50 protein-coding genes, 2 tRNA genes and 3 pseudogenes are annotated in these 57,230 nt (G+C 61.5%); 40 read left to right on the forward strand and 15 right to left on the reverse strand.

The window, feature by feature from the left end; translation table 11 throughout:
• Positions 1-204: 204 nt before the first annotated feature.
• Together AC3WLT_RS18070 and AC3WLT_RS18075 are read right to left on the reverse strand one after the other, a co-directional pair.
• Positions 205-669, reverse strand: a complete 465-nt coding sequence (locus AC3WLT_RS18070; protein ID WP_492593065.1) for a hypothetical protein — start codon at positions 667-669, stop codon at positions 205-207.
• 291 nt (positions 670-960) lie between these two features.
• On the reverse strand, positions 961-1,806 hold the full coding sequence (locus tag AC3WLT_RS18075) for a FadR/GntR family transcriptional regulator (RefSeq protein WP_492593066.1): 846 nt from the start codon (positions 1,804-1,806) through the stop codon (positions 961-963).
• A gap of 275 nt (positions 1,807-2,081) precedes the next feature.
• Between AC3WLT_RS18075 and AC3WLT_RS18080 the strand changes: the two genes are divergently transcribed.
• From AC3WLT_RS18080 to AC3WLT_RS18115, 8 genes and pseudogenes are all read left to right on the forward strand, one after another.
• Positions 2,082-3,290, forward strand: a complete 1,209-nt coding sequence (locus AC3WLT_RS18080; RefSeq protein WP_492593067.1) for an ABC transporter substrate-binding protein — start codon at positions 2,082-2,084, stop codon at positions 3,288-3,290.
• 67 nt (positions 3,291-3,357) lie between these two features.
• The gene (locus tag AC3WLT_RS18085) at positions 3,358-4,218 is read left to right on the forward strand and encodes a branched-chain amino acid ABC transporter permease (RefSeq protein WP_492593068.1); all 861 of its coding nucleotides are present in this window, start codon (positions 3,358-3,360) and stop codon (positions 4,216-4,218) included.
• Complete coding sequence (locus AC3WLT_RS18090; protein WP_492593069.1) at positions 4,215-5,255, forward strand: branched-chain amino acid ABC transporter permease; 1,041 nt, start codon at positions 4,215-4,217, stop codon at positions 5,253-5,255. Before AC3WLT_RS18085 ends, AC3WLT_RS18090 begins: the two co-directional genes overlap by 4 nt.
• Complete coding sequence (locus tag AC3WLT_RS18095; protein ID WP_492593070.1) at positions 5,252-6,019, forward strand: ABC transporter ATP-binding protein; 768 nt, start codon at positions 5,252-5,254, stop codon at positions 6,017-6,019. Before AC3WLT_RS18090 ends, AC3WLT_RS18095 begins: the two co-directional genes overlap by 4 nt.
• The gene (locus AC3WLT_RS18100; RefSeq protein ID WP_492593071.1) at positions 6,016-6,717 is read left to right on the forward strand and encodes an ABC transporter ATP-binding protein; all 702 of its coding nucleotides are present in this window, start codon (positions 6,016-6,018) and stop codon (positions 6,715-6,717) included. Before AC3WLT_RS18095 ends, AC3WLT_RS18100 begins: the two co-directional genes overlap by 4 nt.
• Positions 6,718-6,750: 33 nt before the next feature.
• A pseudogene (locus tag AC3WLT_RS18105) lies at positions 6,751-7,395 on the forward strand (hydantoinase/carbamoylase family amidase); the annotation flags it as partial.
• A 141-nt stretch (positions 7,396-7,536) separates the two neighbouring features.
• A complete protein-coding gene (locus tag AC3WLT_RS18110) occupies positions 7,537-9,027 on the forward strand; it encodes a M81 family metallopeptidase (RefSeq protein ID WP_492593072.1) in 1,491 nt (496 codons plus the stop codon).
• An 89-nt stretch (positions 9,028-9,116) separates the two neighbouring features.
• Positions 9,117-9,193, forward strand: a tRNA-Val gene (locus AC3WLT_RS18115).
• Between the two features lie 112 nt (positions 9,194-9,305).
• Here AC3WLT_RS18115 and AC3WLT_RS18120 read toward each other — a convergent pair.
• Positions 9,306-9,437: pseudogene (locus AC3WLT_RS18120) on the reverse strand (YciI family protein); the annotation flags it as partial.
• Positions 9,438-9,580: 143 nt separating this feature from the next.
• On the opposite strand from AC3WLT_RS18120, the gene AC3WLT_RS18125 reads away from it, so the two are divergent.
• The 3 genes from AC3WLT_RS18125 to AC3WLT_RS18135 all read left to right on the forward strand — a co-directional run bounded on the left by AC3WLT_RS18125 (position 9,581) and on the right by AC3WLT_RS18135 (position 12,439).
• Positions 9,581-9,814, forward strand: coding sequence for a hypothetical protein (locus AC3WLT_RS18125; RefSeq protein ID WP_492593073.1), 234 nt, complete (start codon positions 9,581-9,583; stop codon positions 9,812-9,814).
• Positions 9,815-10,278: 464 nt separating this feature from the next.
• On the forward strand, positions 10,279-11,115 hold the full coding sequence (locus AC3WLT_RS18130; RefSeq protein WP_492593074.1) for an NAD-dependent epimerase/dehydratase family protein: 837 nt from the start codon (positions 10,279-10,281) through the stop codon (positions 11,113-11,115).
• Between the two features lie 31 nt (positions 11,116-11,146).
• Positions 11,147-12,439 carry an MFS transporter gene (locus AC3WLT_RS18135; protein WP_492593075.1) on the forward strand — a complete coding sequence of 431 codons (1,293 nt, stop codon included), beginning with the start codon at positions 11,147-11,149 and terminating at the stop codon, positions 12,437-12,439.
• A gap of 171 nt (positions 12,440-12,610) precedes the next feature.
• Here AC3WLT_RS18135 and AC3WLT_RS18140 read toward each other — a convergent pair whose 3' ends face one another.
• The 3 genes from AC3WLT_RS18140 to garL form a co-directional block, all read right to left on the reverse strand.
• Entirely contained in the window at positions 12,611-14,674 is a 2,064-nt protein-coding gene (locus AC3WLT_RS18140; RefSeq protein WP_492593076.1) for a glycoside hydrolase family 28 protein, read from the reverse strand.
• 207 nt (positions 14,675-14,881) lie between these two features.
• Positions 14,882-15,775, reverse strand: coding sequence for a 2-hydroxy-3-oxopropionate reductase (locus AC3WLT_RS18145; protein WP_492593077.1), 894 nt, complete (start codon positions 15,773-15,775; stop codon positions 14,882-14,884).
• 46 nt (positions 15,776-15,821) lie between these two features.
• Complete coding sequence (gene garL / locus AC3WLT_RS18150) at positions 15,822-16,607, reverse strand: 2-dehydro-3-deoxyglucarate aldolase (RefSeq protein WP_492593078.1); 786 nt, start codon at positions 16,605-16,607, stop codon at positions 15,822-15,824.
• 222 nt (positions 16,608-16,829) lie between these two features.
• On the opposite strand from garL, the gene AC3WLT_RS18155 reads away from it, so the two are divergent.
• A complete protein-coding gene (locus tag AC3WLT_RS18155; protein ID WP_492593079.1) occupies positions 16,830-18,413 on the forward strand; it encodes an aldehyde dehydrogenase (NADP(+)) in 1,584 nt (527 codons plus the stop codon).
• A 99-nt stretch (positions 18,414-18,512) separates the two neighbouring features.
• Here the strand turns inward: AC3WLT_RS18155 and AC3WLT_RS18160 are convergent, their stop codons facing one another.
• From AC3WLT_RS18160 to kdgD, 3 genes are all read right to left on the reverse strand, one after another.
• A complete protein-coding gene (locus AC3WLT_RS18160; protein WP_492593080.1) occupies positions 18,513-19,256 on the reverse strand; it encodes a FadR/GntR family transcriptional regulator in 744 nt (247 codons plus the stop codon).
• 201 nt (positions 19,257-19,457) lie between these two features.
• Positions 19,458-20,807: an MFS transporter gene (locus AC3WLT_RS18165; RefSeq protein WP_492593081.1), complete on the reverse strand. Its 1,350-nt coding sequence runs from the start codon at positions 20,805-20,807 to the stop codon at positions 19,458-19,460.
• Between the two features lie 217 nt (positions 20,808-21,024).
• Positions 21,025-21,942 carry a 5-dehydro-4-deoxyglucarate dehydratase gene (kdgD, locus tag AC3WLT_RS18170; protein ID WP_492593082.1) on the reverse strand — a complete coding sequence of 306 codons (918 nt, stop codon included), beginning with the start codon at positions 21,940-21,942 and terminating at the stop codon, positions 21,025-21,027.
• A 205-nt stretch (positions 21,943-22,147) separates the two neighbouring features.
• Here kdgD and garD point away from each other — a divergent pair, with 205 nt between their 5' ends.
• From garD to AC3WLT_RS18205, 7 genes are all read left to right on the forward strand, one after another.
• The gene (garD, locus tag AC3WLT_RS18175; protein ID WP_492593083.1) at positions 22,148-23,737 is read left to right on the forward strand and encodes a galactarate dehydratase; all 1,590 of its coding nucleotides are present in this window, start codon (positions 22,148-22,150) and stop codon (positions 23,735-23,737) included.
• A gap of 28 nt (positions 23,738-23,765) precedes the next feature.
• Complete coding sequence (locus AC3WLT_RS18180) at positions 23,766-24,608, forward strand: NAD-dependent epimerase/dehydratase family protein (protein ID WP_492593084.1); 843 nt, start codon at positions 23,766-23,768, stop codon at positions 24,606-24,608.
• A complete protein-coding gene (locus tag AC3WLT_RS18185; RefSeq protein ID WP_492593085.1) occupies positions 24,605-25,534 on the forward strand; it encodes an SMP-30/gluconolactonase/LRE family protein in 930 nt (309 codons plus the stop codon). Before AC3WLT_RS18180 ends, AC3WLT_RS18185 begins: the two co-directional genes overlap by 4 nt.
• A 589-nt stretch (positions 25,535-26,123) precedes the next feature.
• Positions 26,124-27,116, forward strand: a complete 993-nt coding sequence (locus AC3WLT_RS18190; protein ID WP_492593086.1) for a TRAP transporter substrate-binding protein — start codon at positions 26,124-26,126, stop codon at positions 27,114-27,116.
• A 161-nt stretch (positions 27,117-27,277) separates the two neighbouring features.
• Positions 27,278-27,757: a TRAP transporter small permease gene (locus AC3WLT_RS18195; protein WP_492593087.1), complete on the forward strand. Its 480-nt coding sequence runs from the start codon at positions 27,278-27,280 to the stop codon at positions 27,755-27,757.
• 6 nt (positions 27,758-27,763) lie between these two features.
• Positions 27,764-29,116, forward strand: coding sequence for a TRAP transporter large permease (locus tag AC3WLT_RS18200; protein ID WP_492593088.1), 1,353 nt, complete (start codon positions 27,764-27,766; stop codon positions 29,114-29,116).
• 73 nt (positions 29,117-29,189) lie between these two features.
• Positions 29,190-30,401, forward strand: a complete 1,212-nt coding sequence (locus AC3WLT_RS18205; RefSeq protein WP_492593089.1) for a porin — start codon at positions 29,190-29,192, stop codon at positions 30,399-30,401.
• Positions 30,402-30,556: 155 nt separating this feature from the next.
• Here the strand turns inward: AC3WLT_RS18205 and AC3WLT_RS18210 are convergent, their stop codons facing one another.
• From AC3WLT_RS18210 to selD, 4 genes are all read right to left on the reverse strand, one after another.
• Positions 30,557-30,691 (reverse strand): hypothetical protein, encoded by a 135-nt coding sequence (locus tag AC3WLT_RS18210; RefSeq protein ID WP_492593090.1) that lies wholly within the window; start codon positions 30,689-30,691, stop codon positions 30,557-30,559.
• 80 nt (positions 30,692-30,771) lie between these two features.
• A complete protein-coding gene (locus AC3WLT_RS18215) occupies positions 30,772-31,827 on the reverse strand; it encodes a permease (RefSeq protein ID WP_492593091.1) in 1,056 nt (351 codons plus the stop codon).
• A 24-nt stretch (positions 31,828-31,851) separates the two neighbouring features.
• Positions 31,852-32,919, reverse strand: coding sequence for a tRNA 2-selenouridine(34) synthase MnmH (gene mnmH, locus AC3WLT_RS18220; protein ID WP_492593092.1), 1,068 nt, complete (start codon positions 32,917-32,919; stop codon positions 31,852-31,854).
• 127 nt (positions 32,920-33,046) lie between these two features.
• Positions 33,047-34,111, reverse strand: a complete 1,065-nt coding sequence (selD, locus tag AC3WLT_RS18225) for a selenide, water dikinase SelD (RefSeq protein ID WP_492593158.1) — start codon at positions 34,109-34,111, stop codon at positions 33,047-33,049.
• A 223-nt stretch (positions 34,112-34,334) separates the two neighbouring features.
• On the opposite strand from selD, the gene AC3WLT_RS18230 reads away from it, so the two are divergent.
• The 6 genes from AC3WLT_RS18230 (at position 34,335) to AC3WLT_RS18255 (ending at position 39,841) form a co-directional block, all read left to right on the forward strand.
• On the forward strand, positions 34,335-34,730 hold the full coding sequence (locus tag AC3WLT_RS18230; RefSeq protein WP_492593093.1) for a cytochrome b/b6 domain-containing protein: 396 nt from the start codon (positions 34,335-34,337) through the stop codon (positions 34,728-34,730).
• An 89-nt stretch (positions 34,731-34,819) separates the two neighbouring features.
• On the forward strand, positions 34,820-35,815 hold the full coding sequence (fdhE, locus tag AC3WLT_RS18235; RefSeq protein ID WP_492593094.1) for a formate dehydrogenase accessory protein FdhE: 996 nt from the start codon (positions 34,820-34,822) through the stop codon (positions 35,813-35,815).
• Positions 35,816-35,829: 14 nt separating this feature from the next.
• On the forward strand, positions 35,830-37,281 hold the full coding sequence (gene selA / locus AC3WLT_RS18240; RefSeq protein WP_492593095.1) for an L-seryl-tRNA(Sec) selenium transferase: 1,452 nt from the start codon (positions 35,830-35,832) through the stop codon (positions 37,279-37,281).
• Positions 37,278-39,188, forward strand: a complete 1,911-nt coding sequence (selB, locus tag AC3WLT_RS18245) for a selenocysteine-specific translation elongation factor (protein ID WP_492593096.1) — start codon at positions 37,278-37,280, stop codon at positions 39,186-39,188. The genes selA and selB overlap by 4 nt, the downstream gene beginning before the upstream one ends.
• Before the next feature lie 27 nt (positions 39,189-39,215).
• Positions 39,216-39,311: transfer RNA gene (locus AC3WLT_RS18250), tRNA-Sec, on the forward strand.
• Between the two features lie 26 nt (positions 39,312-39,337).
• Positions 39,338-39,841: a PDDEXK nuclease domain-containing protein gene (locus AC3WLT_RS18255; protein ID WP_492593097.1), complete on the forward strand. Its 504-nt coding sequence runs from the start codon at positions 39,338-39,340 to the stop codon at positions 39,839-39,841.
• Here the strand turns inward: AC3WLT_RS18255 and AC3WLT_RS18260 are convergent.
• A complete protein-coding gene (locus AC3WLT_RS18260) occupies positions 39,760-40,653 on the reverse strand; it encodes a LysR family transcriptional regulator (protein WP_492593098.1) in 894 nt (297 codons plus the stop codon). The two genes, AC3WLT_RS18255 and AC3WLT_RS18260, sit on opposite strands and share 82 nt — an antisense overlap.
• A 114-nt stretch (positions 40,654-40,767) precedes the next feature.
• On the opposite strand from AC3WLT_RS18260, the gene AC3WLT_RS18265 reads away from it, so the two are divergent.
• From AC3WLT_RS18265 to AC3WLT_RS18335, 15 genes and pseudogenes are all read left to right on the forward strand, one after another.
• Entirely contained in the window at positions 40,768-41,511 is a 744-nt protein-coding gene (locus AC3WLT_RS18265; RefSeq protein ID WP_492593099.1) for an SDR family oxidoreductase, read from the forward strand.
• Positions 41,512-41,943: 432 nt separating this feature from the next.
• Positions 41,944-42,663: a FadR/GntR family transcriptional regulator gene (locus AC3WLT_RS18270; RefSeq protein ID WP_492593100.1), complete on the forward strand. Its 720-nt coding sequence runs from the start codon at positions 41,944-41,946 to the stop codon at positions 42,661-42,663.
• Positions 42,664-42,788: 125 nt separating this feature from the next.
• The gene (locus AC3WLT_RS18275) at positions 42,789-43,556 is read left to right on the forward strand and encodes an SDR family oxidoreductase (RefSeq protein WP_492593101.1); all 768 of its coding nucleotides are present in this window, start codon (positions 42,789-42,791) and stop codon (positions 43,554-43,556) included.
• Positions 43,557-43,646: 90 nt separating this feature from the next.
• Complete coding sequence (locus AC3WLT_RS18280) at positions 43,647-44,939, forward strand: MFS transporter (protein WP_492593102.1); 1,293 nt, start codon at positions 43,647-43,649, stop codon at positions 44,937-44,939.
• 101 nt (positions 44,940-45,040) lie between these two features.
• Positions 45,041-46,375 (forward strand): MFS transporter, encoded by a 1,335-nt coding sequence (locus AC3WLT_RS18285; protein ID WP_492593103.1) that lies wholly within the window; start codon positions 45,041-45,043, stop codon positions 46,373-46,375.
• Positions 46,376-46,433: 58 nt separating this feature from the next.
• Positions 46,434-47,474, forward strand: coding sequence for an L-idonate 5-dehydrogenase (locus AC3WLT_RS18290; protein WP_492593104.1), 1,041 nt, complete (start codon positions 46,434-46,436; stop codon positions 47,472-47,474).
• 55 nt (positions 47,475-47,529) lie between these two features.
• A complete protein-coding gene (locus AC3WLT_RS18295) occupies positions 47,530-48,777 on the forward strand; it encodes an enolase C-terminal domain-like protein (RefSeq protein ID WP_492593105.1) in 1,248 nt (415 codons plus the stop codon).
• Between the two features lie 1,025 nt (positions 48,778-49,802).
• Entirely contained in the window at positions 49,803-50,030 is a 228-nt protein-coding gene (locus AC3WLT_RS18300) for a DUF1326 domain-containing protein (protein ID WP_492593106.1), read from the forward strand.
• A gap of 91 nt (positions 50,031-50,121) precedes the next feature.
• On the forward strand, positions 50,122-50,907 hold the full coding sequence (locus AC3WLT_RS18305; protein WP_492593107.1) for a DUF2182 domain-containing protein: 786 nt from the start codon (positions 50,122-50,124) through the stop codon (positions 50,905-50,907).
• An 80-nt stretch (positions 50,908-50,987) separates the two neighbouring features.
• On the forward strand, positions 50,988-51,581 hold the full coding sequence (locus tag AC3WLT_RS18310; protein ID WP_492593108.1) for a DUF1326 domain-containing protein: 594 nt from the start codon (positions 50,988-50,990) through the stop codon (positions 51,579-51,581).
• Between the two features lie 498 nt (positions 51,582-52,079).
• Positions 52,080-52,463, forward strand: coding sequence for a hypothetical protein (locus AC3WLT_RS18315; RefSeq protein ID WP_492593109.1), 384 nt, complete (start codon positions 52,080-52,082; stop codon positions 52,461-52,463).
• 695 nt (positions 52,464-53,158) lie between these two features.
• Positions 53,159-53,725 (forward strand): phosphatase PAP2 family protein, encoded by a 567-nt coding sequence (locus AC3WLT_RS18320; protein WP_492593110.1) that lies wholly within the window; start codon positions 53,159-53,161, stop codon positions 53,723-53,725.
• A gap of 135 nt (positions 53,726-53,860) precedes the next feature.
• On the forward strand, positions 53,861-54,118 hold the full coding sequence (locus tag AC3WLT_RS18325) for a hypothetical protein (RefSeq protein WP_492593111.1): 258 nt from the start codon (positions 53,861-53,863) through the stop codon (positions 54,116-54,118).
• Between the two features lie 878 nt (positions 54,119-54,996).
• Positions 54,997-55,371, forward strand: a pseudogene (locus AC3WLT_RS18330) (helix-turn-helix domain-containing protein); the annotation flags it as partial.
• Between the two features lie 339 nt (positions 55,372-55,710).
• On the forward strand, positions 55,711-56,013 hold the full coding sequence (locus AC3WLT_RS18335; RefSeq protein WP_492593159.1) for a hypothetical protein: 303 nt from the start codon (positions 55,711-55,713) through the stop codon (positions 56,011-56,013).
• Positions 56,014-56,142: 129 nt separating this feature from the next.
• Here the strand turns inward: AC3WLT_RS18335 and AC3WLT_RS18340 are convergent, their stop codons facing one another.
• Positions 56,143-57,147 (reverse strand): GlxA family transcriptional regulator, encoded by a 1,005-nt coding sequence (locus AC3WLT_RS18340; protein WP_492593112.1) that lies wholly within the window; start codon positions 57,145-57,147, stop codon positions 56,143-56,145.
• Positions 57,148-57,230 lie beyond the last annotated feature (83 nt).

Here is a 57,230-nt window from a genome sequence, read left to right on the forward strand (position 1 = left end):
GTCATCGTCAGGCTCCCCAGCAGCACCAGAAACCCCACCCAGAACGGTGGGGTTTCTGCGTTTACGGCTCCGGAAACGGCAACACAGAAAGGCCGTCCATCGCCGTGCGCCTACCGCCGCACGCTGCAGCATCCCCAGCCCTCCTCGCAGCAGCCCGCGATCCGGCTTGCCCCATGCGTAGCCGCAGCGCCAGAAACAGCATAATCAAGCCCGTTTCCGCACCGGCATCTGATTCGACATACCCGCGGTAAACCGATCGAGCCGTTCACTGGCATCGGTGATTGCCCAAAGCGGTGCGCTGTGCAGTTGCTGATCATAATTCGTCGCAATTGCGGCGAACAACTCGAATGCTGCGCTATCCAGCCGCCACTCGCCGGTCTCCCTGCCGATATCGAAAACCATTGACACAGCACGCTCGGCTGCGCTGAGCTGATCGCCGGTCGCGGAGCCGAAGCCGGATTCAGCCAGAAAGCCGGTCAGCAGCATGACCTGTGTGAGCGTTTGCGCATCGGTCACGCCGCCGGCGCCGCGCCGCAACGCGTCGAGCGCCAGATGGACGCGCAGCGCGAGCTCATCGGCGGTCTGCCGGGCGATCGGCAACAGCATCGCCTTGGCATGCCGCGCACGCGCGGCGCCGGTGTGACGGGAAAACGGAATAGCTTGTGCCATGAAGGTCCAATGTTTGTGCCTTTGCAGATGCAATAACGGCGCGCGCGGTAAAAGGTTGAGCCCTCCTGCGAGCATTGTCCCGCTATGGGCTGAATCTCCTGGCGATCGGGGCCTGCGCATGATCCGCCATTGCGCGCGATACCGTGACCGCGATGGTCGCAAGACAACACCTGCGGCCGGAACCAGGCAATTTGATACGATCGCAAATCTCGGACGCTCGTTCTGGCGAGCCGCCGACGCATGTCAGTGATACACCGGCCGCGGCAGCGTCCCACTGCCGCATGCAGACGCTTAAGCCTCGTCCGCGTCATCGGTCGGTGCAACGCTGCGCGCTCGCACACGCCGACGGATCTCCGAATCGAGAATCAGCCTCCCGCGCAGTTTTCCCTTCATCCTCTTCACATAACGTGGCGCTTCTGTCATGTGAACGATCATCAACTCACGCACTTTCTCGACGTCGCGTTCTCGTGCCGCTTTCGTGATTGCTTTGTGGATCTTCACGTTGGCCTGACCGAAACGCTCATGTTCGGCCTGCGGCGTATCGTTACGAAACTCGATCAATTGCCGGATCATCTCGTTGATCAATTCGCAACTAAAACGCAGGAACGGGTTTGGATTCGCAGCGGCGAGGATGTCGTGGAAATTTACGTCCTCCTGACGTTGCCGCACGATGTCCGGCCCACCATGCGGCGAGACCGGCCGATCACAACACGTAATGCTCGCTTCGAGCGCTTCGAAATCCTGTTCAGTCAGATGCGGTACCGCGCCTGCAGCCAACTCTGGCTCCAGCAGCTTACGCACCGTGTAAATATCGTCGATCGATACGTCCTTGAAGAACAGATAGTTCTGCAACAGCTGTAGCGTGCGATCCAGCGGCACCTCCACCACCATGCCGCCACCGCTCGGGCCGGTCGTCACCTTGATGAGACCTTGCACCTCGAGCGACTTCAGCGCCTCGCGAATCGTGCTCTTGCTCACCGAAAAAAGTTGCTGCAACTCCACCTCGCGAGGCAGACGGTCACCCGGTTTCAGGTCCTTCTCCGTAATGAGCCGCTTGATTTCCTCTGCGACCAGATCGCCGCGCTTTTGCTGCTTGATTTCGATCGCGGCGCCAGCCTTGGTTCGATCCATGGCCATCTTCGATGCTCCCAGTTTTGTCCTGCACCATCTTCCGTCCGTCCACGTGCTTCCTCGCCACGTGGCGGCCACCTTGCGGCAGCCAGGAATTTTGCCTTATTGACACTCGAATTTATTGTACCTACGATCGAATTCAATCTATTTATCATGATAAATAGAACAAAGCCGGTGTAGTGGAAAGCTTCACGGCGGCCAGCCAGCTTTCGCAGTCGTTCGCGCAGTCATTCAGTTTCGCAGTCGGTCACATGCGTGCCTCTTTCCTAAGGAGCGTCACTTTGAATCGCCGAAATATGTTGAAACTGGCCGCGTTGTCGGCCGTTCCCGGGGCGTTCGGCTCGCTGGTCGCGCGTAGCGCGTCCGCGCAGACCGGCACGCTGCAGTTCGCCTGTCCGGTGCCGATGTCAGGCCCATTCGCGGCAAACGGCAAGTACGCCGATCTCGGCATGAAGCTGGCAATCGAGCAGTACGGCAAGGTGCTTGGCGAGTCGCTTGCCTACACGGTGCTCGACACGGAAGGCAAACCCGCAACAGCGGTGCGTCGCGTTCAGGAAATTGCGCAGCAGAAGAACGCGCGCTTCTTTGCCGGAGGTATTTTGTCATCCGAATCATTGGCGATGGGCAAGGAAGTCGAGAAGGCGGGCGGCGTCTTCATCACTACGGCAGGCGCAGACGAAATCACCGGCAAGGACTGCAACGACGCCACCTTCCGCTGGTCGGTGCCGACCTACGGTGCGATCGAGCAGACGGTGCGCCCGTTGATCCAGACCCTGCCGAAAGCGAAGCGCTGGTACACCATTACGCCGCAATATGTATTCGGTGAAGGCCTGCTATCCGCGGCCAAGGCGATTTTCAAAGAGAAGGGTATCGAGCACGTGGGCAACAGCTACCACTCGCTCAACGAGAAGGAATTCAGCGGCTATCTGACCAATGCGGTCGCTGCAAAGCCCGACGTCCTGTTGATTCTGAACTTCGGCTCGCAATCGTCCGATACGTTGCGTCAGGCCGTGAGCTTCGGAATGAAGAACAATTGTACGATTCTGCTGGCGTGGGCCTCCGGCCTCGAGCAGTTCGAATCGCTCGGCGCGGACCTGTGCGAAGGCGTCTATTTTGGCGCGCAGTATTGGCATGACATCGATTCGCCGCTCAATCGCGATCTCGTCAAACGCACGAAGGCTACGTTCAAAGCCAATCCGAACTACAGTTTCGCCGGCTCCTATATCTGCACCAAGATCCTGCTCGACGGTATCGTGAAAGCCGGCAACGTCGATCCAAAGAAGGTGGTCGCAGCGCTCGAAGGGATGAAATACGACGGTTTGACCGGCCCGGAAGAAGTGCGCAAGGGCGATCATCAGGTTCTGAAGAATTACTATCTGTTGAAGGGCAAGGCGAAGAACAAGATGAAAAACGCCGACGACTATGCGGATATCGTCAGTTCGGGCCAGTCGTTCCTGCCGCTCGACAAGACCGGCTGCAAGATGGCTTGATGCATTCGCGCCGCGTGCGCTGCACGTTACCGCAATGCCCCATCGCAACACCCTTTAGACGGACGCCATGAACGTTTATCTCCTGCAGATCGTCAACGGCATCGGAGTGGGAATGCTGTATTTCCTGCTCGCAGTCGGTTTGTCGATCGTGTTCGGCCTGCTGCGCTTCGTGAATTTTGCGCACGGCGCGTTCTATCTTCTCGGCGCGTATTTCTGCTATCAGGCGATGCAGTGGTCGATGAGTTTCTGGACCGCGCTGGTAGTCGTGCCGATCGTGGTGGGCGCGCTTGCGTGGGTCGTCGAAAAGGTGATCCTGCGGCACGTCTATGCCCAACAGCACGAGTTTCATATTCTCGTGACGGTCGGCCTTGCGCTGGTCGTACAGGAATGCGCAATCCTGATCTGGGGGCCGCTCGGCGACAACGTACCGGTGCCCGAGATGCTGAACGGCGTGGTGATCTGGGGCGGCTTCGTGTATCCGAAATACCGTCTGTTCGTCATCGGCTTCACGGCCGTGCTGGCCGCGTTGCTGTGGTGGGTGCTAGAAGGTACGCGGCTTGGCAGTGCGGTGCGGGCGGGGAGCGAATCGACCGAGATGGTGTCGCTGCTCGGCATCAACGTGCTACGCGTTTTCAGCCTCGTATTCGCGCTCGGTGCGGCAACCGCCGCTCTGGCCGGCGTGCTCGCCGCGCCGATTCGTGGCGTCGATCCGTTCATGGGCATCGAGGCGCTTAGCGTTGCCTTCGTGGTAGTGGTGGTCGGCGGCATGGGGAATTTTCTCGGCGCACTGGTCGGCGGCTTGCTGGTGGGGATCGTGCAGAGCGTGATGAGTACCTTGTGGCCGGAAGGCGCGCGGTTGATGATATACGTCGCCATGGCCGCGGTGCTGTTGCTGCGGCCGAACGGCTTGCTCGGGAGAGCGGCATGATCGATACGTCGAAGCCTATCGCGCAAGGCGCTTCTCCCCACGCGATGAAACGCAGCCTGCGGCACTTTCTGCATCGCTATCGTTTCCTGCTGCTTGCGTTGCTGGTGGTTTGCGTGCTGCCGTTGACGCTGCGCTCGGGATCGCTCGCCACCGAAGTGCTGGTGTTCGCGCTCGCGGCACTGGGCTGCAATCTGCTGCTTGGCCATACCGGTTTGCTGTCGTTCGGGCAGGGTATTTTCTTCGGTCTCGGCAGTTATTGCGCGGGTCTGGTCCTCACGAAAACAGCCTTGCCGATAGCGGTGGCATTGCTCGCCGCGATAACGATCGGTGCGGTGGCGGCTGCGCTGGTCGGCTGGTTTTCGATCCGCCAGCGTGGCACCTACTTCGTGATGCTGACGCTCGCGTTCGGGCAACTGTTCTACTTCCTCGCTTACACGACGCCCGATCTCACCGGCGGCGACAACGGCTTGCTCGATATTCCGCGCCCGGCGCTCTCGCTATTCGGCAAAGCACTCGTACCGTTGACGTCGCCGTGGCAGTACTACGGTTTCGTCGCAGTGCTGTTCCTGGTAGTGTTCTGGCTGCTGATGCGTGTTTCGCACTCGGTGTTCGGCCGCACGTTGCTGGCCATTCGTGATAACGAAGCGCGCGCAGCCGCGGTCGGTTACGATGTCAAGCGCTTCAAGCTGATGGCGTTCGTGATCTCCGGCGCGGTGACGGGCCTCGCCGGCGCGCTGCATGCATTGATGACGGGCATCGCGCCGCTTTCCAACATCGATTACCACACGAGTGAGATGATCCTCGTGATGACGGTGATAGGCGGCACAGGCAATCTGTTCGCGTCCGTGTTGGGCGCGGCGTTCTATGTGCTGTTCGCCGACTGGCTGTCGACGCTATGGCCGCGCTGGCTGTTGCTGCTGGGCATCGTACTGATCGCTGTCAGCCTTTTCATGCAGCGTGGGCTGTGGGGTTTGGGCGAACGCGTCTGGCAATCGCTGCGGCGCAACCCCGTCGATGCGGGCAAGGAGCGCGTATGAGCGAAGCGATTCTGCAAGCGAACGGCGTAGTGAAACGCTATGGCAAATTCACGGCGCTCTCCGAAGTCGATCTGCGCATCATGCCGCGCACCGTGCATTCGGTGATCGGTCCGAATGGCGCTGGCAAGACGACGCTCTTTCACGTGTTGACCGGCACGGTGCCGGTCACGGCGGGCAAGATCGTTTTCGACGGTCGCGATGTCACGCATGAACCGGACCATAAGCGCGTACGCCGCGGCGTCGCGCGCTCGTTCCAGGTGACGAGTCTGTTCGCCAATCTGAGCGTGCGCGAAAATCTGCGGCTCGCCGCGCAAGGTGTCGACGCGGTACGCGCGCTGAATGCATGGACTCCGCCGCACGGTGCGCTCACGCATGCGGACACGGTCGACAGCGTGCTGGAACGGCTTGCGTTGCAGCGCTTTAGCGACGTATCGGCAGGCGCGCTCTCGCATGGCCAGCAACGGCGGCTCGAAGTCGGCATGGCGCTCGCCGCGCGGCCCAAGGCGATCTTTCTCGACGAGCCTACTTCAGGCATGGGTATCGACGACCTCGACGATATGAAGCAACTGATCCGCGGTCTGCGCGACGACTACACGGTCGTTCTGATCGAACACAACATGGGCATCGTGATGGACATCTCCGACACGATCACCGTCATGCAGCAAGGACGGGTGCTGGTGGAAGGCCGTCCCGACGACATTCGCGGCGACGAGCGCGTGCGCAGCGCCTATCTCGGCAATATGATCACCGGAGGCCGTGCATGATTCTCGACGTGCAGCGGATTCACGGCTTCTACGGCAAGAGCCACATCCTGCAGGGCGTGACGCTGCAGATCAACGACGGCGAAACGGTCACCCTGTTAGGCCGCAACGGCGCGGGCAAATCGACGACGCTAAAAGCCATTGCGGGCGTCGTCGCGCCGCAACGCGGCACGGTGACGTTCAATGGCGCGGTGATCGGCGGCATGCCGCCGCACAAGATCGCCTCGCGCGGCGTGTGTTTCGTGCCCGAGCATCGCGGCATTTTCCGTCTGTTGACGGTTGAAGAAAACTTGCGGCTCGGCGCGCGCAGGGATTCGCCGTGGCAGCTCGACGACATCTACCGCATTTTTCCGCGTCTGAAGGAACGGCGCACGAACGGCGGTGCGCAACTCTCGGGCGGCGAACAGCAGATGCTCGCGATCGGCCGCGCGCTGATGAATCATCCACGTCTGTTGATGCTCGACGAACCGGTTGAAGGTCTCGCGCCGGTGATCGTCGAAGAGATCGTCGCGCAGCTCAAGCTGATCCGCGAAGCGGGCGTTGCGATTCTGCTGGTCGAGCAGAACCTCGAGGTTTGCACGCAACTCGCGGATCGTCACTACATCATCGAACAGGGCGTGATCGTCTATGAAGGCGATAACGCGTCGTTCGCCGCCGATGAATCGATCAAGGACCGCTATCTGGGTGTCGGCGTAGTTTGACGTACGCTCTGCCTTCAATACGAGGAAGCATCGATGCAAGTTCATGAATCAACCACCGTCTGTGCGCTCACCGATTTGCGCGTCGACGGGTCACGGCTCTGGAACAGTCTCATGCAACTCGCGCAAATCGGCGCGACGGAGAAGGGCGGTGTGTGCCGGCTCGCGCTGACCGGGTTGGACCGCGAGGCGCGCGATCTTTTTGTCACGTGGGCGAAGGAGATCGGCTGCAGCGTACGGATCGATGCGATCGGCAACATCTTTGCGCGCCGTGCCGGTCTGCGTGACGACCTGCCGCCGGTGATGACCGGCAGCCACATCGACACGCAACCCACCGGCGGCAAATTCGACGGCAACTATGGCGTGCTCGCCGGTCTCGAGGTATTGCGCACGCTGGCCGATGCCAGCGTGCAAACGGTTGCACCGCTGGAAGTCGCCGTATGGACCAATGAGGAAGGCTCGCGCTTCGTGCCGGTGATGATGGGCTCCGGTGTGTTCGCCGGTGCATTCACGCTCGAGCATGCGCTCGAACAACGCGATCGCGAGGGCGTTGCGGTGCGCGACGCACTCGCGGCGATCGGCTATGCGGGTAAGGATGAAAAGCCGCATGCGGTCGGCGCATATTTCGAAGCGCGTATCGAGCAGGGTCCCGTTTTGGAGGCACATGACACGACGATCGGCGGCGATGATTTTCGTGCCGTGTAAAGACGGCATCAGCCACAACGAAATCGAGGACGCACGCGCGGACCATCTGGAAGCCGGTTGCAACGTGCTGTTGCAGGCTATGCTGAACGCGGCGCAAACGGCAGGGTGCGCAAAGCCATGAAAGTCCTGATCGCAAGGATGAACCACGAGACCAACACGTTCTCGCCGGTCGAGACGCCACTCGCAGCGTTCGGACGCAACGGCCCGAGTTACGGCGACGACGCGTTCAACGAGAACAAGGGCATGCAGACGGCAATGGCCGCGTTCATCGACGCAGCCGAGCGCGAACAGGCCGAGATCGTGACGCCGGTGTCGGCGTCGGCGAATCCGAGCGGGCCGGTCGCCGCCGCCGCGTACGATGCGATCTGCAATGCGATCGTGGCGGCTGCAGCGGGCTGCGAAGCAGTGATGCTCGACCTGCACGGCGCGATGGTCGCGGAGAATTCGAACGACGGCGAAGGCGGTCTGCTCGAGCGCGTGCGCGCCGCGTTGCCCAACGCACCGATCGCCGTCGCGCTCGATCTGCACGGCAACGTCACGCAGAAAATGATCGACAACGCCGATGTGATTGTCAGCTTCAAGACCTATCCGCACGTCGATATGTATGAGACCGGCGCGCACGCGGCGCGCCTGATGTTCGATCTGGTTCACGGCAAGACGAAGCCGGTGATCGCATGGCGTCAGCCGCCACTGCTCACGCATACGCTGCGCAGTGCGACCGCCGAAGGCGCGATGAAACGCGCGGTGGACGCCGCGCGCGCTGCCGAGACCGAGGGCATGCTCGCGGTGTCTGTGCTGTCCGGGTTCTCGCTGGCCGACATCGAGAAGCCGTGTATCAGCGTCGTCGTCGTGGGGAATGGCGATCGCGCGAAGGCGGAAGCGGTGGCGGAGCGCATCGCGCGGCAGATCTGGGCCGAACGCGAAGATTTCGTTTGCCGCAGTGCGCCGCTGGCGGAATCGGTCGCGCAGGCGGCGGCGCTCGCGCAGGGCGCCGACAAGCCGGTGCTGCTGCTCGATCACGGCGACAACTGCATGTCGGGCGGCACGTGCGACACGATGGACTTGCTCGAGGAAGCGCTCAAGCAGAATCTCGAGGATGTCGTAAGCGGACCGTTGTGCGATCCGCAAGCGGTCGCGGCACTGATGGCGGCAGGCGTCGGCAGCACGGTGACGGTGACGGTCGGCAACAAGGTCTCCGGCAAAGCGGTGACGCCACGACTGCCGGTTTCTGTGACCGGCGTAGTGCGCGCGCTGACCGACGGCGAATACGTGATCAGCGGTCCGACCTACACAGGCCAGCGTGCCTTCATGGGACGCGCGGCGGTGCTCGATACCGGTACGGTGAAACTCGTGATGACCGAGCGCACGCACGAACCCTGGGATCTCGGTGTGTTCGAGAGCGTCGGTATCGACCCGCGCCGTGCGCGGTTTCTGTTGCTCAAGTCGCGTATGTATTGCCGGCCGGTTTTTGTACCGATTGCCGCGGCACTGGTGGAGTGCGATAGCCGCGGCGTGACGAGTTCAGACTATGGACTCTTTACCTTCGAGCATGTCAAGCGGCCGGTCTATCCGCTGGATGCGCACACCGAATGGGCGAAGCCAGGTTGAATGGCGCACCAATGCACGCGCGGACGCGCTCGCGAGTAAAAGAGGGGCTTGTGCTGCGCGTGGGGAGTCTCTATAATTCGCGCCTCTAAAGGCTCGTAGCTCAGTTGGTTAGAGCACCACCTTGACATGGTGGGGGTCGTTGGTTCGAATCCAATCGAGCCTACCAACGCATAGGTGACGTAGGCGGAAGCTGCTCAGCTTCCGCCTACTGTCATGTTCTCGCATCGCATCGGCGCACGTCTTCATCGCGCAGCCGTCTTTTCTCTGAGTTCCCACGCTTACAGGCGGCACTCGCCATCGAAATACGCTTTGCGCCAGCGCGTGATCGTCACGCGCTCGAACAAGTCGACCAGCGAGAACGGATCGGCGGCAATGAAGTGCTCGGCTTCTTCACGCGTTTCCAGATCGAGCCGGATGTTTGTTCAACTCCAGGCAAGAATCGTCGCCGTGTACACGATGCCGATCCAGAGCATCATGATGACCGGGCAGGGCTCGCCTGCGGGCAATCTGTTGGCGACGGTGGTGCATTCTGGCGAAGTCGTTTCCGGTCCAAGTGCGCTACACCGGAATTTCGCTTTCCTATCAGATTTGCGGCATGGTGTTCGCCGGCACCACGCCGATTCTTGGGCAGTACCTGCTTGGCGCGACCGGCACCATTCTGTCCGTTGTCGCGCTTGGGATCGTGCACGTGCCGATCACGTTGTTCTGGGCGCTGGGACTGGTGACGCGCATGCGGCAGGAAGGCGTACGCGACGAGGCACGGGCCGCGGCATTGGCGCAGAGCTGAGCGGAGCCGCAGGCTGCTTCGTCAGGCAGGTTGGGAGAGTTGAGAAAGTCCGCCGTCGCCGGCAAAGGCGCGGCGGACTTTTTGCATTGTGCGGGCCCCGGCGATTGAGGGGCGCGTTGAGCCGCGGATGAAAACCCCCGAGGCCCGGGTTTGCTCGGCCGTCATCAGACGCAACGGTCTTCGACGCCAATAGCCATTTATGTAATACGACATCGCATAACTAAAATGATCGCCTTGTCCGTGTTCCATCGAATATTTGGCGGGTTTTCTCGCTGAGTGTTCGGGTAAATGCCTAGTTGAAATCCATCCTGGCATCTGTGATAGTACGTTATCGTACAACATCGCACATTCATTGGCTACCGATTGCCAGTTCGAGCGCGCCCCCTCCCTTCGCAGAGACCCGCTTGCTGAGTGTCGCCCCTCGCGCCACAGCTCATTCGTCTGAAACGCTGTAAAGGAACCTTATGAAGAAGATTGCCCTGAGTGGGGCCGGTGGCCAGCTCGGCTCCGTAGTGAGGACCGCGCTCATCGCGCGCGGCATCCCTTTGCGGTCGGCTGCGGGCTCGCGGCCCCTGGCCCCTCTGGTCGAAGGCGAGGACCTGATGCACGGCGACCTCCGCGAGCCTGCGGTCGTCGATCGTCTGCTGGACGGCGTGGACGTGCTGATCCACTTTGCGGGCACGAGCGTCGAACGTCCGCTGCCGGAGATCATCGAGAACAACCTGCGCGCGCTGGTCGAGGTTTACGAAGGTGCGCGGCGGAATGGTGTGCGGCGTGTCGTGTTCGCCAGCTCAAATCACGCGATCGGCATGTACCCGGTCACCGAACACCTCAGCCTCGACTGTGAGCTGCGTCCGGATGGTTTTTACGGCCTGAGCAAAGTGTGGGGCGAAGCCCTCGCAAGAATGTATTGGGACAAGCACGGCATCGAAAGCATCTGCGTGCGCATCGGCAGTTGTCTCGAGCGGCCGACCGAGCCCCGGCACCTGAGCACCTGGTTCGGGCATAGCGACCTGCTGCATTTCCTCGATCGCTGTATCGAGGCCGAGGACGTGGGGTTCATGACCGTCTGGGGTGTCTCGGCCAACCAGCGCAGCTGGTGGGATAACAGCGGCGCCGAACGTCTGGGTTATCAGCCGAAACAGGACGCCGAGGTCTACGCCGCGGAAGTGCTGGTCAATCCGAACCCGCTCGATGCTTTGGGCCAACACTACCAGGGCGGCAGCTTCGTCGGCCTGGACTACTCGCGCGACGGCGGTGAGGCCGACAGTTCGGCCGCCCCTGTTGCCCGGCCCAACTGATTGACGACAGAGACGACGAGGAGACAACGCAATGAAAGTCAAAGGCATTCGCTGGTGGATGGTCAGCCTGGTCGCGGCCGGGCTGATCATCAATTATCTCGCGCGGAACACGCTGTCAGTGGCGGCGCCGACGCTGATGAAGGACCTCCATATCAGCACCGAGCAGTACTCGCATGTCGTGGTTGCGTGGCAGTTGTGCTATGCGTTCATGCAGCCGGTTGCGGGCTATTTGCTCGACACGGTCGGCACCAAGATCGGCTTTGCGGCCTTTGCGCTGGCCTGGTCGGTGGCCTGTGCCGCGGCAGCATGGTCCACGGGTTGGCGCAGCCTTGCGTTCTTCCGTGGGTTGCTCGGCATTGCCGAGGCGGCCGGCATCCCGGCCGGCGTCAAGGCGACAAGCGAGTGGTTCCCGGCCAAGGAACGTTCGGTCGCGATCGGCTGGTTCAACATCGGCTCGTCGATCGGCGCACTGCTCGCGCCGCCGCTGGTCGTCTGGGCCTTGTTGCACGGGCAATGGCAATTGGCGTTCATGATCGTCGGTGTGGCGGGCATCGTCTGGAGCGCGCTGTGGATGCTTCTGTACAAGCACCCGCGCAACCAGAAGCTGCTGAGCGAGACGGAGCGGGATTACATTCTGAGCGGGCAGGAGGCAAAGCACAGCGATGCCGGCAGCGCCAGGCGCCGCTGGACTGAAATGCTCGGCAGCCGCAACTTCTGGGCGATCGGCATCCCGCGGATTCTTTCCGAACCTGCCTGGCAAACCTTCAACGCCTGGATTCCGCTGTACATGATGACCGAGCGTCACATGAACCTGAAGCAAGTCGCACTGTACGCCTGGATGCCCTTCCTGGCTGCGGACATCGGCTGCGTGCTCGGCGGCTACCTCAGTCCGTTGTTCCACAAGTACGCAAAAGTGTCGTTGTTCACGTCGCGAAAGATGGTTTTCGTATTCGGCGCTTTGTGCATGATCGGACCGGCATGCGTCGGACTGGTCGCCAGTCCTTACGCGGCCGTTGCGCTGCTGTGCGTCGGCGGTTTCGCTCACCAGACTTTGTCGGGCGCGCTGTACGCCATCACCTCCGACATGTTCGGTAAGAACGAAGTCGCAACCGCCACGGGCATGGGCGGCATGGCGGGCTATCTCGGGGCCGCAGCGTTCACGGCACTGTTTGGTGTGCTGGTGACGCAGGTCGGTTACAGCCCGCTATTTGTCGTGCTGGCGGTATTTGACATCGCGGCCGCCGTCGTGGTGTGTCTGCTGGCTAGAAGCGGCGACCGTACGCCCGAGCTGCGCTGGGCCGTAGCGAACCCCGCGGTCAAATAAACAATCGCGAGGCCCGAGAGGAAACGGCGTAGTTCAGTGTGTTGAATTGGCGGCGCCCACGGGCGCCGCTTTGCGTTTATGGTCCGTCCGATGCGTGTGGTGCGTTGAGTATCCGGGCTATCTCGTCTGCGCAGGGGCGAAGACTCATCCTCGCTCCTTTCTGCTTCCCGATTAGCGCTGATCGACGACTGTCGTGTTGTAAGTCGTCGAGCCGATCACCACGTTGTTCAGCGTGATGCCGTTGACGTTGTACGCATAGATCGGTCCGGGCGTCGTTGCGGTCGCCGGACCGGCGGAAACCGCCGTCCCCAGGTTGCAGTTCGAGATCGTGACGTTACTGATAGGCGGTACGGCCGGCGCCGGGCTCGGGCCGTTGTAGTCGAACGCGACCGGCCCCTGCGCCACGATCGCCTGAAAACAGGAGCCCGTGACGCCATTGAGCGTGACGTTGCCCGCCTGCACGTTCGAGATGTTGACGTTCTGGATCATGGCCGGGCGGGTGCGGATCGCGTCGTTGGCCGGCTGATAGTCGCAGTCGAACGTGATCAGGCCGCCTTGTGCCGCCGACGGATTGCCCGCCGTCGCCGTGACGACGCCCAGCGGCACCGTGCCGTTGATCGGACTACCGGCCAACAGCGCACTGCCGTATCCGCTGCCTTTCAGACTCACGCCGTTGGGCAGTGTGACCGTATCGACGTAGAAGTTCTTCACGAAGCCGCCGCGATTCATATTCGTCTTGATACGAATCGCGATGTTCAGCGGATTGGTGGCCCAGTTCTGGTTGAGCATCTCCAGATTGCGCGCGTAGATGTTCTGCACACCGCCGCCCATCTCGCTGCCGAGCGTGATGCCGCCATGGCCGCTGTTCATCGTGCAGTTCTGGATGACGTGATTCTGCGCGGGGCCATACTGCGTATCGAGATCCTTGCCGGACTTGATCGCGATGCAATCGTCGCCGGTGTTGAACGTGACGCTGTCGCAGAGCACGTTGTTGCAGGCATCCGGATCGAAGCCATCGTTATTCGGGCCGATGCTGTCCGCCGTCACTCCGCGAATCACGACGTTCTTGCAATCGGTCGGATGATGCTGCCAGAACGGCGTGTTGTTGGTCCGATAGTTCTCCATCAACACGTTGGTGCAGCCGATGAACTCGACCATGCACGGACGCAGATAATGCCCGATGCCGAAAATGCGCTGCGCGATCGGCACGCCCGCTTCGGAAAGCGCCGGCAGGTAGTTCTGGTCCAATTGCCAGGGTGTCGTGGGGCTCGTGAGCAGCGCGTAGAGCGCATCGGAAATGCCGGGCGCGGCGGTTCTCAGATCGACGTTCTTCGGATTGCCGTAGGCTTGTGACGGCGTGGACGAATTCACGCAGCCGTAGGCGCCGTTCGAACCCTTGTAGGTCCACCAGCACGTGCTGGTGTTGCCGCTTCCGGCGAACGGCGTCATGGCCTGGCCATTCAGAATCGAGGTGGAATCCTCGCCTGTCAGCGCGATGTTGGTCTGATTGCGCGCGTAGACCGGCGCGCCGTAGTTGAGGCAATCGTTCGCCTGCCAGCGGCTGTAGAAGAGGTTGCCGTTCGCGCCGCAGTTGACGGGGCCGTCCTTCGCATAGTCGGCCGGGTTGGGGCTGAAATAGATCGTGCAGTTCGCGCTGAGGTGGAAGTTCACATTGCTGAGCAGCACGATTGGTCCGGCGCAGTACCACGTGCCGGCCGGCACGACCACGCGGCCGCCCCCGGCCGCATTGCACGCCTGGATCGCGGCGAGAAACGCGGGTCGCGAGTCGAAGGCATTTGCTGCGTTGGTTTGTGTCGAGCCGGGGCTCGTCAGCGATGACGCGCCCGTATACGGATTGGTCGTGGCGACCACCGCGCAAGTCTGCGCGCCGTACTGGGTGACCACATAATCGCGGGCCGGAAACATCGACTGGGTAATGCCCTGCAGCGACGCGATGATCTGCGTCGCTGCGCCCGAGGTACCCCAGATCGGATCCTGCACGACCGGTGGCGTGGATGGGGAGTCGACCGAGGAGCCGCAGGCGGACAGTCCGCCCAGCAGAGTCGCACCCGCGGATGTGCCTGCGAGCACGATAAACGCTCTGCGCGCAGGTGAATTCGGTTCGCGCTGGTTGCTTATTCTCGACGTCGCCTGCCTGCTGTTCTTTTTGTCTTGTGTTGCCACGGATGTCTCCTTGCCCTTTGCTGGCTCTATTAGTAATCGCTGGTGCTGCATGTGCTGCGGTTTGTCGATTCTGCGTTTATGTGTACGGGTATCGAAAGTCCAGGTAAGTCATCCTTAATGTTTTGAGTAAATCATTGATCAATGGATGTGGAGGGTTGTTGCCGAGCGTGCGCGCGTGCGCCGTTCCGCTTTCTCTAATTGCTCAGAGCCAGCGGAGCGGCGTTGCGGGTGGGGTTGGCCCCGGTCGGGGCGACTGATTTACGCGCTCGGCTGGCCGATTTCGTGATTGGCGAGTATTTCGAGCGCGCGCACCATCGCGGAGTGATCCCACGCTTTGCCGCCATGCGCCACACAGGCGTTGAAGAGTGCCTGGCAGGTGGCCGTATTCGGCAAGGAAACGCCGAGTGATTGCGCGGTCGAGAGCGCGAGATTCAGGTCCTTCTGGTGGAGCTCAATGCGAAAGCCCGGGTCGAAGGTACGTTTAGTCATCCGGTCGCCGTGCACTTCGAGGATGCGGGAGGACGCGAATCCGCCCATCAGCGCTTCGCGCACGCGCGCCGGATCGACGCCGGCTTTGGACGCGAGCAGCAGTGCTTCTCCGACTGCCTCGATCGTCGCCGCGACGATCACCTGATTGGCCACCTTGCACACCTGTCCGGCGCCGACCTCCCCGATCAGCGTGACGTTCTTGCCCATCATGTCGAAGAGCGGCTTGACGCTACCGAAAGTCGCGGTAGCGCCACCCACCATGATGGTCAGCGAGCCGGCCTTTGCGCCGACCTCGCCGCCGGAAACCGGCGCATCCAGGTAATCGGCGCCGCGCTCGCGCACGTGTGCCGCGAACTCGCGCGTGGCCATCGGCGAAATCGAACTCATATCGACGACGGTTTGTCCCGCGCGCAATGCATCGGCGAGACCGTTTTCGCCGAACAGCACGCGCTCGACATCCGGCGTGTCCGGCACCATGATGAAAATCACGTCCGCATGCGCGGCAACGGCGGCCGGGCTGTCGCAAGCGACCGCGCCGGCCTGCTTGAGATCGTCCGGCACGCCGCTGCGTGTGAATGCGGCGAGAGCGACGCCGTTCTTGAGAAGGTTGGCCGCCATGGGCTTACCCATGATGCCGAGTCCGATAAAGCCTGCTTTTTGCATGGAATGCTCCGAAGATGTCATCGCGGCGGCTTTGCTGCTGGTCCGCTCATTTCTGCATGAAGTGTTTTTGCACCGACTGCGCGGCGGATTTGAGCAGCCCCATATCCGCGCAAACCGCGACGACGCGGCAACCCATCGAAATATAGCGCTCGGCGTCGGCCTGGACGGGAGCGAGAATGCCGCTCGGCTTGCCGGCCGCCTGCGCGCGTTCGAAGACGCGCGCGATCGCCTGCTGCACGTCAGGGTGGCTCGGGTTGCCGATGTGGCCGTAGGCGGCAGCGAGATCGGACGGTCCGACGAACACGGCATCGACTCCGTCGACGGCGAGAATCTCGTCGATCGAGTCGACGGCTTTGCGGCTTTCGATCTGGACGATCACGCAGACGTTGTCGTTGGCGATGTCGAAGTAGTCGGGCACGGTCGCATAGCGATTGCTGCGTTGGCTCGTGGAGACGCCGCGGATGCCCTGCGGCGGGTAGCGAGTCGCGGCGACAGCGCGGGCCGCGTCCTCGGCGCTATCGACGAACGGCACGAGAAAATTCGAAAAACCGCTATCGAGGAGCCGCTTGATGAACACGCTGTCATTCGCCGGCGGCCTGACGACCGGCGCGCTCGGGCTGTCCTTGAGCGCCATCAACTGCGGGATCAGCGTGAGAACGTCGTTCGGCGCGTGTTCGGCGTCCAGCAACATCCAGTCGAAGCCGACGATGCCGAGCAATTCCGTGACAATCGGGCTGGCGAGCGAGACCCAGCAGCCGATCACGGTTTCGCCGCCGCGGACCGCGCGGCGGAAGCTATTGGGTAAAGTCCGGTACGGCGTGGCGGCTGACATAGGCTGTCTCCTCAAACTGCAATGAATCGGGCGCGCTCCAACGGTTATTTAACCAAGCGTTATAAGTCGTCGTACGTCTTGGTAAAGATTAGCTCGGCATGATTCTTCGCGACAGGCACGTAAACCCGCATTTTGGCTCGGATGGGTGTGCGACGGTTGCGCATGAAGTCGCCTATGTTATAGGATGACATATATCTTAGATGGTCACCCAAGGAAAGCGAAATGTCTATTACCGGCGAAATGCTGATTGGTCGCAAAGCGGTGCGCGGCGCGGAAAAACCATTGCTTGCGTTCAATCCTGCCACGGGATCCGACATCGCCGAGCCGGTCTTCGGTAGCGGCACGGTCGCCAATGTCGAACTCGCCTGCGAGCTCGCCCAGAAGGCATTCGACTCGTACCGCGCGTTGCCGCTGACGGTGCGTGCCGAGTTCCTCGAGCGTATCGCGGACGGCATCACGGCGCTGGGCGACGTGCTGATCCAGCGCGCGCACGAAGAGACCGGCTTACCGAAGGCGCGTCTCGAAGGCGAGCGCGGCCGCACGACGGGCCAGCTCAAACTGTTTGCGCAAGTGGTGCGCGCGGGGCAATGGCTCGCCGCGACGCTCGATTCGCCGTTGCCGGAGCGCAAGCCGCTGCCGCGCTCCGACTTGCGCATGCAAAAGATTCCGCTGGGCCCGGTCGCGGTGTTCGGCGCCAGTAACTTCCCGCTCGCGTTTTCGGTGGCGGGTGGCGATACGGCTGCGGCGCTCGCGGCAGGTTGTCCGGTGGTGGTGAAGGCGCATCGGGCCCACCTCGGTACGTCGGAGATGGTCGGTCGCGTGATTCAGCGCGTCGCGCAGGACATGGACTTGCCCGAAGGCGTGTTCTCGCTGATCGTCGGCGCTGGCAATTCGGTCGGCGAAGCGCTGGTCGCGCATCCGGCGATCAAGGCGGTCGGCTTCACGGGTTCGCGCGCGGGCGGCACGTCGCTGATGCGCGTCGCGGCTGCTCGGGCCGAGCCGATTCCGGTTTACGCCGAGATGAGCAGTATCAATCCGGTGTTTCTGATGCCGAACGCGCTAGCGCAGCGTGGCGACAGCATCGCGCGTGGCTTCGTCGATTCGCTGGCGCTGGGCGCAGGGCAATTCTGTACCAACCCGGGGCTCGCCATTGCCGTCGACAGCGATGCACTCAAAGTCTTTGTGGCAACGGCGTCCGGCGCGCTGACCGCCAAGCCGGCTCAAACCATGCTCACCGCCGGCATTCACGCAGCGTATGAGGAGGGCGAGAACAGGCTGGAAGCGATCGAGGGCGTCGAAGCGGTGGCGCGCGGCGTCGACGCGACGGGTCCGACCCAGGCGCGCGCGGCGTTGTTCGTGACCGACGCGCAGACGTTCCTCGCGACGCCAGCACTCGAAGACGAGGTTTTCGGGCCGGTGTCGACCATCGTGCGTTGCAAGAACGAGCGGGAAATGCTTGCGGTGGCCGAACACTTTGCCGGTCAACTGACGGCCACGGTGCAGATGGACGGCAGCGATCTGCCGGCGGCGAGGAAGCTGGTGCCGATCCTCGAGCGCAAGGCCGGACGGATCCTGGTCAACGGTTTCCCGACGGGCGTCGAGGTTTCGCACGCGATGGTGCATGGCGGCCCGTTCCCGGCAACGTCGGATAGCCGCGCGACGTCGGTCGGTACGACGTCGATCGAGCGCTTCCTGCGTCCGGTGTGCTATCAGGATTTCCCAGCCGATCTGCTGCCCGGGTCGCTGGCCGACGCCAACCCGCTGGACTTGTGGCGCCGTCGCGATGGCGAAATCACGCGTAGCTGAGTGACAACTGAATCGCCGCTCGGCCATCGCTGAGCGGCGACTGGGATAAAAAATGGCCGGGATTTCCCGGCCATTTTTCCTGGGTGCCTGCGGTGCGGATCAGCTGTTCGCCTCAGCGGTTTCGTTGGCGCGCCGCAGCCGCTCGCGGCTATTGGACAGGTGCATGCGCATCGCCGCGCGCGCACCCTCCGCGTCATGCCGCGTGATCGCTTCGAGAATGCTTTCGTGCTCGAGGTTGACGAGCGACAGGTAGGCGTCCGGTTCCGCGCGCGCGATACCCGCCGAGTCGAGGCGGTTGCGCGGAATCAGCGCGCTACCCATCTGCGTGAGGATGTCGACGAAATAGCGGTTGCCGGTTGCACGGGCCACGGAGATGTGAAACTGCAAGTCGGCATCGACGCTATCCAGCCCATTGTGGCGGGTTGCTTCGATTGCATCGAGCGCCGCGCGCATGCGCGCGAGGTCGTCCGGTTTAGCGCGTTGCGCCGCCAGACCCGCACATTCCGTTTCGAGGCTGATGCGCAGTTCCAGGATCGACAACACGTCGCGCAGGGTGGTGGCAGGCACCATGTCGATGCCCAGCTTTTCGCGCGGCGGCTCCAGCACGAAGCTGCCGATGCCGTGACGCGTTTCGATGATCTTGCCGGCCTGCAAGCGTGAAATGGCTTCGCGGATGACAGTGCGGCTCACGCTCAGCGTGACCATCAACTGCGATTCGGTCGGCAGTTTGTCGCCGGGCTTCAAGGCGTTGGACGCGATCTGGTCGGTGACGTAGCTGACGACGAACTCGGCCAGATTGCGAGCGCGTCGTGGCGGTGCTGTGGAAGCCAGTGGTGTAGCCATCGAAAACGCCCCTCGAATCAGATAGTTGCAGATACTTCCTGCGTTCTATTATACCGTCGTCTGACGACTGATTATATAAACGCCGGATCATTTTGAGCGCACGTAGCCGCGATGCGGCGTCGCGGGTGGCAATGCGCGCCGGACGGGGCGTCTGCGGTTCATTCCGCAGCCCCCCCAGGAAGTACGATAACTGTCCGACGATTATGAACGGCGCAGTTCGACCCGCTTGATGTCTTTCACGATGACGAGATAGCTGAACACGGTGAGCAATGCATTCAGGCCCACGAACACGAGCGCGCCGTTGAACGAGCCGGTCTTCGCGACGAGATAGCCAATTACGATCGGCGTCACGATGCCTGCCACATTGCCGAACATGTTGAAGATGGCGCCTGAAAGGCCGAGCGCTTCCTTCGGCGACGTATCCGCCACGACAGCCCAGCCGAGCGCGCCGATGCCTTTGCCGAAGAAGGCAAGCGACATCAGCGCGACGACGATCCAGTCGGTCGAAACATAGTTGCAGCCGATGATGCACACCGACAGCAGCATGCCGCCGACAATCGGCACCTTGCGCGCCAGCGTGAGCGAATGACCGCGGCGGATCAGCGCGTCGGACAGCGTGCCGCCGAGCACGCCGCCGGAGAATCCGCAGACCGCAGGCAGCGAAGCCACCAGACCGGCTTGCAGAATCGTCATGCCGCGCGCCTGCACGAGGTAGATCGGAAACCAGGTCAGGAAGAAGTAGGTCAGCACGTTGATGCAGTACTGGGCGAGGTAGACGCCGAGCAGCATGCGGTTGGTCAGCAACTGGCGCACCAGAGACCAGCCGCCCGCGTTCGTGATGTTCCCGGGCCGCGCTTTCTTGTGCTCGTTCACGACACCGCCGCCCTGTTCGATGTAGTCGAGCTCGGCGCGCGACACGCCGGGATGGTCGGCGGGATTCTTCATCACCTTCAGCCAGGTGAAGGCAAGTAGCAGCCCGGTCGCGCCCATCACCAGATAGACCATGTGCCAGCCGAACGCATGAGTCAGCCAGGCCATCAGCGGCGTAAACACGACTGCCGCGAAGTATTGCGCCGAATTGAAAATGGCCGATGCGGTGCCGCGCTCATTGGTGGGAAACCAACTGGCGACCACCTTGGCATTGGCCGGAAACGCCGGCGATTCGGCGGCGCCCATGGCGAAACGCAGCACGAACAGTGCGGTGACCGCGGCAGCCGTGCTGCCCAGCAAACCAATCGAGCTTTGCAACAGCGTGAAGAGTGACCAGAGGAAAATGCTCGCTGCGTAGACGCGTCGTGCGCCGAATCGGTCGAGGAGCCAGCCGGCCGGCAATTGCGACAGCACATAGGCCCAACTGAACGCGGAGAAGATGTAGCCCATCCTGATCGCGTCGAAGCCGAACTCGGCGCGCATCGCCGAGCCGGTCACCGAGAGGGTGGCGCGGTCTGCGTAATTGAACGTCGTGATCAGGAAGATCAGCAGCAGAATCGCGTAGCGGACTTTGGTGCGCTTCGCGGCTAGAGTGGGGCTCGCCGTGCGGCTCACTTCCATGGTCATCTCCTGAATCTTATGCAAGGGAGTCGTCTCCCCGGCTTTGTCGTGCAATCAGCCGCGGCAGTGTTCGGCGGGCAAGCGGCGCTGTGCGGAAGTGCCGCCCGGCAGTCTGACGCTAGCCGTAAAAAACGCCCGGCGACGTTGCCATCCCGGGCGCTTCTGGCGGTGCCATGCCCGTGGAACGGGTTCATACGACCGTCGGGCGCTTACAGCGTTACTGCGGGCCGAGCGTTTTGATGAGCGCGTCGAGCTTGCTCATTTCTTCTTCGCTCAGATCGGTCAGCGGCGCGCGCACCGGGCCGGCACTGTGGCCGACCAGCTTCGCGCCGGCTTTTACGATGCTGACCGCGTAGCCCGCGCGGCGATTACGGATTGCCAGGTAAGGCAGGAAGAATTCGTCGACCAGCTTGCCGACGGTCGCGTGGTCGTCCGCAGCGATCGCGCGGTAGAAGTCCATCGCGGTCTTCGGAATGAAATTGAACACCGCCGACGAATACACCGGCACGCCTAGAGCCTTATAAGCTGCTGCGTAGACTTCCGCGGTCGGCAGGCCGCCGAGGTACGAGAAGCGGTCGCCGAGGCGGCGGCGGATCGACACCATGTTTTCGATCTCGCCCACACCGTCCTTGAAGCCGATCAGGTTCGGGCAGCGCTCGGCCAGACCTTCGAGCATATCGGCGTTAAGCTTGGAATTCGCACGGTTGTAGATGATCACGCCCATGTTCGGCACGGACTTGCAGACTTCTTCGGCGTGCGCGGCGATGCCTTCCTGGCAGGCTTCCGTCAGGTAGTGCGGCATCAGCAGAATGCCGTTCGCGCCGTGGCGCTCGGCTTCCTGTGCGTAGGCGATCGCCACGCGCGTCGGGCCGCCCGCGCCGGCGAGGATCGGCACCTTGCCCTTGCAGACTTCCGCCGCGGTACGCACGACGTTCGAGTAATCGTTATGCGTGAGCGAGAAGAATTCGCCCGTGCCGCCGGCGACGAACAGTGCCGAAGCACCGTAAGGGGCGAGCCACTCGAGGCGCTCGGCGTAGGTGTCGGCGCGAAACTCGCCTTGTTCGTCGAAATCGGTGACTGGGAAGGACAGGAGGCCTTCCGAAACGATCTGCTTGAGTTCCTGCGGTGTCGTCATGATGAGTATCCGGGCGTCAAATTGTTAGAAATGAAGATTTCTTATACGTCATCGTACAACAACAAATCGGCTAACTCAACGGGGTTTTCACAGCATAATGCCTGTCATAGGGTAAATACGGAACGTCTGCACATTCTTTCGTGTTGTAGGATGACGTATGAATAGCTGGCGCAGCAGTCGTGCACACGCCATAAGGATCGATGCAATGGAAAATTCCCCGCTCTACATTCGCGTTCACCCCAATGACAATGTCGCGATCGTCGTCAACGACGGCGGGCTGGGTGAGGGCGCCGTGTTTCCCAATGGTCTCGTGCTGCGCGAGCGTGTGCCGCAAGGCCACAAAGTCGCGCTGGCCGACCTGGCGGAAGGCGACGAAGTCATTCGCTATAACGTAGTGATCGGCTATGCGCTCAAGGCGTTGCCCAAGGGCAGCTGGATCAACGAACACGTGATCCGCATGCCGAGTCCGCCGGGACTCGAAGATCTGCCGATCGCCACCATCAAGGCGCCGGAGATGCCGCCGCTCGAAGGTTTCACGTTCGAGGGCTATCGCAACGCGGACGGCTCGGTCGGCTCGCGCAATATTCTGGCGATCACGACCACGGTGCAATGCGTGGCCGACGTGGTTCAGCATGCGGTCACGCGGATCAAGGCCGAGCTGTTGCCGAACTACCCGAACGTCGACGACGTGGTGAGCCTTGGGCACACCTACGGCTGCGGCGTCGCGATCGACGCGCCGGATGCGATGGTGCCGATCCGCACGGTGCGCAATATCAGTCTGAATCCGAACTTCGGCGGCGAAGTCATGATGGTCAGTCTGGGTTGCGAGAAGCTGCAGCCTGAGCGCCTGATGCCGCCGGGCACGATTCCTATTGCCGCGGCTGCGAAGGTCGCCGAAGTCGCCGGCATTGGCGATGTCGAGGCGGACCTGAATGGCGACGTCGTCGTGCTTCAGGATGAGGCGCACGTCGGCTTCCAGTCGATGATCGAATCGATCATGAGGATGGCCGACGGTCATCTGAAGCGGCTGAACAATCGCCGGCGCGAAACCTGCCCGGCCTCCGATCTCGTGATCGGTGTGCAGTGCGGCGGCAGCGATGCATTCTCCGGCCTGACCGCGAATCCCGCGGTGGGTTTTGCGACCGACTTGCTCGTGCGGGCCGGCGCAACGGTCATGTTCTCCGAAGTCACCGAAGTGCGCGACGGCGTCGATCAACTGACAGCGCGGGCCGCCAATGCGGACGTCGCGGCGGCGATCATCCGCGAAATGCAGTGGTACGACGATTATCTGAAGCGCGGCGGCGCGGACCGCAGTGCCAACACCACGCCGGGCAACAAGAAGGGTGGCCTGTCGAACATCGTCGAAAAGGCGATGGGCTCGATCATCAAATCGGGTAACTCCGCGATCTCCGGCGTGCTGTCGCCGGGCGAGAAGGTCCGGCAGAAAGGCCTGATTTACGCGGCCACGCCGGCGAGCGATTTCATCTGCGGTACGCTTCAGGTCGCCGCGGGTATCAACTTGCATGTGTTCACGACCGGTCGCGGTACGCCGTACAGCCTCGCTGAAGTGCCCGTGATCAAGGTCGCGACGCGCACGGATCTCGCGCGCCGCTGGCACGACCTGATGGACATCAACGCCGGCACGATCGCCACGGGCACTGCGACCATAGAAGACGTGGGCTGGGAGCTGTTCCGCCTGATGCTCGACGTGGCCAGTGGGCGCAAGCAGACCTGCGCGGAAAAACTCAAGCTGCACAATGCATTGACGCTGTTCAATCCGGCGCCGGTGACCTGATTGATGTAATCACAAAACAGATAGAGACATGACCGACTCAGCGATTGAACGCCCTTTAACACGTCAACCTTTCCGACGCCTGCTGCTCACCGGCGCCGCCGGCAACCTGGGCCGTCAACTGCGCGGCGCGCTCGCCGCCTGGGCCGATATTGTGCGCGTGACCGATATCGTGCCGCTCGGCGAACTGGCGGCGCATGAGGAAGCATCGATCGTCGATCTCGCGGATGAGGCCGCTGTTCACGCGCTGCTCGAGGGCGTGGACGCGGTCGTGCATCTGGGCGGCATCTCAGTCGAGGCGCCGTTCGAAGATTTACTCGAAGCGAATATTCGTGGCCTGTACAACCTCTACTCGGCGGCGCAGAAGCAGGGCGTGAAGCGCATCGTGTACGCCAGCTCGAATCACGCGGTGGGTTTTCATCCGGTGACGTCGGTGGTGGATATCGACGCGCCGCTGCGTCCGGACAGCCTGTACGGCGTGACGAAGTGCTTCGGCGAATCGCTGTCGCGCTATTACTTCGATCGCTTTGGTCTCGAGACGGTGTGCCTGCGGATCGGCTCGTCGTTCGAGCAGCCTAAGAATCCGCGCATGCTCGTGACGTATCTGAGCTATCGCGACTTCATCGAACTGGTGCGTTGCTCGCTGTTTACCAATCGCGTGGGCCACGCGATCGTCTACGGTGTATCGGATAACCGCACCAAGTGGGTGGACAACACCAAAGCGGCGTTCCTCGGCTTTCGTCCGCAGGACAGTTCGATCGAGTTCGAGCACCTCTTTCCCGTCACGGCGCCCACCGCGAATCTCGACGACCCCACGCAGCACTTCCAGGGCGGCCCGTTCGTGCTGGCCGGTCCGATGGAGCCGAAGCGGTGAGCGCCGCGACTAACCCGCGGGTGGAGCGGATCGAGGCCGCCGGGCAGGCGCCCGCGCTGGTCGGCGAGAGTCCGGTGTGGCGCGCAGCGGAACAGGCGCTCTACTGGGTGGACATCCCGGCGCAGAAGATCGTGCGGCTGCGGCTCGATGCGGCCGAGCGGTCCGAGTGGGTCTTGCCGGAGAAGGTAGCCTGCCTGGCGTTCGATCGTCGTGGCACGGTGCTTGCCGGCTGCGAGACGGGACTTTTTGCCGTCACGCTGCCTGAAGGCGCTATCGGTGGCGAACCGGTGGCGGTGACCGGCAGAAAACTCGCCGCGCCGTTCTTCCCGTTTGCCGATATGCGTTTCAACGACGGCCGTTGCGACCGGCAAGGACGCTTCTGGTCCGGCACGATGGTGCAGGACATGGCGGCGGCCAACCCGGCTGGCGCGCTGTATCGCTTCGACGCGCAGGGCGCGTTGTCGGAGCCGATTGTCGACGCATTGATCACGCAGAACGGCCTTGCCTGGTCTCCCGATGGGACGACGATGTATCTGTCCGATTCACACCCGTTGCGTCGGCAGATCTGGGCCTTCGACTACGACATCGAAGCGGGCGAGCCGCTTAACCGGCGCGTGTTTGCTGATCTGAATCACCACGCCGGCCGCCCCGACGGCGCTGCGGTCGATGCCGACGGCTGCTACTGGATTTGCGCGAATGACGCGGGTCTGCTGCTGCGCTTCACACCGCAAGGCAAGCTGGACCGGCAGATTGCAGTGCCCGCCATGAAGCCGTCCATGTGTGCGTTCGGCGGCATGGATCTGGATACGTTGTTCGTCACGTCGATTCGTCCCGGGGCGGGCGCGAATGAACATGACGGTCATCTCTTCGCGGTGCGTCCTGGCGTGAGCGGTTTGCCCGAACCGGAATACGCGGGCGAACTATAAACAATTAGTGCCTTTGAAAGGCGCCGGGGTGCCATTCACGCTGGCGCTATTCGTTTAACGTGTCCAATTCATCACTCGTCGTACAACATAGTGGCGTAAAAACCACTTTCCTTTTCCACTCGCTGCCAAGAAAAATATAAATCCGCGTCGCCTTGTTTGGGCCTCTGCGCCACGCCTGGCAATGGCATTGGTGCCTGCTGCAATACGCAAGCTATTGCGCCAAACCGTGCGCGGTGCGGGTAAATACCGGCTGTACAACTCAAACCGTGTTTTATAGACTTCGTATGTTGTCGTACAACGTACGAGTCCAAACAAATTCCTTTCTGCGAACCTTTGGACCGCGCTGGGCAAATAGTGCGGTGTTCCTTGTGCGCGTGACCAGCTCGCGCTGGGTTCATGCCGATGCAGTCGAAATAGAGAAGTGGAGTTGTCTGACAGGAGTGCTGGGCATCTGTGCCGGGGACGTCGCACAGGCCGGCACGGCAAAGCGCTCGCTACCTGCAAGGGCGGCAAGCGTCACGCCGGAGACGTATCAAAACATGTCGCATCCGCAATCGATTGGATGGTCTAATTTTCGAGGAATTTCAAGATGAAAAATAAATTTGCCTCTTCCCATGTTTCGATGATTATCGCGGCCTCAGTGCTGGCATTCAGCACCGGCGCGGCACAAGCGCGTGTGTTTCGCGTGGCGGATGTGCACGGTGACACTTATCCGACCAACATGGCCGTGAAATACATGGGCGAAGCGATCAACAAGGCGACCGGCGGCAAGGATTCGGTGAAGGTCTTCGGCAACAGCTCGCTGGGTTCCGAAAACGACACGATCGATCAGGTGCGCATTGGCGCGCTGGACATGGCCCGCTGCAACGGCGCCGCATTCAACGAGATCGTTCCCGAGTCGATGATTCCGTCGCTGCCCTTTCTGTTTCGCGACATCGATCATTTCCGCAAGGTGATGTACGGCCCGGAAGGACAGAAGATTCTCGACGCCTTCAAGGCGAAGGGGATGATCGCGCTGACGTTCTACGAGAGCGGTGCGCGTTCGATCTACACCAAAAAAGCCATCCACTCGCCCGCCGACATGAAGGGCCTCAAGGTGCGCGTTCAGCCTTCTGATCTGATGGTCGATGAGATCAAGGCGATGGGCGGCACGCCGACGCCGATGCCGTTCGCCGAAGTTTATACGGGGTTGAAGACGGGGCTGGTCGATGCCGCGGAAAACAACCTCCCGTCTTACGAAGAGACCAAGCACTTCGAAGTTGCGCCCGTGTATTCCGAGACCCAGCATTCGATGACGCCGGAAGTGCTGGTGTTCTCCAAAAAGGTCTGGGATACGTTGACGCCTCAGGAGCAGGACGTCATCAAGAAGGCTGCGGCTGACTCTGTGCCTTACTACGTCAAGCTGTGGACTGCGCGCGAAAACGACGCGAGCAAGACCGTCACCAAGGGCGGTGCGACGATCCTCGCGTCGTCGCAGATCGATCGTGCCGCATTCGTCAAGGTCATGCAGCCGGTATGGGCCAAGTACGAAAAGACGCCGCAGATGAAGCAGCTCGTCGACGAAATCCAGGCGGTCAAATAAGGTTCGGAAGTCAGGCAGCGGTGAAGAGACCGGCAGAATGATCTGCCGGCTGTTCTCTGCGCAGTTTCCTGCGCAGAGAACAGCGAAGTTTCCTGAATCGTGATGTCGAACAGGATTTCTGAAGACTAACGATAAGTCCGTCGTGTGCAAGGATGGGGGCAATGAGATTCATGAAACGTCCAAACGACTTTCTCTTTCGCGTGTTGGCTATCATCGCGTCTATCAGCCTGGCCGCGCTGAGCCTGCTTGTCATCTACAGCGTCGTGATGCGCTATGTCTTCAGCGATGCACCGGATTTCGTCGAACCCATTGCCTTGCTGCTGGTGATCGTGATCGCCATGTTTGGCGCCGCGCTCAAAGTTCGCGAGAGCGGCCATATCGGGCTCGACTCGCTTGTCAAGAAATTGCCGCCGAAAGGCCGGATTATCGCGGAAGCGTTCCAGCATGTTTGCCTGATCGCATTGTCCGTGGCGATTTTCTTCGGCTGTTTGCAGATGGCGGAGACCACGATGGAAGACCGGATTCCGATCCTGGGCTTGCCCGAAGCCCTGCGCTACTTCATTCCGGTCGTGGCCAGCGCCTGCATTGCTCTGTTCTCGTTCGAGCACCTGCTGGCGCTTTTTGCACAGAAACAAAAATAGAACATCATGGAACTTGCCATTCTCTCCGTTAGCTTCCTCGTTTTCCTCGTTCTCGGGGTTCCGGTTTCTTTCGCGTTGGGACTGTCGTGCGTCCTGACCTATCTGTATGAAGGCCTGCCGGCTGCCACGGCGATGCAGTCGATGATTTCGGGCATGAACGCGTTTTCGTTCCTCGCGGTCCCGTTCTTCATTTTCTCCGGCGAGTTGATGCTGCACGGCGGCATCGCCGACCGTATCCTGCGTTTCGCGCAAGCCACGGTGGGGCATTTCCGCGGTGGCCTCGGCATGGCCAACGTGGTCGCGTGCACGCTGTTCGGCGGCGTGTCCGGTTCGCCTACGGCGGATACGTCAGCGATGGGCGGCGTCGTCATTCCGCTGATGAAGCGGGAAGGCTATAGCGCGGCCTATGCGGTCAATGTCACCACACACTCGTCGCTGGCCGGCGCGCTGATGCCGACGTCGACGAACATGATCATCTATGCGTTCGCCGCCCAGGGGATCACGGGGACCTTGAACGGACACCCGATGAGCGGCGTGTCGATCGGCGATCTGCTGTTCTCCGGCCTGCTGCCGGTGCTGTGGGTGATGGGTTTCGTGCTCATCGCCGCGTACTGGCAGGCGGTCAAGTTCGGCTATCCGCGCCGCGCTGACGGCTCGACCGAACTGCAACGGTTTCCGGGCTGGTTCGCGGTGGGCCGCACGTTCCTCGGCGCATTGCCCGGCCTGATGGTGATCGCGATCATTCTGGTCTGCGTGGCGAGAGGTATTGCGACCGCGACGGAGGCGGCGGCGATTGCCGTGGCTTACTCGCTGGTATTGACCTTCATCGTTTATCGCACGATGACGCTGAAAAAGCTTTTCGTGGCGCTCTCCAAGGCGGCTAAAACCACCGGCGTGGTGCTGCTGCTGATCGGCGTGTCGAATATGCTGCGCTACCAGATGGCGTATCTGGAGATTCCCGACGCCATCGAACATCTGCTCGATGGCGCGACGAGCATCCCCTGGCTGATGCTGTTGTACATCAACATCATTCAGATTTTCCTCGGCACGTTCGTCGACATGGCGGCGCACATCCTGATCACCACGCCGTTGTTCCTGCCGATGGCGATGCACAGCGGCGTGGGCCCCGTGCAGTTCGGCATCATGATTCTGCTGAACTGCGCATTAGGGCTCGTTCATCCGCCGATCGGCTCGGTGCAGTTCATTGGCTGTGCAATCGGCAATGTGTCGATTGGGGAAACTACCAAGGTGGCATGGCCTTATTACCTGGCTATCTTCAGCGCGATCAACATCGTGACCTATGTTCCGATGTTTTCGACGTGGTTGCCTAGCCTCATCAATGGGCATCCGGTGTTTTGACGAGCGGATCTGGGGTCGGCGATGTCAAGACAACGCCGGAAATGAAGAATAAGTTTTTTAAACAGGAGTAAAAATGAAAAAGGCATTGGCAACCTCCGCCCTTGGGCTGGTCGCCCTCGGCGCGCACGCTCAGAGCAGCGTCACGCTGTACGGGATCGTTGATGCGGGGATCGGCTACCAGAGCAGCCAGACATCGCTCGGTTCGACCTCGGGCGGGCGCTCGGTCGTCAAGATGGTCAACGGTATCTGGGCCGGCAGCCGCTTCGGCCTGAAGGGCGGGGAGGACCTGGGCGGCGGCACGAAGGCGATTTTCCAGTTGGAAGAGGGCTTTAACAGCGCAACCGGTGCACAGTCCGTCCCCGGCCTGGCGTTCAACCGTCAGGCGTATGTCGGTGTGACCAATCCCACCTACGGTACGCTGACGGCAGGCCGCCAGTACACGTCGTACTACACGCTGCTGTCACCGTATAGCCCGACCACGTGGCTGACCGGCGCCTACGGCGCACACCCGGGCGATATCGACTCGCTCGATACGCTGTACCGCGTGAACAACTCGCTGGTGTACACGTCCCCGAGCCTGCACGGCCTGACCGTGAGCGGATCGTATGCGCTAGGCGGCGTGGCGGGCAGCACGAATGCCGGTTCGACGTGGAGCGCGGCGGCGCAATACCTGAACGGTCCGTTCGGCATCGCGGCAGGCTTCCAGCGCATCAATAACTCGACGTCTGGCGGCGGTGCGTGGGGCACCGACTCCACGACATCGAATGCGGGCCTCCAGACGGCAGTGTCGGGTATCAACAACGGTTACCAGACCGCACAGGCGCAGCAGCGCGTTGCGGTGACGGGTGGTTATGCATTCTCGTCGCAATGGGACATCTCGTTCTCGTATTCGAACGTGCAATACATCCCGGGCATCCACTCGGCGTTCCACAACGAGGCAATCTTCAACACCGCCGGCGCAGTGCTGCATTACAAGCCGCTGACGGTGCTGGATCTGGCGGCCGGTTATAGCTACACGCGAGCAACGCAGTCGAACGGCATCTCGAGCTCGGCTCGCTATCAGCAGTTCAATCTCTCGCAGTACTACAGCCTCTCCAAGCGGACCGGACTGTATGCGCTGGAGGCCTATCAACGTGCGGGTGGCCAGACCCTGGTCCCGAACAAGACCGGTACAGCGACGAGCATCATCAACGCAACGGCCGATATCGGCGATGGCCAGAACGGCGCGCCGTCTTCGTCACGCAGTCAGTTTGCTGCGGGTGTAGGCATCATTCACCGGTTCTGATCGCGTAGTGTGGTGGCGGCGCCTATCGGTCGGCGCCGCCACGTTGGCGATACGTTTCGGAGAGGCGTCGCTGACAGAGCGTCGATCTGCTTCGCGAACCCGGAGCAGCGTCGCTTTGCGAAAGCCGTGCAGCGCTTGCGGCTGCCTTAACTGCATTAAGGGCGGAACAGGTCGAAGCCGGCCAGCGCGACGACCCCGCTTACGGCGATCAGCGACACCGAGTGCTGCCCGAAGTAAAGAATGGCCGCGGCCGACCAGGTCGCGATAGTGAATGCTGCGATGTGCTTCATGACGTCAATGCGGTGAGCGGCGGCTCGAATGCGTTGTGCTGCGAAGTGGTGATTATAAAACGGGCAGGGACAGGCAAGTTTCAAAACCCCAGGCCGATCGCCAACAGTCCACTCACGATCCCGCAAGCCACCACCGCCAAAGCCACCACGGTCAACACACGCTTGGGAAACGAGCGCCCGAGCATGGCCATCGACGGCACGCTGATCAGCGGCAGCGTCATGAGCAACGCGCCAGCCGGACCGGCCGCCATGCCGAAGGCAAGCATTGCCTGAATGATCGGCACTTCGCCCGCGGTCGGAATCACAAACAATGTCCCGGCGATAGCGAGCCCGATGATCCAGATCAGGCTGTTGTCGATATTGGATCCGACGTGCGGAAACAGCCACGTGCGCGCGGCGCCCAGAATCAGCACCAGTACGATGTATTCGGGAATCAGCCGGATCGTCATCCTTCCGAGGATTTTTACCCAGCGCGTGAAAGCGGTGCCCGGATCGTCGGCGGCAACGAGTTGCGCCATGGCTTCGCGCGATGCTTCGGCTTCCTTCGGCGTGACCATCCTGTTCACGAGGTGGCCGAGGCCGAACACCATCACGAGGCCCAGCGCCAGCCGCAAGCCCATCCATTGCCAGCCGAGCACGAAGCCCATGAAAATCAGCGTGGCCGGATTGAGCGCCGTATTGCCCAGCCAGAACGCGATCGCCGCGCCCGGCGCGGCCTGACGGGCGCGCAAGCCCGCTACGACCGGCGCCGCGCAACAGGTGCACATCATGCCGGGCAAGGACATCAGCCCGCCGTTGACCACGCTGCTGAAATCGGTCCGGCCGAGCGCGCGCGCAACCCACTGCGGCGGAATCAGCGCCTGCACGGCGGAGCCGAGCAGAAGCCCCAGCACCATCGCCTGCCAGATCGCCTTGCCGTAGGCTAGCGCGTAGTCGACGGCCGCCTGCCACGACGCCGCCGGCGCGCTCGAAGACGTTCCCATCAGGATCGACTTGCCGATGGAGTGATGGCTCGCGGCGACGAAAGCGCGGTTGTAGTAAGGGAACCACTTCACATAAAAGAGGCCGATCACGGCGATCAGGAGGAACACGATCCAGCCGAGCGCGACACGGGGTTGCCGAAGCGTTGTTTGCATGGTGGTCTTCGCTATAGATTCGTATCAGATCGAGGCGAGCGTGTTGCTGTCCAGCCGGGCCAGGAGTGCCTTCGCCTGTTCGACGGCGTCGGCGTCATTGGGCCGGAAATGCATCGGCGTTGCGTGTGGAAGCTGCACGAAATGTTGATGGCTGCTGCGCGCATACGCCGGATCGTAGTGCCGTTCGATCAGTTCGCGAGCGAGTTCGGCGCGCCTGTTTTCATCGACGAGCAGTTGCCAGCTGGTCACTCGCTCACGGCTGTGCAGACCGACCAGTTTTTGCAACTGCGCTTTCAGCGCTTCGGGATTGTCGAACAGGTGCGCATAGTCGTGCAGCAGAAACGCCGTGCGATCTTCGCTGTGCGACAACACCTCGACGCATGCGCCCCGATGAAACGTTTCGAGGAGCGCGAGCGGCAACGTAATCGAACCAATCCGCCGGCTCTCCGCTTCGACGAACACCGGCCGCGCGGGATCGAAGGCACGCAGCGCAGTCGCGAGCAGCGTGTCGAAACGTTTTTGCGAAGGCTGCGCGACGCCAGCCCAGGCGCCGAGTAACGAGCCGCGATGCGACGCCAGCGCTTCGAGGTCCAGTGTCTGCGCGCCTGCCTGGCGCAATGCGTCGAGCAGGCGTGTCTTGCCGCTGCCGGTCGGTCCCACCAGCGCGATATAGCGGAAGGTCTTCGGCAAGGAGGCGAGCGTGTCGAGCGTCGCCTGTCGGTAAGCTTTATAACCGCCGTCCAGCTGCCGCGCCTGCCAGCCGATCATATTGAAGACTGTCGTGACCGAACCGGAACGTTTGCCGCCGCGCCAGCAATAGATCAGCGGCCGCCATTGACGCGGTCGGTCCGCGAAGGTCGTCTCCAGATGCTGCGCGATGTTGCGCGCCACCAGCGCCGCGCCCACCCGCGAGGCCTCGAAAGGCGACACCTGCTTGTACATGGTGCCGATCAGCACGCGCTCTTCGTTGCTCAGAACGGGGGCGTTGAGCGCGCCCGGAATATGGTCATCCGCAAATTCAAGCGGCGTGCGCACGTCGATGATTTCATCGAAATCACCTGATTTATCGAGGCTGACGAGAAGGTTTTTCAAGGGAAATGCGGTCGAGACTGACTAGCTGGCGGACTGAAATTATCGCATGGAGCGTCATTGCCGGCCGGCGAGCCGCGAAGAAGCGTCGCCGGACCGGCATCGCGCAGCACCCATGACGGGCGCCCGCTCAGATCACTTCAACGCGGCCTGCTCCGTCAATCATCTCGCCGATGACACACGCCTCGTCGAATCCATCGGCGCGGAAAATGGCGAGAACGTCGCCGACCGCTTCCGGCGCGCATGAGACCAGCAGGCCGCCGGAGGTTTGCGGGTCGGTGAGCAGGGTGCGGGCCGTCGGCGGCAAGAACGGCGTCAAGGCGATGTCGTTTCCGTACGCATCCCAGTTGCGTCCTGACGCGCCGGTGAAAATGCCGGCCTCCGCAAACATGGCCACTTCCGGCAGCCAGGGCAAATCCGCGTAGCGCACGCGCGCGGTCAAATTCGAGCCGCGGGCCAGCTCCAGCGTATGGCCCAGCAGGCCAAACCCGGTGATATCGGTGAGGGCATGGACGCCGTCCAGCGTTGCCAGTTCGGCGCCCGGCCGGTTGAGTTTGGTCGTAGCCGCGATCATGGCGGCATAGCCGTTCGAATCGAGCCGGTTTTTCTTCAATGCCGCCGATAGAACGCCCACGCCTAGCGGCTTGCCGAGAATCAGCACGTCGCCGGGGCGAGCCCCCGCGTTGCGCTTGACGCGCTCGGGATGGACCACGCCAAGCGCAACCAGGCCATAGATAGGTTCCACGGAGTCGATCGAATGGCCGCCCGCGAGCGGAATGCCGGCTTCAGCGCACACGGATTCGCCGCCTTTCAGCACGGCCGCGATCACGTCATGCGGCAGGACGTTGATCGGCATGCCCACGATCGCCAGCGCCATGATCGGCTTGCCGCCCATGGCGTAAACGTCGGAAAGGGCGTTGGTTGCGGCGATGCGGCCGAAGTCGAAGGGATCATCGACGATCGGCATGAAAAAATCGGTCGTCGCGACGATCGCCTGCTCGCTGTTGAGCTTGTAGACAGCGGCGTCGTCGGCGGTATCGTTGCCGACCAGCAGGTCTGGAAAGAAAGGTAGCGGCGCGCTGCGCTTGAGCAGGTCGGCGAGCAGGCCGGGGGCGATCTTGCAGCCGCAGCCTCCGCCATGGGAGAGGCTGGTCAGGCGTGGCGAGTCGATCTTGTTGGCGGTGGTATCGGTCATTGGTGCGGATTTCGGGCGTGGTATGACCGCATTATGATGGTTGTTTCGGCGAGGCGCAGGGTGGCGGCCACGGACCGTTGTGGATGCAATCATCTGCACGCCCCCTCACGGCTTCCGCTTGCGGAGCGTTCGGCCGGCATGCGGCGAGCTGAGCTGTCTGTTATTGCTGCCCGGCCCCGCCAGCCTGATCTTGTCGCACCGCAGCAATTACAGCAATTGACAATTGCTGAGCCAGGTGCCACGCACCCGTGAACTTCACGGCAGGACTTTGCGGCGACGTGCTCAACAATCGCGAGGAAAAACTCCCCGCGATCGGCAAGTACAATGCCGGTCAAAAGCTGCTATTTTTCACGATGTGATCTGCCTGCTGCTGTTGCTGGCAAGCGGCATTGTGATCTGGCGCCGGTATTTCTCGATCTATTTTTCGATCGACATCATCCGGCTCGCGGCGGTGGTTCATGCTGCTGCGGCGTTCGTGCTGATCGTCGGCATCGTCGTGCATATTTATGCGGCCTTGTGGATCAAGGGATCGGTCGGCGCGATGACACGCGGCACCGTGACGTACGGCTGGGCGAGAAAGCATCATCCGAACTGGTTCAAGGAGATGATCGGCAAGTAGTGCAGCGCGTTTTTTTACCGCGCTGCATCCGGGCGGCCGCCTTTGTTCGACGAACCGCAGCGGCTCTTCAGTTTTCAGAGGTCGATACTTTGGTTCAACGCATTCTTGAAGCCGGCGATATCGAGTCGCTCGATCACTCGGCCATTCCTCGCATTCGTACGCCTGAGCGCCTGGCGGTGTTTTCGGCTCGCGCCGCGCGGCTGCGTCAACTGGCGGCGCTCAGCAATCCGATCGCCGGCTACTTGCGCCTGATGGCCGCGCTCGCCGACGCGCAGCAGGCCGTCATGGCCGGCTTCAAGGCGCAGCCGCCCAGCGCCGAGTTGATCGCGAGCGCGCAGCAGCATTCGATGCCGCTGATACCGGCGCTGTCCGGCGTGCGCGATCCGGCCTGGCACGACGTTCTGATTCAACTGCTCGACAGGCTGCAAGCCGCCGGACCGCTGACGCCGCCGCTCGAAGCGCTCATCGCCAGGGTGAAAACGCTCGACGCCGCCACGCTCGAATCCCAGGCCGACGCGATCTTCGCGCAGCGTTTCGCCGAAGTCGATCCGGCGAGTGCGCCGTTCATCATGGCCGCGCTGCAAGTGGTCTGGACCGACCTCGCCGCGGATATCGACAAGCGCGACGTCCCGTACCTGGAAACGCTCGGCCTGTGTCCCGTGTGCGGCTCGCATCCGGTGGCGAGCACGGTGCGCATAGGCGGCGTGTATGACAACTACCGCTATCTGCAATGCGGCCTGTGCGCGACCGAGTGGCATATGGTCCGGTCGAAATGTTCGAATTGCGATTCGACCAAGGGCATTGCGTATCACACGCTTGGATCGCCGGACGCCGATGCCGCGACGAAAGAAGCAGAATCCGCCAACGCGGCTTTGAAAGCGGAATCGTGCGACGAATGCCATACTTACCGGAAGATCGGCTACCAGTCCAAGGACTACGATTTCGATCCGTTCGCGGACGATCTCGCCAGCCTCACACTGGACTTGCTGATGGGCGAGGAAGGTTACAGGCGGGCGTCGCCGCACCCGTGGCTCTGGCCTGAACAGGCCGCCACCGCAGCGGACCCTTCCGGCGAGTCCGATTAAAAGAGGATTGTCTCGTGAGCGATGTGACGGGCGCTGAACTGCGGGCGCTAATGGGGCGCGTGCCATCGGTGGAGAAGGTGATGGCGTCGGCTGAGTTTGCGCCGCTCGTAGCCGAGTTCGGTCGCACGCAGGTCTTGAGCGCGTTGCGCGATGCGCTCGATAGCTGGCGCGCCAGCGTGCAGTCGGGCGATACGTCCAGGGAAACGTTGCGCGCGCTCGACGTGGAGCAGTTGACGGTATCGGTGGGAGCGGCGCTGCGCAAGCGCAATCAGCCCCGTTTGCGCAGCGTTTTCAATCTGACCGGCACGGTGCTGCATACCAATCTCGGCCGCGCACTGTTGCCCGACGAAGCCGTGCGCGCCGTCATGAAAGCGCTCACGCAACCGGCCAACCTCGAGTTCGATCTTGCGACCGGCAAGCGCGGCGATCGCGACGATCTGATCGACGAACTCATCTGCGAGCTGACTGGCGCTGAAGCAGCAACCGTGGTCAACAACAACGCCGCGGCCGTGTTGCTCACACTGTCGGCGCTCGCTTCGAAGAAGGAAGTGATCGTGTCGCGCGGCGAGCTGGTCGAAATTGGCGGCGCGTTCCGCATTCCCGACATCATGAGCCGCGCGGGCGCGAAGCTGCGCGAAGTCGGCACGACGAATCGCACGCATCTGAAGGACTACGAGGAAGCCATCAGCCCGCGCACCGCGCTGCTGATGAAAGTTCACGCGAGCAACTACGCGATTAACGGATTCACCAAAGAGGTCGGGGTCGGTGAAATCGCGCCGCTTGCTCACTCGCGAGGTCTCGCCGTGGCCGTGGATCTCGGTAGCGGCACGCTCGTCGATCTGACCCAATGGGGTTTGCCGCATGAGACCACAGTGCGGGAAACCATCGAAGCCGGAGCCGACCTCGTCACGTTCAGCGGCGACAAATTGCTGGGAGGCCCGCAAGCCGGATTGATCGTCGGGCGGCGCGACCTGATTGCGCGGATCAAGAAGCATCCGCTCAAACGCGCGCTGCGGGTCGGCAAACTGACGCTCGCGGCGCTGGAGCCGGTGCTGCAACTCTATCGTTCGCCGGAGCAGCTTGCCGGGCGGCTGACTACGCTGCGTTTGCTCACGCGTCCCGCCGACGAGATCCGGCTCGCCGCGGAGCGCGTGCAACCCGCGTTGCAGCGCGCGATCGGCGAACGCTACGCGGTGGCAGTGGAGCCCATGTTCAGCCAGATCGGCAGCGGCGCGTTGCCTGTCGATGTGCTGGCGAGTTACGGCCTTGTCGTCAGGATGGCTGACGGAAAGCGCGGCGGCCGTCAGTTGTTTGCGCTGGAAAAGGTGCTGCGCGACATGGCGCGGCCGATCATCGGCCGGATCGCGGACGATGCGCTGCGCCTCGATCTGCGCTGTCTCGAAGCCGCCGACGAAGCGCAACTGCTCGAGCAACTGCTTGAGCAACCGAAGGGCGCACACGCATGATCGTCGGTACGGCAGGACATATCGATCATGGCAAGACGAGTCTGGTAAGAGCGCTTTCCGGAGTCGATACGGACCGGCTGAAGGAAGAAAAGGCGCGCGGCATCTCGATCGAACTGGGCTATGCGTACATGCCGCTCGAGAACGGCGAGGTGCTCGGCCTGATCGACGTTCCGGGCCACGAAAAGCTCGTCCACACCATGACCGCCGGCGCGAGCGGCATCGATTTCGCGCTGCTCGTGATCGCTGCCGACGATGGCGTGATGCCGCAAACGCGCGAGCATCTGGCGATTGTTCAACTGCTCGGCATCGAGCGCGGTGCGATAGCATTGACCAAGATCGATCGCGTGGACGCACAGCGGCTGCAGGACGTGCATGAAGAGATTGCATCGTTTCTGAGCGGCAGCGTGTTGCAGGACGCACCCGTGTTCGATACCTGCGCCATGCGTGCTGATGATCCCGGCGTGGCTGCGTTGAAGACGCATCTATGTACAGCGGCGCGAGCGTGGCGGATGAAGCGCGACGACGGTCTGTTCCGGCTCGCGGTCGACCGGGTTTTCACGCTCGCGGGACAGGGGACGATTGTGACGGGGACGGTGGTGTCGGGGCGCGTCAATGTCGGCGATACGATGCTGCTCGTGCCGAAGCGTCAGCCCGTGCGCGTGCGCAGCATTCATTCGCAGAATCGTCCGGCTGCCGTTGGGCGGGCAGGGGAGCGCTGCGCACTGAATCTTGCGGGTATCGACAAGAGTGCGATCGATCGCGGCGACTGGATCGTCGACCCGCGTCTGTCGCAAGCGTCGGAACGTGTCGATGTCATGCTGACGCTGCTTGCCGATGCGCCGACGCTGGCGCACTGGGCGCCGCTGCACGTGCATCTGGGCACGCAGCATCAGGTCGCGCATGTCGCGCTGCTCGACGGTCCGGCGCTTGCCGCAGGTCAGAGCGGGCGTGTGCAACTCGTGTTCGAACGGCCGGTGTGCGCGCTTCCCGGCGACCGTTTTGTCGTGCGGAATGCGCAGGCGAATCGCACCATCGGCGGCGGTCATGTGCTCGATCCGTTTGCGCCGGCGCGCAAGCGCCGCTCGGCTGAGCGCCTCGCGTGGCTCGATGCGTTGCAGACCATGCTCGATACAGGACCGCTCGACGCCATGCTCGCGCGCGCGCCTCATGGCTTGTCACGGTCGCTGCTGGAGCGCCTGACGGGCATGCCGGCCGCGGCGCTTGATTTGCCGCTCGACACGCGCGTGGTCGAGCTTCCCGGCAACGACGCATTGCTCGTCGCGAACGCGGCATGGCAGGCGCTGGCTGCGCGATTGACGGCGGCGCTGAAGCAATACCACGAACGCGTGCCGGACGAACTGGGCCCCGATGCGTCACGCTTGCGGCGGATCGCGGCACCGCTCGTGGATGAGGCGCTGTGGCGCGCGCTGGTCGATGATGCTGAGGCGCGCGGCGAGATCGTCCGGCGCGGGCCCTGGTTGCATCTTCCGGACCATGCGGTGACGCTCGACGACGCCGATCGCTCGCTCGCGGCGGCGCTGTTGCCGGCGGTGAAGGAGGGGCGCTTCGATCCGCCGTGGGTCCGCGATCTTGCAAGCGCGCATGGCGTATCCGAGGACCGCGTGCGTCAGTTGATGCGCAAGCTCGCGCGGCAAGGCGAGATTTTTCAGGTCGTGCGCGACCTCTTTTATCATCCTGATGCGATTCGCGAACTGGCTTCGATTGCTGCCGCTGAAGCGCGAAAGAATGCGGGTACAGTGGCCGCCGCGCCGTTTCGCGATGTCACGGGCCTTGGACGAAAGCGTGCGATTCAGCTCTTAGAGTTTTTCGACCGGGTTGGTTATACTCGCTTCCACCGTGGCCTGCATCTGATGCGCACGGACAGTCGTTGGCTCGATCTGCTCTGACGCACAGCGACTGATTTGATCACCGTAGGAAGGCATCCGTATCCGGTGGTGCGGCTGGGCTTCAAACCCAGTTGAGGGCGTCAGCCGCTCTCAGGTCGGTTCGACTCCGGCTGCCTTCCGCCAGGACGCTCCCGGAGCTTGCCGGGGCTTTGTTCGAGCGCAGCGCAATTTCACGAAAACCGGCAGAAGCGGTGCAGCACGACCTGGCGCAACTGCGGCAGGAGCAGCGCGTGTCGCCGGACGTATTGCTCAAGGATCCGTATGTGCTGGATTTCCTCGGGCTTAACGACCGCTACCTGGAGAATGATCGCGAGGATGCCATCTTGCGCGAGATGGAGCAGTTCCTCCTCGAGCTCGGTGCCGGTTTCACTTTCGTGGCCCGCCAGAAGCGCGTGCAGATCGATCATGACGATTTCTACATCGACCTGCTGTTCTACAACCGCAAGCTCAAACGGCTTGTGGCTATCGAGCTGAAACTAGGCGCCTTCAAGGCCGAGTACAAGAGTCAGATAGAACTGTATCTGCGCTGGCTGGCGAAGTACGAGCAAGAGCCCGATGAGCCAAGCTACGGCTACTGGTCGGACAGCGTCTTCACCAAGCTATCAAATACCAGACGAACGCGTAGGGGAACAGGTCCCCGCTGTGGACGATAGACGCAAAGGTCCCAGGGGTCCGGTGCAAACTCCAGCAGCACCGGTACCAGTTCACCAGCAGCAATATGCGTGTCAGCCAAAAACCCGGCGAGCTGGCCGAAGGCCAGCCCCGATAACACCGCATCGCGCTCGGCCTCGGAGTCGTTGCTAGTGAAGACCGGTTTCGATGGTGTGTACTGCTGGCCGTCCGCGAACCACCAGGGCCATGGCCGCCCCGTTGTGACGTCATGCATGACCGTGGTGGGTAGCTCTTCCAGATCGCGGACATGCGTTGGCCGTCCGAGCCTTTCGATCAACGCCGGTGCGCCAACGGCGTGGAAGGCATGTGTTGCGACCTTGCGCGCCACATAGCGGCTATCGCGCAGGAAACCGAATCGCACGCCGATATCGATTCGTTCGTCAATGACATCGGCCGGCTGGTCGCTCAAGTCGAGATCAATGCACAACCCGGGATGACGTATCGCGATGTCGGTCAGGGTGGGCAACACGCCGATACGACCCAGTGCTTTGGGCGCCGTAACACGGACGACCCCTGCGAGTTCGGAACTGTCCCGATGGAGGTGCGGTGCAAACAGGCTGTCGACCTGCAGAAGACCGTCCTTGGCACGTGTGGCGAGTTGCTCTCCAAACGCGGTAATTCGGATCTGACGTGTGTTTCTGTGGAACAGCAATTCCCCCTGGATGCGCTCCAGTTCCTGGATGGCGCGCGTGACCGCCTGTGGCGAGATGCCAAGTCGGACCGCCGCGTTTTTGAAGCTGCCGGATTCTGCAGCGGCTACGAAGATGCGCAGCATTTCCAGTCGATTAAGCATGGTGGCGATGGTTCCACTTTCAGGAATTCTGAAATCTTAACATTTCCATTTTCAGCAAGAATGGTCGCGCCGATACTCGTTCCATCGCAACGAGATTTCTCGCAAGGAGATGAGATGAGCAAGAACATCGAAGGGAAAGTGGTGGTGATTACAGGCGCCAGCAGTGGCCTTGGCGAAACCACCGCGCGCCACTTGGCTGCGCTTGGTGCATCCGTGGTACTGGCAGCACGTCGTGCGGACCGGCTCGCAGGCATTGCCGAAGAGATCCGCTCGGCGGGTGGCAAGGTTGAAGTTGTGCCGACCGACGTAACTAGCCAGGGCGACGTGCACGCGCTAATCGATACCGCCGTGCGCGTGTTCGGCAAGGTCGATGTGCTGATCAACAACGCTGGCCTGATGGCCATCGCACCCCTGAGCGAGGCGAAGGTCGACGAGTGGGATCGCATGATCGACATCAACATCAAGGGCGTGCTGTACGGCATTGCGGCGGCGTTGCCTGTATTCCAACGGCAGGGCAGCGGGCACTTCATCAATATCGCCTCCGTTGCCGGCATCAAGGTTTTTAGCCCGGGTGGGACTGTCTACAGCGGCACCAAGTTTGCGGTGCGTGCGATCTCGGAAGGGCTGCGCCATGAAGTGGGCGGAGCGATCCGCACGACGACGATCGAACCAGGTGCAGTCGATTCGGAACTGAAACTGGGCAGTTCGCACGAAGCGAGCGCGCAGTTCGTGCGCGACTTCTACCAGATTGCGATTCCGTCCGATGCCGTGGCGCGCGCCATCGCCTACGCGATCGAGCAGCCCGCAGATGTGGATATCAACGAGATTGTCTTGCGACCGACGGTACAGGAGTTCTAAACGGCAACGGGCCCCGGGGCGATGCCTCTCCGGGGCTTTTTTGCGCCGCAGAACCAATGACCGTATCGGCCGAAGAACTGCCAATGGGAAAGCTCTGGGCACCGTTGATCGGCGATTTGGAACGGCGGCCTCAAATCTGAAGTGCAACACCGTTTCGTGCGCTCTCTAACCCATAGCGTCACATCCCGGATCTCGGGTGTTGCAGCGACTTCGCTTCAGTCGGAGATTGATTGAGCTACCGATAAGCTCCGGCACAGGCGTAGCAGGCCGTTCCGTATCGAAATAGCCGAGGACACCCGACGCTTTAACAAGCTTGTTGTTTCGGGTGGCCGACGACAAGTGGGAGAGCCGGACCTCGGGTCAACCCGAATTGCGTCAGGGCGTCCATGCCACTATCTTTCTACATCATACGTATGATCTAGAGGGCGAATCGTGGCAACCTTGCACAGGCAGGTTCTAAATCAGATGGGCGAGCAGATTTGCTCAGGCAAATTCATGCCCGGCGATATTCTGCCGGCCGAGCCCGTTCTTGCCGAGCAGATGCAGGTGAGCCGCATCACCATCCGCGAGACGATGAAATCGCTCTCCGCCAAGGGCATGCTCGAAGTGCGCCGCCGCTACGGCACGGTCGTGCTGCCGCGCTCGCAATGGCAATTGTTCGATCCGGACGTGATCACGTGGCGTGCGCGAGCGGGCGCCATCGAGCCGAGTCTCGTCGAAGACCTGATGGAACTGCGCCTGATCATCGAGCCGAATGCCGCGAAACTCGCCGCGAAGCGCGCGACCGAAGAGGATCGCATCGCGGTGCGGCGCGCATTCAAGAAGATGGAACGGGCCGTCGCGGGCCACGGCGAGTACGTTCCCGCCGACCTCGCGTTTCACGGCGCCGTCCTCACCGCCTGCCACAACCAGTTCATCCAGCAGATGCAGAACGCGTTGTCGGCGATCTTGCGTACGAGCTTCGAACTTAGCTCTGAGATCGCCGGTGGCCCGGCCCGTTCGCTGCCGATGCACGAAGCGCTTTGCGTCGCGATCGAGAATGGCGATCCGGCAGCGGCTGAACAGGCTGTCCTGACACTCATCGAGCGTGCCGAGAAGGATTTCGAGGACCGCGCCGCCCTGAATCGCACCGCCAACGACCAGCCCGCTTAGCAGACTGCCTGGCTAGCTGCCCGGCAGCCTCGCCAGCGGCGACCCCACACTAACGTTATCGCGAACGTATCAATGGTCGCGAGGGGCGCACTCGCGCCTCGCAACTGAATCGAGAGGATCAGCACATGACACAGTTATTCGATCTGAGCGGCCGCACGGCGCTCGTCACCGGTTCGGCGCGCGGCATCGGCTTCGCACTGGCAGAGGGACTGGCGGCTGCGGGCGCCAGCGTCGTCCTGAATGGCACACGCGCCGATACGGTTGACGAAGCTGTCGACCGGCTCAAAAGCAAAGGATTCAACGCACAAGGCCGCGCGTTCGACGTCACCGACGAACAGGCGGTCGCCGAAGCGTTTGCGCAATGGGACAAGGACGGCGTGCAGATCGACATCGTCATCAACAACGCCGGTATCCAGTTTCGCAAGCCACTGGTCGAACTCGAACTGAATGATTGGCAACGCGTGATCGATACGAATCTGACGAGTGCATTCATCGTTGCGAAGCAGGCTGCACGACGGATGATTGCGCGCGGCACCGGCGGCAAGATCATCAACATCGGCTCGCTCACGAGCGAAGCCGGGCGCGCGACAGTCGGCGCCTACACGGCGGCGAAGGGCGGCATCAAGATGCTGACCCGCGCGATGAGCGCGGAGTGGGCGGCCTCGAACATTCAGGCGAACGCGATCGGTCCGGGCTACATCCTGACCGACATGAACAAGGCGCTGATCGAAAACGCCGCTTTCGACGCCTGGGTCAGGAGCAGCAATCCTTCGCAACGCTGGGGCAAGCCGGAAGAACTCGTCGGCACGGCGGTGTATCTGGCTTCGCCGGCATCGAGCTATGTGAACGGCCAGATCATCTACGTCGACGGTGGCTGGCTGGCCGTACTTTGACGCAGCTTTGAAGCAGGTCCGCGCGGGCACATCAAAACAAATCACGACTCGCGCCAAATAGTCCGTACGCCGTACCGATCTGGAGACATCATGGAAAGCGTCAAACCCGTAGCAACCCAAAGATGGTGGTATCTGATGCCCATCATCTTCATCACCTACAGCCTCGCCTATCTCGATCGCGCGAACTACGGTTTTGCCGCGGCGGCCGGCATCGACAAGGATCTCGGCATCACGCACGGCACGTCGTCGCTGATCGGCTCTCTGTTCTTTCTCGGCTACTGCCTGTTTCAGGTGCCCGGCGCGATCTACGCCCAGCGCAACAGTGTGAAGAAGCTGATCTTCTTCAGCCTGATCCTGTGGGGACTGTGCGCCGCGGCAACCGGCATGGTCAGCAACATTCCGATGCTGATGGCGCTGCGTTTCATACTCGGCGTGGTGGAGGCGGCCGTCATGCCGTCGATGCTGATGTACATCAGCCGCTGGTTCACGCGCAGCGAACGCTCGCGTGCCAACACGTTCCTGATTCTCGGCAATCCGGTGACGGTGCTGTGGATGTCGGTGGTGTCGGGCTACCTGGTGCACAGCTTCGGGTGGCGCGAGATGTTCATTCTTGAAGGCCTGCCCGCGCTCGCATGGGCGGTGGTCTGGTGGTTCACTGTGAAGGATCGCCCGGCCGACGCGCCGTGGATGACCAACGCCGAAAAGACGGAACTCGACGCGCGTCTGAAGGCCGAACAGGCGAACATCGCGCCGGTGCGCGATTACAAGGCGGCGTTCCGTTCGTCGATCGTGCTGAAGTGCTGCGCAATTCACGCGCTGTGGAGCGTCGGTGTGTACGGCTTCATCATGTGGCTGCCGTCGATTCTCAAGGCCGCTTCGACGATCGATATCGTGTCGGTCGGCTGGCTGGCCGCCGTTCCGTATCTCGCCGCGATTATCCTGATGCTGCTCGCGTCCTGGCTCTCCGACAAGACGCGCAATCGCAAGCTGTTCGTCTGGCCGTTGCTGCTGATCGGGACCGTCGCATTCGTGGCTTCGTACCTGATCGGCGGATCGCACTTCTGGATTTCGTTCGCGCTGCTGGTGGTGGCGGGCGCCACGATGTACGCACCGTATGGCCCGTTCTTCGCGCTCGTGCCGGAGCTGATTCCGAGCAACGTGCTGGGTGGCGCGATCGGCCTCATCAATGCATGCGGCGCCCTCGGCGCATTCCTTGGATCGTGGGTGGTCGGTTATCTGAACGGCGCGACCGGCAGCCCCGCGGTCTCGTACATCTTCATGGCGGTCGCTCTGTTGCTCTCCGTCATCCTGATGATCACCGTACCGGCGCGTTCTGACCAACTGGCAAAACGTGAAGGACCGCTCACGCTGCGCCGCACGTAAGCGTAACGAATTGCCCGCACCAGCCCTGCGCTCCCGGCGCTTCGAGCCGGGCAGGACTGGCAGCCGCCTGCCTGTGCGGCGGGCCACCCAAATCAAAGGGAATGCTGATGAAATTCCAGAGCACATCCACCCTGAGCACCGGGCAGGCGCGATCCGCGGTCGCGGCCAAAGCCACGAAAAAACGTTTCGTTGTCGGTTTCCTGCTGTTCCTCGGCATCGCGGTCAACTACATGGATCGCAGCAATCTGTCGCTGGCGGCTCCGTTACTCGGACGCGACCTGAATCTGAGCCCTGTGCAACTCGGTCTGATTTTTTCGGCATTTGGCTGGTCGTACGCGATTCTGCAGATTCCAGGCGGCATGCTGGTCGATCGCGTCAAGCCGCGCATCCTGTATGCAATCCTGCTTTGCGGATGGTCGGTGGCGACGTGCCTTCAGGCGGCCGTGAACGGCTTCTCGGCCCTTTTCGGTTTGCGCGTGCTGCTCGGCACATTCGAAGCGCCTTCGTATCCGGTCAATAACCGCGTCGTCACCACGTGGTTTCCCGAGCGCGAGCGCGCCACTGCGATCGCGTTCTACACCTCTGGCCAGTTTGTCGGCATTGCATTTTTCATGCCGCTGCTCGTCTATATTCAGACGACGTTCGGCTGGCGCGGCATGCTGTTTTTCACTGGCGCTGCAGGCGTCGTGTATAGCATGGTGTGGTTTATTTTTTATCGCGACCCGAAGGACAGCAAGGCCGACGCCGCCGAACTCGATTACATCCGGCAGGGCGGCGGACTGGTCGATGCCGGCGAGCAGGGCGGCATCCGAAAAAGCGGTTGGGCCGATTTCAAATATGTGCTGAAGAACCGCAATATCTGGGGCGTATTTATCGGCCAGTTTTGCCTGTCGTCGATCCTATGGTTCTTCCTCACCTGGTTTCCGACCTACCTCGTCAAGTATCGCGGGATGACGACCCTCAAGATGGGATTCATGGCGTCGGTACCGTTTCTGGCGGCCTATGTCGGCATTCTCTGTTCAGGTTTTCTATCGGATTTTCTGCTTAGGCGCGGGTTCTCCGTCGGTTTTGCGCGCAAGCTGCCTGTCATTTCCGGCCTGGTACTCGCGACGTCGATCGTCGGAGCCAACTATGTGCAGGACCAGACCGCCATCATCCTCTTCATGTCACTGGCGTTCTTCGGGAACGGCATGGCGTCGATCACCTGGGCGTTCGTCTCCGCACTCGCGCCGAAGAGCCTGATTGGCCTCACCGGCGGAATGTTCAACTTCATGGGCAATCTGTCGGCCATCGCGGTGCCGATCGTGATCGGCGTGCTGGTCAAGGACGGACACTTCGAATCGGCGCTGGTCTTCATCGGGGCGCTGGCGCTTGTCGGCGCGCTGTCTTATGTGTTTATCGTCGGCAAGGTCGAACGCATCGTGCTGCCCGAATGAGTCGCGGGAAGTGGCGAGGTCTTTGGCGCCAACGAAATGATTGAAACAGGAGTTTTTCATGGAAGCGCGCGCTTGCGTATTGCACGCAGAAAAGGATTTACGGATAGAAGCTGTCGATGTGGCGGACATCGGGGAGAACCAGGTGCTGGTTCGCATCGGCGCCGGCGGAATTTGCGGGTCCGACCTGCACTATTACCTGCACGGCGGCTTCGGTGTGGTACGCGTGAAGCAGCCGATCGTGCTCGGTCATGAGGTAGCGGGAACGGTGGAGGCTGTCGGCGGCAAGGTCACCCGCGTCAAACCCGGCGATCGCATTGCGCTGAACCCGAGCCGCCCGTGCGGACATTGCAGGTTCTGTCTGGCCGGAGAACAGCAGCATTGCGCGGACATGTGGTTCTACGGCAGCGCGATGCGAGTCCCGCACAGTCAAGGCGCGTTTCGCGAGCTGATCGCGGCCGAGGCATATCAATGCGAGCCGGTCGGGACCGCGGTCTCGCTTGGCGAGGCGGCCTGTGCCGAACCCCTGGCCGTCGCGTTGCATGCGGTCAGTCAGGCCGGCTCTGTGACCGGCAAGCGTGTGCTGGTGACCGGTTCTGGCCCGATCGGCGCGCTGGTCGTGGCGGCCGCCCGCTATGCCGGCGCGCTCGAAGTGGTCGCCACCGACATCCACGACGCGCCGCTCGCGAAAGCCACGGAAATGGGCGCCACCCGCACGCTCAATGTCTCGACGGAGCCGGGTCTGAAGGCGGACGAATTCACCGCGGAGAAGGGCTATTTCGATGTCGCGATTGAATGTACCGGTGCGGCAGCGGTGCTGAAGGACGTGATCCCGGCGTTGCGTCCACGCGGCACCATCGTGCAGGTCGGGGTCACCGGCGACGTGCCGATTCCGATCAACGCGCTGGTCGGCAAGGAAATCCGCTTGCAGGGCGCGTTTCGCTTTCACGGCGAATATGCGCTGGCCGCGCGGCTCATCAAGGAAGGTCGCATCGACGTGAAACCGATTATCACCGCCACGCTGCCTATCGAGCGCGCGATTGAGGCCTTCGATCTCGCGGCGGATCGCAGCGCGCAGATGAAAGTGCAGATCACGTTCTGATGAAGAACCCGGCAACGTGCGTCCGATTCATTGATTCGATTTTGGCAAACTGAACATGGCAACCCTGATTACCGATGTAAAGGTCATCCTGACCGCGCCGGAAGGCATCAACCTGATCGTCGTGAAGATCGAGACCAACCAGCCCGGTCTGGTGGGTCTCGGATGCGCGACGTTTGCTTACCGGCACTTGGCGGTGAAGTGCCTCATCGAGGAATATCTGCGGCCGTTGCTGATCGGTCGCGATGCCGAGGCGATCGAGGAACTGTGGCAACTGATGCATCAGAACGCGTACTGGCGGAATGGTCCGATCGAGAACAACGCGATCTCTGGTGTGGATATGGCGCTGTGGGACATCAAGGGCAAGATGGCGAACATGCCGCTCTATCAGCTCTTCGGGGGCAAGTGCCGCGAAGGCGTGCCGATTTATCGACACGCGGATGGCCGCGATCTGAACGAGTTGTGCGAGAACATTCAGAAGTATCGCGAGCAGGGCATCACCCACATCCGCTGCCAGAGCGGCGGATACGGCGGGGGAGGCTTCGGCAGGGCACCCGCGAGCGCACCCGAAGGCGCGGCGGACGGCGTGTATCTCGACAGCAGAAAGTACATGCGGGAGACGCTCAAGCTGTTCGACGGCATTCGCAGCAAGGTCGGTTTCGACGTCGAGTTGTGCCATGACGTGCATGAACGCCTGAAGCCGGTGGAAGCGATCCGCTTCGCGTGCGAACTGGAACAGTACGAGCTGCTCTTTCTCGAAGACGCGATTGCGCTCGAAGAAGGCGAATGGATGCGTCAGCTACGCGCCAAAACTACCACGCCGTTGGCGCAGGGTGAGCTGTTCAACAACCCGTACGAATGGCGGTTTCTGATCACCGAGCGCCTGATCGACTTCATCCGCGTGCATCTCAGCCAGATCGGCGGGATTACGGCGGGACGAAAACTGCAGATCTTTGCCGAGCAGTTTGGGGTAAGGACCGCATGGCACGGCCCGGGCGACATGTCGCCGTTGGCGCATGCGGCGAACATTCATATCGATCTCGCCGCGCGCAATTTCGGCGTGCAGGAATGGTCGGGGACCGAGCCGCCAAACTTCGTGATCCAGGATCTGAAAGGCCCGCGGGCGGCGCTGCTTGACGTCTTCCCGGGCCTGCCCGAGTTCAGGAGCGGGCACGTTTATGCCAATGACAAACCGGGCCTGGGCGTGGACATCGACGAAGCCGAAGCGGCGAAATATCCGTGCGAAAACACGGCGACCACCTGGACGCAGACCCGGCTGAAGGATGGAACGCTGCAGACCCCCTGAGAGAGTCTTGCCCGCACGTCCGGTAATGTGCGCAGATAATCGCCGGCCGCCAACGCATCCTGCGCACGCAGCTCGGGCGGCACGTACGTAGGGAGCAGCAGCACTAACTGCTACTTGAGACTGCCGCAGACGTCATGGCCACATTCCGCGAGGCCGCCGAGACGTTTATCCGGGCACGTGAGATCGGACCGTAGTCTTGAAGATAGGTGACAAAGCCGAAAGCGCCATTCAGGTCTACTGTTGATGAAACTCCGCAACTGTATGTGCGGAAGCGCACAGACAAATTCCCGAAATGGCAGACGGCTTGCCAGCGTTCCATTGGAGGCCGGCGTCACCTCTACCTTCCAGTCACGAGCCTTTTTCTGGTGGTCCGTGTGAGGAGTTGAGGAGGGTGCCGGGATTTCCGGGGGAGTCCACGTACGGACATTCACCAAATCGCTTTGGGACGCCGCGTCGATCCGGCTTGATTATTGGCTGACGCGCTCCAGGCCTTTTGCCTCAAGCACAGAGGACGCTTCGGGCTTCTTCATGAGAAACCGGATTAACGCCTCTGAGGCTTTGACATCGGCTGCGTGTGTGCTGACACCTGAAGTACCGGTGTTCCACCTGCTCAAAAGCTGCCGGTCGAAATGACGATTCAACCTATCCTGCAACGGACGGTCAGGGGCGCCACCGGCTCTCTCTTGCCCAAAAGTCTGCCTGGGTCGTGCATCGTGTCGCCCGGATGGGTCGATCACAAATAAAAAACGCTGGATCAATAAACCGCTACAACAACATGCAACCCCAAGGTTTCGATGCCGATGCATACTGCTGCCGCTCCGGCACACGATCGGCTGGATTTCGCTTAGTGCGGCATCTAATCTTAATCAAGATCCTTCCGCAAGCTTCGTAATAGATCCGCCGTAACGACTTCGATTACAAATCCTCGGGTTGGATGCATGGCCAAGGGGCCGTATTGTTGACGGTCGGCCCGACAATTTGGTCCGGTGATTGACTGCAGGCGGCAGGAAAAGGAGGGACGAAACATGAACAACCCGATGCCGACGAATTGGCGCATGGCCGGCGAAGAGGTGGCGAGTTGCAACTGCGCGTGGGGCTGTCCCTGCCAGTTCAATGCGCTGCCCACCGACGGGTGTTGTGAGGCAGTCATCGGTTCCGGGATCCAGGCGGGCGAGTACGGCGGCACCCGTCTCGATGGCCTGCGCTTCGCGCAGAACGCTCAGCTCAATGAGCTTGACTGGAGCAATGCCTGAGCCCTCCGCGCGACACCTCGATTCCAGGATTCCGTCTGCGGATCCGCAGGCGGGCATCGGTGCCCACGTAAGCGACCACGAAGAGAACGCCATGTCCCCCCCTCGCGCTTCGGAGGTGTCCGGCCGACCGGTTGCCGTCGGATGGGCCGTTCTGGCCAGGCGGGAAAACCTTCTTCCGGGTGCCGTGCTCCTGCTGCTGGCGGCGGCAAGCTGGGCCTACACCCTCCAGCAAGGCCGCGCCATGGACCAGATGGGCATGGCCGGGCAAATGGACGGCCGCATCGTGTTCTTTCTCGTGGCCTGGGCAGCGATGATGGTCGCGATGATGCTCCCGGCCGCGCTGCCCCTGATGCTGCTCTATCGGGCCACCACTCGCGAGCGTCCAGGACGCCCCGGTGCGGGGTCGGGAATGGCCGCGCTGTTCACGGGCTATGTGGTGCTTTGGACCGCCGCCGGGCTGCCGGTGTATGCGTATCAGCGGATCATCGACCACATGGGTGAAGGAGTGGCCATTGTCCCTGGTTTGCTGCTGCTCGCGGGGGGTGTCTATCAGTTCACGCGGCTCAAACGCAGTTGCCACACGCGGTGCAGCAACCCGCTGTTTTTCCTGATGCGGCACTGGCGGCCGGGCGCGCGCGGTGCTTTGCGTCTCGGTGTGCTGCATGCGGCCGACTGCATCGGATGCTGTGCCGGTCTGATGCTCGCGCTCGTCGCGCTCGGCGCAATGAATATGGCGTGGATGCTCACGGCGGCGGTCATCATTTTCATCGAGAAGACCTTGCCTGGCGGGCATCGCGTCGCTCGGCCCCTGGGAACGGCGCTGATCGCGGGCGGGCTCGCGATGCTGGCGATACCCTGGCTCGGCAGAATCCCGTAGCCAGAAAGGAAGGCGGCGACACGGCTCGCGAGCGCGAGCCGTGTCGCGTTCGACAACAAGCGAAATTAAGGAGGCATGCTATGGCTTGGCATATCGTGGGAACCTACTACGCACCATGCAGTTGCAAGGTTGGCTGCCCTTGCATCCTGGGTGAGATGGAAGGCGATCAGGTCTGGTGCTCGGGCGGTCAGTGGATCCAGATTGACCGTGGCGATGTCGATGGCGTCGACGTGAGCGGCGTCAAGCTGGCTTTCGTTGCTGACTGGCCCAAAGGCTTCCTGGGCGGCGAGGGCGTCGGGCGCATCTACTTCGATCCCGCGGTTTCGGCCGCACAGAGGGCCACGCTCGAGCCGCTGTTCAAGGGTCAGCGGGGCGGCGTCTACGAAGTCGTCGGGCAGCTCGTCAAGCAATGGCTGCCGACCCAGGAGGCGCCGATCGATATCCAGAGCGGACCGGACGAGACGCACATCACGGTGGGTAAAATCGGCGTGGCGGTCGCCAAACCGCTGCGCGGTGCCACCGGCGAACTCACGCGCCTGCTGCACGGCGCAGCCGCCTTCCGCGACAACATTGGACTCGCCAACGGTAAAGGCACTTACTGGCGCGATCCCGACATGCGGCAATGGGACAGCCTGGGGCACGCGGAGATTACCGAGTTCGACTGGAGCGTATGACGGGCAACCGAAAGGAGCCGACCGACGCGCGGCAGTGTTCCGATAGGGCGCAGACTGTTGGGCCGCAACCTTAAGGATGCGGCCCGTTGTCCTGTTCGGGGAGGGGGGCCGGTGACGATGCGCCGCAAGACGGGAAAGGCGCTGGTTTAGCGAGCGCGCATCGTGCTGGTCTGTGCTGATGGCGCCGATAACAAGATGGTCGCCGCGACACTGCACGTCACGCAACAAACAGTGTCCAGCCGCCGACCGCGCCGAACTCACAGTCGCGAATACGCGTAGCGCACCATCAAGTGAAGCTCGGCGGAATCCGTCAATGTTTCGGCGGACGCAGTTAGATCGGACGGCGGATTATCTGTCTTGGAGTCTTCGATCTCTACTGGCGTTAACTAGATGCAGCCGCCTGTGCGACAGTGATGGCCGCTTTTTTGCGCACATGCATTGGCAATGCCGCGCCCATTACACAGTACGGTATGACTCCGTCTGGACACGCTATTCATCATGACTCGGCGGCTTGATTTCGACCTGCTAGCGCGCACGGAACTGCTGACCTATCTTGTTGCTTCGCAATTGGCAAAGCGTCAGAAGACCGGGCGATGGCCCAAGGTCGAATACCTTGTCGAGTCCACACGTCTCTGGCTGCGGTTAAACGGTCGCGAAGCCGACTGGTTGCAGCGCGTGACGCTGGCCTGCCGTGCGCAATATCTGGCGAAAAATGTAGCATGGGCCTGGCAAAGAAGGTACGACGCGAAAACGATAGAAGGCGCGTTTTTCGGTGGCCTGCGCCTCGACTTCGGGTCTCCAGCGGTGATCGAAATCTTTATCGTCTGCGCGGCCAATCTCCCCGGGCAGTTAGCCTTCCCCGGCAAGTCGAGCATTGCCTGACGTTCGGTTTTGCAGATTGGGACCGCGCGGTGCGTGCGATGTCTCGGTGAGATATGCCGAAAGAAAAGCGGCGGATAAGGCCAAAATATTGTCCATCAGTCTGATGCGCCGCAGCATAAGCTCCGTGATACCAGATTGCTAGATGCAGCTCGCTCCGGCGAGCGGTACACAGGAGGCGGGGTTGCATGGACATTGCTCTTTCGATTCTCTCCAGACTTTGCATTGCGTGGATCGTTGTCTATTTGTTCTTCAGTTTCCTGTCTGCCTCGTGGGTCGGGAAGCGACACGGCCGAACTCTCGTTCTTCTTGAGTTTCAGCCGCGTCGCGCTCGCGGCGCGAGGGAGGCTGCGAGAGCTAGATTGCTGAAGCGGATGGGCCTGTGCGCGGCCTTGGCATTGCCAGTCGGTATCGCATCGGCCGTCGTCTCCGTGATTCTTTCGTAGATATTCCTCGCGACAGAATCGATTAACACACGCTTACCGTCGACACTACAAAATGAGTCACCGGATTTCAACCAGGGTGACGTTCGCAGACATCTCTGCCTGCGCACCTGCTGTCAGTATTGTGGGACTGGTCGAGCATTCCGCAATCAGACTTGCGGATAAATTTTATGTCGGGCGCCAGACCCTGGGCGTTATAGCGAATACGGCCCCATCTGCTAATCTGTCACGCATTCAACTGGACATGCACACGAAATGTGGAATGCGATCAGCAACTTCGGCGACGCTGCCGTTACCCTGCCGCTGGCAATGGCCTGCGCAATATGGATCGCCTCATCGAATCGACTCGCGGCAGCTTACTGGCTGTTTCTTCTGTCAGCGGGGATGGCAATCGTCGGGGCAACGAAGATCCTGTACGCCGGCTGCGGCATAGAGATTAGCGAAATAGGATTCCGTGTGGTCAGCGGGCACACGATGCTCTCGTCAGCGGTATGGACGACTTGCGTCGCGTTGTTTCTCCGCCGTACCGGGCACCTGTCCATCGGTATAGCTCTGGGTCTCGCGAGCGGCGCTCTCATTGGTGTTGCTCGCGTGTTCGAAGAAGCGCACACCCTGTCGGAGGTCATCGTTGGTTGGGCGCTTGGCTCAACCGTCGCATTGGCCTTCGTGCGCGTGCTCGACAAATCACACGTTGAACTGCGAGGCACCTTTGTTGCTGCTACATCACTTCTGCTGGTATCTGGGATAGCCTACGGACACCACGCGCCCTTTCAATCTTTGATCGAGCGGTATTCGCCCGGCGTCTGCGCGCGCTTCCTGTAGTCGTCTGCGTGGCCCGTCTCCTCGGCGGATAACGCCACAACATTGGCGATCAAGAAGCGGTGTCGAAACATAAACTCTGCTATCCAGACTAAATTCCGTTCGTTCTGCCGGGCGGTACAGAGGACGTAGGGTCGCATGGTAATCGCTCTTTCGGTTCTCTCGAGACTCTGCTTCGTCTGGATCATTGTCTATCTGATTTTCAGTTTCCATTCCTCCATATCGGTCGCTACTCGACATAGCAAGGGACTCGTCTTTCTTGAGTTTCAGCCGCATCGTGCGCGTGACACAAGGGAGATCGCCAAGGCCAGCTTGTTGCAGCGAATGGCGCTATGCGCGGCCTTGGCATTACCTTTGGGTATTGCGACATTCGTCGTCGGTGTGGTGATCTCATAGAGATTCACGACTGCGGAATCAGTCAGGCCAGCTAGGGGCCAGTCGGGCGACGACCTATGTTGCCGGCTATGGACGGCGCGAGAGGTGTCCTCGCGAAGGGATCGCGCGATCGTGCGTCCCGGTCGGCTATGAAGATCGGCCGCAGAACGCATTAAGCAGGGTCGATCGGCTTTGGCCATTACAGGTGCAGAGAGTGGCGTGGCGTGACCGGGTCACAGAGTTCACGCTGTTGAATGGCGCTTAATGTTTGGTGCGATGGCTCTGGCCCCCTTTTCTCGTGCTGACATTTCTTAACAACTTTGTTGAGTGCTTTCGCGTAGACTCGGCCGTCGAAGTGCATTCGATCATACAGGCGTTGCCCATCAATTCGTCCACCCGCTCGCCACCGACCACTCTCGTTGCTGCGCTCCGCAAGCGCACCTGTTCACATGAGAATCGCCATCCTGGAATCCGATACCATAGCGCTTGACTGTGCGCTCGAAATCCTGTCGTCCGCTGGGCATCTCTGTTTTGGCGCGCTATGCGACAAAACATTGCACGGGCTACTCGAACAGGTGCTCGTCGATCTGGTGATACTCGATTGGGTGGCGCCGGATGCTCTCCGATACGATACTTTGCGCTGTCTGTGCAGACATGGATCCGCGATCCCCGTAATCCTGTGCGTCACGTCGCGCACGTCGCGCCAAGTGATCGCCGCGGGACTGAATAGCGGCGCAAACATTTGCCTCGAGAAACCGCTCGGCAGCGCGCAGTCGCTTGCGCACATTCATGCTTTGGGGCGCCGTAGCGTTTCTACGTCCACAGTCTTTTCAACCCGGCCCATGTCTCAGGATCGCGCGAGCAAGCTGTAGTCGACCGAATCGGAGTTCACCGCGATTGTGCGCAAGTACGCCTCGGTCTTTGTGAGCGAGCAGATCCAGACGTCAGCGCGATGGTTAGAAGCCAATGGCAATCGGTCGATCTCGATCGACGACGCGGCACAGGTCGCCGCCATGAGCGAACGGAACTTCCTGCGCCGCTTCAAAATGGAAATGGGCCAGACCCCGTCCGACTATCTTTTGTACGTACGGCTCGACTTGGTCTGCCGTCTTCTTATTGAAACTAACCTCCCCGTCGACAAGATTGCGCGCCGATGCGGGACCGGCAGTGGCGGACGTCCCGCTAAACTTTTCCGCACGCATCTTGCGACGACGCCAGCCGGGTATCGATCGAGCAAACATCCTTCGCGCGGGTTGTCGCAGCGAGTCGTTTGAAAGACAAGCAGTCACGTTCCCTATGCGGCCTTGAGCGCGGCTGCTTTGAGCTATTGCGGAATCGACATCTGTGAAGTGGGTAATCCTGAGGTCAAGGGGGATGCACGGGACACTCGCACGAGGCGCCACGCTGACTTGCTAAGAGGCTGGAATGCATCCGCCAACATAATGACGCATTCAGCCACTCGATATTCGCTCTAGAGATGGTTATGTAACATGCAATCGTCGATTGCGCGAGACTCGTTTTCGATCGACCCAAACAACTTGTCATTTGATGGCGGCCCCACACCTGGCCGCTTCGCTTCTGTCATTGATAACGCCTTAAAGGCGCGAAAAGCAATGGACGAATTTCTTCCTGGATATTTGATCCGCGAACAGGCGGCGGTCGGCGCGCTCGTGATATTCGGCGTGTTGCGCATCATCGGTGCAGCCGTCGCCTTCGAACGGGGCTGGCGCATTGCGGTCGTGGAAAGGAGTTTCATTGCCATAGCGATACTGTATTGCGTGCCGCAACTGTTCGATATGCTTATGGAGTTGTACCGCGCACGTATTGCGGCAGCGGAGTTTGAAGGTAAGGCCGCCGGATGTGCGATCGCGCTCTTCTGCGCGCCGATTGTCAGTCACCGGCTTGGCTACGAATAGTTGGCGCCATCGGTCCAATACTCCGCTCTCCGCTTCAAATTCCCCAACCGCGGCGACCATCGGCTACCGATCCCTGTTGCTCGCCCCAACCGCCTTCGATCTCGCCCGGCGCCGGCTCTCTCTGGGACATTACCCTGATGTGATTGACTGCAGCTTACTCGCGCGATACTCAGTGGGCGTTGTTCCAAGATACCGCCGGAATATTTTCGAGAGTCGCCCACCACTACCGATGCCGCAACGTCGCGCCACCTTGTCCACCGGCAGGTTGGTTTCAGCAAGCAGCCGGCAACACATGTCAAGTCGCACGTACAAAAGGTAGTCCGACGGCGTCACACCCATCTCCATCTTGAATCGCCGCAAGAAATTCCGTTCGCTCATCGCGGCGACCTGCGCCGCTTCATCGATCGTGATCGAGCGGTCGCCGTTCATTTCGAGCCATCGTGCCGAGGTCTGGATCTTTTCGCTGACGTTGGCTGACACGCTCTTGCGAACGATTGCGGTGAATCGCGTTTCCGACTGGAGCTCGACGCGGCTGGCAATCTGGTGGGCGATTCCAGCGCCGAAATCAGTCTCGACCACCGCTAGCGCCGCTTGCAGCGGACTGCTGGCGTACGAGGGCAAGGTGGCTCTTAAGCCCATCTGTATCACTTGATTGGCCCTTTCGCCATACCGCAGGTCGCCGATAACGTGTCCAAATCCGGCGACGTCGAGCAGCAGGCGTCCTTCAGCGATGGGAAATATTAGTTCGGTGTACAGGGAAATGTGTCGCAGCCAACTAATCAGCCGATCATCCCGCAGCACAGCGTTCACACCCTTGCCGCCTGCAATGAATAGTGCGTGGAAGTTGTCCGGCTGAGTGCGCGAATCAATCTTGTCAGTCCAGACGAACACAGATGACGAACTCGCGATCCTGCCGCCGCTGACCGATAACAGACAGACGTCGTAACGTACTCCGCCGTCCCGGGTGGGCTCGCCCAGAGCATTCGCCGACTGGAAGACTTCCACGACTTTGGCTGTTTCCGGCAATGCAAAGCCGTTAAACAAGACGACGCCAACGCGTTTCACGGCGTAATTATTCGGTAAGACATGAGATTGCGCCGCACGCGAGCAACAGCCCTCCAAAAAATCTGCCATCTGAGAATCCCCCGTAAACAACTGGCCTCCTCAGACTTGTCTTGGAGCCGATCTCTTCCTTTTTGAGTCATCCTACACAGGGT

The organism is Paraburkholderia sp. FW306-2-2C-D06C, from assembly GCF_058781505.1.

What these genes read in the sequence shown, in the direction of transcription:
- AC3WLT_RS18290 (WP_492593104.1), top strand. Translation starts at nt 46,434, where the DNA reads ATGGAAGCGCGCGCTTGCGTATTGCACGCAGAAAAGGATTTACGGATA.
- AC3WLT_RS18145 (WP_492593077.1), bottom strand. Translation starts at nt 15,775, where the DNA reads ATGCAAAAAGCAGGCTTTATCGGACTCGGCATCATGGGTAAGCCCATG.
- AC3WLT_RS18085 (WP_492593068.1), top strand. Translation starts at nt 3,358, where the DNA reads ATGAACGTTTATCTCCTGCAGATCGTCAACGGCATCGGAGTGGGAATG.
- AC3WLT_RS18130 (WP_492593074.1), top strand. Translation starts at nt 10,279, where the DNA reads ATGAAGAAGATTGCCCTGAGTGGGGCCGGTGGCCAGCTCGGCTCCGTA.
- AC3WLT_RS18260 (WP_492593098.1), bottom strand. Translation starts at nt 40,653, where the DNA reads ATGCTTAATCGACTGGAAATGCTGCGCATCTTCGTAGCCGCTGCAGAA.
- kdgD (WP_492593082.1), bottom strand. Translation starts at nt 21,942, where the DNA reads ATGACGACACCGCAGGAACTCAAGCAGATCGTTTCGGAAGGCCTCCTG.
- AC3WLT_RS18205 (WP_492593089.1), top strand. Translation starts at nt 29,190, where the DNA reads ATGAAAAAGGCATTGGCAACCTCCGCCCTTGGGCTGGTCGCCCTCGGC.
- AC3WLT_RS18075 (WP_492593066.1), bottom strand. Translation starts at nt 1,806, where the DNA reads ATGGCCATGGATCGAACCAAGGCTGGCGCCGCGATCGAAATCAAGCAG.
- AC3WLT_RS18310 (WP_492593108.1), top strand. Translation starts at nt 50,988, where the DNA reads ATGGCTTGGCATATCGTGGGAACCTACTACGCACCATGCAGTTGCAAG.
- AC3WLT_RS18285 (WP_492593103.1), top strand. Translation starts at nt 45,041, where the DNA reads ATGCTGATGAAATTCCAGAGCACATCCACCCTGAGCACCGGGCAGGCG.
- AC3WLT_RS18070 (WP_492593065.1), bottom strand. Translation starts at nt 669, where the DNA reads ATGGCACAAGCTATTCCGTTTTCCCGTCACACCGGCGCCGCGCGTGCG.
- AC3WLT_RS18090 (WP_492593069.1), top strand. Translation starts at nt 4,215, where the DNA reads ATGATCGATACGTCGAAGCCTATCGCGCAAGGCGCTTCTCCCCACGCG.
- AC3WLT_RS18165 (WP_492593081.1), bottom strand. Translation starts at nt 20,807, where the DNA reads ATGGAAGTGAGCCGCACGGCGAGCCCCACTCTAGCCGCGAAGCGCACC.
- selD (WP_492593158.1), bottom strand. Translation starts at nt 34,111, where the DNA reads ATGACCGATACCACCGCCAACAAGATCGACTCGCCACGCCTGACCAGC.
- AC3WLT_RS18215 (WP_492593091.1), bottom strand. Translation starts at nt 31,827, where the DNA reads ATGCAAACAACGCTTCGGCAACCCCGTGTCGCGCTCGGCTGGATCGTG.
- AC3WLT_RS18110 (WP_492593072.1), top strand. Translation starts at nt 7,537, where the DNA reads ATGAAAGTCCTGATCGCAAGGATGAACCACGAGACCAACACGTTCTCG.
- AC3WLT_RS18160 (WP_492593080.1), bottom strand. Translation starts at nt 19,256, where the DNA reads ATGGCTACACCACTGGCTTCCACAGCACCGCCACGACGCGCTCGCAAT.
- AC3WLT_RS18200 (WP_492593088.1), top strand. Translation starts at nt 27,764, where the DNA reads ATGGAACTTGCCATTCTCTCCGTTAGCTTCCTCGTTTTCCTCGTTCTC.
- AC3WLT_RS18335 (WP_492593159.1), top strand. Translation starts at nt 55,711, where the DNA reads ATGGACGAATTTCTTCCTGGATATTTGATCCGCGAACAGGCGGCGGTC.
- AC3WLT_RS18095 (WP_492593070.1), top strand. Translation starts at nt 5,252, where the DNA reads ATGAGCGAAGCGATTCTGCAAGCGAACGGCGTAGTGAAACGCTATGGC.
- AC3WLT_RS18140 (WP_492593076.1), bottom strand. Translation starts at nt 14,674, where the DNA reads ATGCAGCACCAGCGATTACTAATAGAGCCAGCAAAGGGCAAGGAGACA.
- AC3WLT_RS18340 (WP_492593112.1), bottom strand. Translation starts at nt 57,147, where the DNA reads ATGGCAGATTTTTTGGAGGGCTGTTGCTCGCGTGCGGCGCAATCTCAT.
- AC3WLT_RS18295 (WP_492593105.1), top strand. Translation starts at nt 47,530, where the DNA reads ATGGCAACCCTGATTACCGATGTAAAGGTCATCCTGACCGCGCCGGAA.
- garL (WP_492593078.1), bottom strand. Translation starts at nt 16,607, where the DNA reads ATGTCAGCCGCCACGCCGTACCGGACTTTACCCAATAGCTTCCGCCGC.
- AC3WLT_RS18275 (WP_492593101.1), top strand. Translation starts at nt 42,789, where the DNA reads ATGACACAGTTATTCGATCTGAGCGGCCGCACGGCGCTCGTCACCGGT.
- AC3WLT_RS18195 (WP_492593087.1), top strand. Translation starts at nt 27,278, where the DNA reads ATGAGATTCATGAAACGTCCAAACGACTTTCTCTTTCGCGTGTTGGCT.
- AC3WLT_RS18300 (WP_492593106.1), top strand. Translation starts at nt 49,803, where the DNA reads ATGAACAACCCGATGCCGACGAATTGGCGCATGGCCGGCGAAGAGGTG.
- AC3WLT_RS18325 (WP_492593111.1), top strand. Translation starts at nt 53,861, where the DNA reads ATGGTAATCGCTCTTTCGGTTCTCTCGAGACTCTGCTTCGTCTGGATC.
- AC3WLT_RS18315 (WP_492593109.1), top strand. Translation starts at nt 52,080, where the DNA reads ATGACTCGGCGGCTTGATTTCGACCTGCTAGCGCGCACGGAACTGCTG.
- selB (WP_492593096.1), top strand. Translation starts at nt 37,278, where the DNA reads ATGATCGTCGGTACGGCAGGACATATCGATCATGGCAAGACGAGTCTG.
- AC3WLT_RS18320 (WP_492593110.1), top strand. Translation starts at nt 53,159, where the DNA reads ATGTGGAATGCGATCAGCAACTTCGGCGACGCTGCCGTTACCCTGCCG.
- AC3WLT_RS18305 (WP_492593107.1), top strand. Translation starts at nt 50,122, where the DNA reads ATGTCCCCCCCTCGCGCTTCGGAGGTGTCCGGCCGACCGGTTGCCGTC.
- AC3WLT_RS18265 (WP_492593099.1), top strand. Translation starts at nt 40,768, where the DNA reads ATGAGCAAGAACATCGAAGGGAAAGTGGTGGTGATTACAGGCGCCAGC.
- AC3WLT_RS18155 (WP_492593079.1), top strand. Translation starts at nt 16,830, where the DNA reads ATGTCTATTACCGGCGAAATGCTGATTGGTCGCAAAGCGGTGCGCGGC.
- AC3WLT_RS18100 (WP_492593071.1), top strand. Translation starts at nt 6,016, where the DNA reads ATGATTCTCGACGTGCAGCGGATTCACGGCTTCTACGGCAAGAGCCAC.
- AC3WLT_RS18180 (WP_492593084.1), top strand. Translation starts at nt 23,766, where the DNA reads ATGACCGACTCAGCGATTGAACGCCCTTTAACACGTCAACCTTTCCGA.
- AC3WLT_RS18280 (WP_492593102.1), top strand. Translation starts at nt 43,647, where the DNA reads ATGGAAAGCGTCAAACCCGTAGCAACCCAAAGATGGTGGTATCTGATG.
- AC3WLT_RS18190 (WP_492593086.1), top strand. Translation starts at nt 26,124, where the DNA reads ATGAAAAATAAATTTGCCTCTTCCCATGTTTCGATGATTATCGCGGCC.
- AC3WLT_RS18210 (WP_492593090.1), bottom strand. Translation starts at nt 30,691, where the DNA reads ATGAAGCACATCGCAGCATTCACTATCGCGACCTGGTCGGCCGCGGCC.
- AC3WLT_RS18135 (WP_492593075.1), top strand. Translation starts at nt 11,147, where the DNA reads ATGAAAGTCAAAGGCATTCGCTGGTGGATGGTCAGCCTGGTCGCGGCC.
- garD (WP_492593083.1), top strand. Translation starts at nt 22,148, where the DNA reads ATGGAAAATTCCCCGCTCTACATTCGCGTTCACCCCAATGACAATGTC.